45 protein-coding genes, 2 tRNA genes and 4 riboswitches (1 of these 51 running past the window's edge) are annotated in these 57671 nt (G+C 29.3%); of the genes, 42 read left to right on the top strand and 5 right to left on the bottom strand.

Features of this window, described 5'->3' with window-relative positions:
• Window positions 1-908, bottom strand: the 5' portion of a protein-coding gene (locus tag I4V63_RS12360) for a cation:proton antiporter (protein WP_196001554.1). Its footprint begins 325 nt before the window's first position; the window shows 908 of its 1233 coding nt (coding positions 1-908); it begins with the start codon at window positions 906-908; its stop codon lies off the left edge, out of view.
• Window positions 909-1017: 109 nt separating this feature from the next.
• Window positions 1018-1092, bottom strand: a riboswitch (Fluoride riboswitch).
• A gap of 148 nt (window positions 1093-1240) precedes the next feature.
• Here I4V63_RS12360 and I4V63_RS12355 point away from each other — a divergent pair.
• The 5 genes from I4V63_RS12355 to mgtE all read left to right on the top strand — a co-directional run bounded on the left by I4V63_RS12355 (window position 1241) and on the right by mgtE (window position 8636).
• Entirely contained in the window at window positions 1241-2425 is a 1185-nt protein-coding gene (locus tag I4V63_RS12355; RefSeq protein ID WP_196001553.1) for a chloride channel protein, read from the top strand.
• Between the two features lie 272 nt (window positions 2426-2697).
• A complete protein-coding gene (locus I4V63_RS12350) occupies window positions 2698-3198 on the top strand; it encodes a DedA family protein (protein WP_196001552.1) in 501 nt (166 codons plus the stop codon).
• 155 nt (window positions 3199-3353) lie between these two features.
• Window positions 3354-5771 (top strand): L,D-transpeptidase family protein, encoded by a 2418-nt coding sequence (locus I4V63_RS12345; RefSeq protein WP_196001551.1) that lies wholly within the window; start codon window positions 3354-3356, stop codon window positions 5769-5771.
• A gap of 244 nt (window positions 5772-6015) precedes the next feature.
• Window positions 6016-6117: riboswitch (purine riboswitch) on the top strand.
• Between the two features lie 83 nt (window positions 6118-6200).
• On the top strand, window positions 6201-6770 hold the full coding sequence (locus I4V63_RS12340) for a xanthine phosphoribosyltransferase (RefSeq protein WP_196001550.1): 570 nt from the start codon (window positions 6201-6203) through the stop codon (window positions 6768-6770).
• 90 nt (window positions 6771-6860) lie between these two features.
• Window positions 6861-7028: riboswitch (M-box (ykoK) riboswitch) on the top strand.
• Between the two features lie 264 nt (window positions 7029-7292).
• Complete coding sequence (gene mgtE, locus I4V63_RS12335; RefSeq protein WP_196001549.1) at window positions 7293-8636, top strand: magnesium transporter; 1344 nt, start codon at window positions 7293-7295, stop codon at window positions 8634-8636.
• Window positions 8637-8700: 64 nt separating this feature from the next.
• Here mgtE and I4V63_RS12330 read toward each other — a convergent pair whose 3' ends face one another.
• Window positions 8701-9003 (bottom strand): hypothetical protein, encoded by a 303-nt coding sequence (locus I4V63_RS12330; RefSeq protein ID WP_196001548.1) that lies wholly within the window; start codon window positions 9001-9003, stop codon window positions 8701-8703.
• A gap of 592 nt (window positions 9004-9595) precedes the next feature.
• On the opposite strand from I4V63_RS12330, the gene I4V63_RS12325 reads away from it, so the two are divergent.
• The 19 genes from I4V63_RS12325 to guaA all read left to right on the top strand — a co-directional run bounded on the left by I4V63_RS12325 (window position 9596) and on the right by guaA (window position 34420).
• Complete coding sequence (locus I4V63_RS12325; protein ID WP_196001547.1) at window positions 9596-12262, top strand: cation-translocating P-type ATPase; 2667 nt, start codon at window positions 9596-9598, stop codon at window positions 12260-12262.
• 251 nt (window positions 12263-12513) lie between these two features.
• Complete coding sequence (locus I4V63_RS12320) at window positions 12514-12873, top strand: metalloregulator ArsR/SmtB family transcription factor (protein WP_279325754.1); 360 nt, start codon at window positions 12514-12516, stop codon at window positions 12871-12873.
• Between the two features lie 52 nt (window positions 12874-12925).
• Window positions 12926-15124, top strand: a complete 2199-nt coding sequence (locus I4V63_RS12315) for a heavy metal translocating P-type ATPase (RefSeq protein ID WP_196001546.1) — start codon at window positions 12926-12928, stop codon at window positions 15122-15124.
• A 395-nt stretch (window positions 15125-15519) separates the two neighbouring features.
• Window positions 15520-16149, top strand: coding sequence for a redox-sensing transcriptional repressor Rex (locus tag I4V63_RS12310; RefSeq protein ID WP_196001545.1), 630 nt, complete (start codon window positions 15520-15522; stop codon window positions 16147-16149).
• A gap of 425 nt (window positions 16150-16574) precedes the next feature.
• Window positions 16575-17384 carry a short-chain-enoyl-CoA hydratase gene (locus I4V63_RS12305; RefSeq protein WP_196001544.1) on the top strand — a complete coding sequence of 270 codons (810 nt, stop codon included), beginning with the start codon at window positions 16575-16577 and terminating at the stop codon, window positions 17382-17384.
• 214 nt (window positions 17385-17598) lie between these two features.
• Window positions 17599-18738 (top strand): acyl-CoA dehydrogenase, encoded by a 1140-nt coding sequence (locus I4V63_RS12300; RefSeq protein ID WP_196001543.1) that lies wholly within the window; start codon window positions 17599-17601, stop codon window positions 18736-18738.
• 16 nt (window positions 18739-18754) lie between these two features.
• Complete coding sequence (locus tag I4V63_RS12295; protein ID WP_196001542.1) at window positions 18755-19534, top strand: electron transfer flavoprotein subunit beta/FixA family protein; 780 nt, start codon at window positions 18755-18757, stop codon at window positions 19532-19534.
• Between the two features lie 22 nt (window positions 19535-19556).
• Window positions 19557-20585, top strand: a complete 1029-nt coding sequence (locus tag I4V63_RS12290; protein WP_196001541.1) for an electron transfer flavoprotein subunit alpha/FixB family protein — start codon at window positions 19557-19559, stop codon at window positions 20583-20585.
• A 277-nt stretch (window positions 20586-20862) separates the two neighbouring features.
• Window positions 20863-21711, top strand: a complete 849-nt coding sequence (locus tag I4V63_RS12285) for a 3-hydroxybutyryl-CoA dehydrogenase (RefSeq protein WP_196001540.1) — start codon at window positions 20863-20865, stop codon at window positions 21709-21711.
• A gap of 376 nt (window positions 21712-22087) precedes the next feature.
• On the top strand, window positions 22088-22474 hold the full coding sequence (locus tag I4V63_RS12280) for a PH domain-containing protein (protein WP_196001539.1): 387 nt from the start codon (window positions 22088-22090) through the stop codon (window positions 22472-22474).
• A 44-nt stretch (window positions 22475-22518) separates the two neighbouring features.
• On the top strand, window positions 22519-22941 hold the full coding sequence (locus I4V63_RS12275) for a C-GCAxxG-C-C family (seleno)protein (RefSeq protein WP_196001538.1): 423 nt from the start codon (window positions 22519-22521) through the stop codon (window positions 22939-22941).
• A gap of 319 nt (window positions 22942-23260) precedes the next feature.
• Window positions 23261-24184: a DNA-3-methyladenine glycosylase 2 family protein gene (locus I4V63_RS12270; protein ID WP_196001537.1), complete on the top strand. Its 924-nt coding sequence runs from the start codon at window positions 23261-23263 to the stop codon at window positions 24182-24184.
• Window positions 24185-24269: 85 nt separating this feature from the next.
• A complete protein-coding gene (locus I4V63_RS12265; RefSeq protein WP_196001536.1) occupies window positions 24270-25337 on the top strand; it encodes a M28 family peptidase in 1068 nt (355 codons plus the stop codon).
• A gap of 269 nt (window positions 25338-25606) precedes the next feature.
• On the top strand, window positions 25607-27112 hold the full coding sequence (locus tag I4V63_RS12260) for a 4Fe-4S dicluster domain-containing protein (RefSeq protein WP_196001535.1): 1506 nt from the start codon (window positions 25607-25609) through the stop codon (window positions 27110-27112).
• 346 nt (window positions 27113-27458) lie between these two features.
• The gene (groES, locus tag I4V63_RS12255) at window positions 27459-27743 is read left to right on the top strand and encodes a co-chaperone GroES (RefSeq protein ID WP_196001534.1); all 285 of its coding nucleotides are present in this window, start codon (window positions 27459-27461) and stop codon (window positions 27741-27743) included.
• Between the two features lie 22 nt (window positions 27744-27765).
• A complete protein-coding gene (gene groL, locus I4V63_RS12250) occupies window positions 27766-29394 on the top strand; it encodes a chaperonin GroEL (RefSeq protein ID WP_196001533.1) in 1629 nt (542 codons plus the stop codon).
• 268 nt (window positions 29395-29662) lie between these two features.
• On the top strand, window positions 29663-30412 hold the full coding sequence (locus tag I4V63_RS12245; RefSeq protein WP_196001532.1) for an A24 family peptidase: 750 nt from the start codon (window positions 29663-29665) through the stop codon (window positions 30410-30412).
• A 595-nt stretch (window positions 30413-31007) separates the two neighbouring features.
• Window positions 31008-31105: riboswitch (purine riboswitch) on the top strand.
• Between the two features lie 171 nt (window positions 31106-31276).
• Window positions 31277-32731 carry an IMP dehydrogenase gene (gene guaB, locus I4V63_RS12240; protein ID WP_196001531.1) on the top strand — a complete coding sequence of 485 codons (1455 nt, stop codon included), beginning with the start codon at window positions 31277-31279 and terminating at the stop codon, window positions 32729-32731.
• A gap of 147 nt (window positions 32732-32878) precedes the next feature.
• Window positions 32879-34420 carry a glutamine-hydrolyzing GMP synthase gene (gene guaA, locus I4V63_RS12235; protein WP_196001530.1) on the top strand — a complete coding sequence of 514 codons (1542 nt, stop codon included), beginning with the start codon at window positions 32879-32881 and terminating at the stop codon, window positions 34418-34420.
• 67 nt (window positions 34421-34487) lie between these two features.
• Here the strand turns inward: guaA and I4V63_RS12230 are convergent, their stop codons facing one another.
• Window positions 34488-35219 carry a MurR/RpiR family transcriptional regulator gene (locus tag I4V63_RS12230; RefSeq protein WP_196001529.1) on the bottom strand — a complete coding sequence of 244 codons (732 nt, stop codon included), beginning with the start codon at window positions 35217-35219 and terminating at the stop codon, window positions 34488-34490.
• A gap of 413 nt (window positions 35220-35632) precedes the next feature.
• Between I4V63_RS12230 and I4V63_RS12225 the strand changes: the two genes are divergently transcribed.
• The 12 genes from I4V63_RS12225 to ligA all read left to right on the top strand — a co-directional run bounded on the left by I4V63_RS12225 (window position 35633) and on the right by ligA (window position 51363).
• Window positions 35633-36418 carry a carbohydrate deacetylase gene (locus tag I4V63_RS12225; RefSeq protein ID WP_196001528.1) on the top strand — a complete coding sequence of 262 codons (786 nt, stop codon included), beginning with the start codon at window positions 35633-35635 and terminating at the stop codon, window positions 36416-36418.
• Between the two features lie 69 nt (window positions 36419-36487).
• Complete coding sequence (locus I4V63_RS12220) at window positions 36488-38050, top strand: PTS transporter subunit EIIC (RefSeq protein ID WP_196001527.1); 1563 nt, start codon at window positions 36488-36490, stop codon at window positions 38048-38050.
• 39 nt (window positions 38051-38089) lie between these two features.
• Entirely contained in the window at window positions 38090-39415 is a 1326-nt protein-coding gene (locus tag I4V63_RS12215) for a 6-phospho-alpha-glucosidase (protein ID WP_196001526.1), read from the top strand.
• Between the two features lie 105 nt (window positions 39416-39520).
• Window positions 39521-39661, top strand: a complete 141-nt coding sequence (locus tag I4V63_RS15820; protein WP_196001555.1) for a hypothetical protein — start codon at window positions 39521-39523, stop codon at window positions 39659-39661.
• Between the two features lie 281 nt (window positions 39662-39942).
• Entirely contained in the window at window positions 39943-40785 is an 843-nt protein-coding gene (locus I4V63_RS12205; protein ID WP_196001525.1) for a M15 family metallopeptidase, read from the top strand.
• A 74-nt stretch (window positions 40786-40859) separates the two neighbouring features.
• On the top strand, window positions 40860-41471 hold the full coding sequence (locus tag I4V63_RS12200) for a DUF6241 domain-containing protein (protein ID WP_196001524.1): 612 nt from the start codon (window positions 40860-40862) through the stop codon (window positions 41469-41471).
• A 254-nt stretch (window positions 41472-41725) separates the two neighbouring features.
• The gene (locus I4V63_RS12195) at window positions 41726-43078 is read left to right on the top strand and encodes a glucose-6-phosphate isomerase (protein ID WP_196001523.1); all 1353 of its coding nucleotides are present in this window, start codon (window positions 41726-41728) and stop codon (window positions 43076-43078) included.
• Window positions 43079-43157: 79 nt separating this feature from the next.
• Window positions 43158-43601, top strand: a complete 444-nt coding sequence (locus I4V63_RS12190) for a YaiI/YqxD family protein (RefSeq protein ID WP_196001522.1) — start codon at window positions 43158-43160, stop codon at window positions 43599-43601.
• 171 nt (window positions 43602-43772) lie between these two features.
• Window positions 43773-45770: a triple tyrosine motif-containing protein gene (locus tag I4V63_RS12185; protein ID WP_196001521.1), complete on the top strand. Its 1998-nt coding sequence runs from the start codon at window positions 43773-43775 to the stop codon at window positions 45768-45770.
• 121 nt (window positions 45771-45891) lie between these two features.
• Window positions 45892-46608 (top strand): pseudouridine synthase, encoded by a 717-nt coding sequence (locus I4V63_RS12180; RefSeq protein ID WP_196001520.1) that lies wholly within the window; start codon window positions 45892-45894, stop codon window positions 46606-46608.
• A 408-nt stretch (window positions 46609-47016) separates the two neighbouring features.
• On the top strand, window positions 47017-49350 hold the full coding sequence (gene pcrA / locus I4V63_RS12175) for a DNA helicase PcrA (RefSeq protein WP_196001519.1): 2334 nt from the start codon (window positions 47017-47019) through the stop codon (window positions 49348-49350).
• Between the two features lie 27 nt (window positions 49351-49377).
• Window positions 49378-51363: an NAD-dependent DNA ligase LigA gene (gene ligA, locus I4V63_RS12170; protein WP_196001518.1), complete on the top strand. Its 1986-nt coding sequence runs from the start codon at window positions 49378-49380 to the stop codon at window positions 51361-51363.
• Window positions 51364-51413: 50 nt separating this feature from the next.
• Here the strand turns inward: ligA and I4V63_RS12165 are convergent, their stop codons facing one another.
• Window positions 51414-51698 carry a hypothetical protein gene (locus tag I4V63_RS12165; RefSeq protein ID WP_196001517.1) on the bottom strand — a complete coding sequence of 95 codons (285 nt, stop codon included), beginning with the start codon at window positions 51696-51698 and terminating at the stop codon, window positions 51414-51416.
• A gap of 272 nt (window positions 51699-51970) precedes the next feature.
• Between I4V63_RS12165 and I4V63_RS12160 the strand changes: the two genes are divergently transcribed.
• Window positions 51971-53461 (top strand): ABC transporter substrate-binding protein, encoded by a 1491-nt coding sequence (locus I4V63_RS12160; protein ID WP_196001516.1) that lies wholly within the window; start codon window positions 51971-51973, stop codon window positions 53459-53461.
• Between the two features lie 43 nt (window positions 53462-53504).
• Here I4V63_RS12160 and I4V63_RS12155 read toward each other — a convergent pair whose 3' ends face one another.
• The gene (locus I4V63_RS12155) at window positions 53505-55136 is read right to left on the bottom strand and encodes a hypothetical protein (RefSeq protein ID WP_196001515.1); all 1632 of its coding nucleotides are present in this window, start codon (window positions 55134-55136) and stop codon (window positions 53505-53507) included.
• Window positions 55137-55262: 126 nt separating this feature from the next.
• Between I4V63_RS12155 and rph the strand changes: the two genes are divergently transcribed.
• From rph to I4V63_RS12130, 5 genes are all read left to right on the top strand, one after another.
• The gene (gene rph, locus I4V63_RS12150; RefSeq protein ID WP_196001514.1) at window positions 55263-56012 is read left to right on the top strand and encodes a ribonuclease PH; all 750 of its coding nucleotides are present in this window, start codon (window positions 55263-55265) and stop codon (window positions 56010-56012) included.
• A gap of 1 nt (window position 56013) precedes the next feature.
• Entirely contained in the window at window positions 56014-56613 is a 600-nt protein-coding gene (locus I4V63_RS12145; protein WP_196001513.1) for an XTP/dITP diphosphatase, read from the top strand.
• Window positions 56614-56778: 165 nt separating this feature from the next.
• Window positions 56779-57255 (top strand): metallophosphoesterase, encoded by a 477-nt coding sequence (locus tag I4V63_RS12140; protein WP_196001512.1) that lies wholly within the window; start codon window positions 56779-56781, stop codon window positions 57253-57255.
• 108 nt (window positions 57256-57363) lie between these two features.
• Window positions 57364-57439 (top strand) — tRNA-Pro (locus I4V63_RS12135).
• A gap of 32 nt (window positions 57440-57471) precedes the next feature.
• Window positions 57472-57545, top strand: a tRNA-Gly gene (locus I4V63_RS12130).
• Window positions 57546-57671: the final 126 nt, after the last annotated feature.

Below are 57671 nucleotides of genomic sequence, written 5' to 3'. Positions count from 1 at the left end.
AGAGAGGGGTTAATTGCCATACCAACAAAGGTAAATAAATATATTTTTCCATACTTCCATACAATATTTATTCCATCTTGAATTTTAAGAGCTAATTCATCTAAAAATGCCCTTAAAAAGAAACCATAAAGCATTATAGTTAATAAAGAATTAAATATTTTTAAGTGGAAGGTGTTTTCTACTAATCTAATTATTAAGCAAACTATAATGGCTAAAATAACTCTTAAATTATTATGACTAATTGATTTTAGTAATTTCTTCGTTAAAATAGCAAGTAGCAAACCAGTTAAAATACTTACAACAATGGTAAGAGGAATTGTTATAAGTTCACCTATAACAGAAATAGATTTACCGTTAACAGAAGACATATATATTCCTAAAAAGGTTGTAAATAAAGTTATTGCAATAGTATCATCTGCAGAAGCACCAACTAGAAGCATTTGAGGAATTGCTTTATCTTGCCCTATTTTTCTTTTAATTAAATCAACCATTGATGGAACTAAAACAGCTGGACTTACAGCAGCAATTATAAAACCTAAAATTGCGCCTTGTACAAAGGTAAATTTTAAAAATATCATAGATAAAACTGCAATTGTAAGTCCTTCTAAGGTTGCAGGTATTATACTTAATAAAATAGCAGGTCGACCAATTTGCTTCATTTGATTTAAGTTTATTCCAAGGCCACCTATAAATAATACAGTTATTAAGGCAAGGTCCTTAATATATGGCGAGATATTTAATGTTGATTTTGGAACCAAATTAAAAAAGGATGGACCTATAAACATTCCAAATAGAATCATGCCTATAAGTGACGGTAGTTTTATAAATTCTACCAGTTTTCCACTGTAATTAGCTAATACGCCAATAAGTATTAAGCTAATTATAATTACTAAAACATTAATTAACATAAATAATCCTCCAAAAATGAAATTAAATTTTAATATTAAAACTTTATAATTATAAAATAGAAAAAATAAAGTTAAAAATTAAAAAAAGCTAATGATTTCTACAACAAAAAAAGTTGTAGAAGTCATTAGCTATAATAAGCGGTTTTGATAATTATCAAGGGAGAACTTCATTCCCTACAATTTTTGATTATATCAGAGTTGGACATGAGGCGCAATATGTGAAAGCTTTAATGTTTAGCATTATTATAATATGAATAGCACTATAAGCAAATAAATATATTTCTATACTTAGGGAATTTTAATAAGTATAAGATATAAATGGAGTGAATAGTATGAGCAAGTTAAGCATATTAAAATTAGCATTAGTTTCAGTAGTAATTGGTGGGGTTTCAGGGCTATGTATTGGGGTATTTTTGATGCTATTAGAAAAAGCTATAGATTTAAATTTAGCCTATAAATCATTAATATTTGTACTTCCCTTTTCAGGAATGTTTATGACTTACCTTTATAGCAAGTATGGTGGTAATTCACAAAAGGGAAATAATATAATAATTGAAAATATAAATGGAAGTAAAGAAAAAATTCAATTCATTATGGCGCCATTAGTTTTCTTAGGTACTATATTAACTCACCTTTTTGGTGGATCAGTAGGAAGAGAAGGAACAGGAGTTCAAATAGGTGGAACTATAGGAAATTCATTAGCCAAAGCGTTAAAAAGTTCAGAAGAAGAAAAGAAGATATTATTAATAAGTGGTGTAGCAGCTGGTTTTTCATCTGTTTTTGGAACTCCACTTACAGGAACTATATTTGCCTTAGAAATTGCTAATATAGGGCGTATAAGTTATAATTCAATGCTACCAGCTATAGTTTCAGCATTGGTAGGAAATTCTGTTGTAAAATATTTAGGTGTTAAACATAGTCACTATAAAATAGCGGCATCAGAAGCAGTTAATATAATTAATGTTTTAAAGGTTATTGCATTAGCAATTTGTTTTGGATTAATTAGCAGATTATTTGTTTATATGACACATTGGTTTAAGGAAAAATTAATAAAGTATTGTAAAAATCAATATTTTAAAATATTTGTTGGTGGTACTTTAATGGTAATAGCTACGTTGCTTTTAAGAAATAATTTATATAACAATTTAAGCTTAGGGTTATTGAATGATGCCTTTTATGGAAAAGCACCTAGTCTAGCATTTATTATTAAGCTTATATTGACAACATTATGTTTGGGTGCAGGATATCAAGGTGGGGAAGTTACCCCATTATTTGTTATAGGAGCTACTCTTGGAGCAACCTTGTCGCATATAGTTGGTTTACCATTTGCATTTTGTGCAGCTTTAGGGCTTGTTGGAGTATTTTCAGGAGCAACTAATGCACCTATAGCTTGTTTTATGATGTATTTAGAGCTTTTTAGGACAAATAATATTATATTTGCAATGTTGGTATGTATAATATCATTTTTTATTTCTGGTCATAAGGGAATTTATACTTCTCAGTTATGGAATGAGTAAAATTACAAATGATATTTGTGTTAATATAAATAATATTGTACTTGCATAAAGAGATTTAAATTATAGATTCTCTGTAGAATAAAAAGTAAAGTTTTTATTCTATGGAGAATTATTTTATTTTAAAGTAATTATTCTATAAATGAATATAGTATGAATTTAATGGGAAAAATAAAATTCAAAGGGATTTTTGGTGGAATATAAATTGAAATATTTTTAGTAAACTTTACTAAAGTTTCTTGTTCTGTATAATTATATAGAAGGGATAGGAAAAAATGATTGATATTAATGATATATTATCATATATGGATAGATATGGTTACTTGTTTTTGGCAGGAATAGTATTTTTAGAATATTTAAATTTACCAGGACTACCAGCAGGGATTATAATGCCGGCGGCTGGAATACTTATAAAATCAAGTGGATTAAATTTTCAAATTACACTTATTACATCGGTGATAGCAGCGCTACTTGGAAGTTGGTGTTTATATGCAATAGGATATTATTGTGGTAATCCAATTATAGATAGGATTGAAAATAAATTTCCTAAAACAAAAAAGCCTATTGATAAAACATTTAAATGTATAGAAAGGTATGGAGATTTAGGTATTTTTTTATCTAGATTAATTCCCGTGGCTAGAACATTGATATCTATAGTTGTAGGGACATTTAAAGTTAATTTTTTAAAGTTTTCATTATATTCAGCAATAGGAATTACGATATGGAATTTTGCATTTATTTATGTAGGGTATGCTTTTAGTCATTTGTTTTTTTAGAATTAAATAAGTTTAGATAGAAAATATTGATACCAATTAGTCAATAAATGTGTTAAAATTGTAATAAATTAACAAATAGATAATATTATTATGAAAGATGAAAAAAATGGGGATAATGCATTAATGAATTTGATGCTAAAAGTATGGGAGGTAGTATGAACTTTAAGGTGTTAAATGGGGATATCAATTTTTCAAGTAAATTTGTTAAATTAAATGAGATAAGGGGAAGGTTTCTTCAAGAAGCATTTAAATCAGTTGATACATTTAAAAGTGAATGTATAAATAGATTTAATGATGTTGAACAATTAAAAAAAGATGGAGAAAATTTTGGATATAATTATTTAAATAATTATATAAAAATAGCAGTAGATATTATAAAAGAGTTTGAAATAAGTGATATAGATAATGATACCTTTTTTAAGGAGTATTATTTCGATAAATACTGTACGTGGGAAGATACTTTAGATAAAATTAAAAATGAATATAATGAAGACAGTAATAAGAGTGTGATATTATCTAGATTAAATATTAATTCAGATCTAATAAAAAGCCCCTTTGAAATAAAAGAAAAGGACATAGAAATTAATGATAAAAATAATAAGTCTAACATTTCAAAAGAAATATTAGACAAGCTTGTAAACTCAATGATGGAAAGTATATTTAATATTAATTTTGCAATTATTGATTTTTTAAATGATAATAACGTTGATTCTGTAGATAAGTATAGTAAAACAGAAGATATAAAAAAATCCAATGAGTTAATCAAAGCTTTACTAAAAGATGAGATTCCTAAAGATGAAGAAACTAAAACTATAGAAGAAATAATAAAACTTAACCCATATAATGAAAATATATATAAGGCATTGCTATACAAATATGGTGATGAGGAAAATCAAATAGAAGATTTAGGAAAATTTTTAGGGTATAATAACATCCATGAATATAAGAGTAAGCTATTAGATGAATATTATGGAACATTGAGTAAAGATAAAAATGAAGAAATAATTAAGGCAAAAGAAAGTATTGCAGCATTTGCAATTAAGATGAATATTAATGACTATGAAAAATATATAAATGAACTAGAGAAAATATTAAAAGAAAATAATGATTTTAATAAAGATATACAAAATAAAGAGATAGAAAGTAATACCCAAATGGCAACGGTTGAATTAGATAAAGAAATAAAAACACCAAAAAGTAAAGTTAAAAAGAATAGCGATAAGGGATTAATTATTGCTGCAAGTGTTTTAGCCTGTATCTTAGGAGTTTACTTATTAATGGCATTATATTTTAACAGTCATTTCTTCTTTAGAACATCAATTAATAGCGTAAGTATTTCAGGAAAAAGTAATAAATCAGCTCAAGAATTAATGGCAAATAAGGCAAATGAATATGTACTTACTTTAGAAGAAAGAAATGATAAAACAGAAACAATAAGTGGAGAAGCTATTAATTTGAAATATGATTTTACTGAAGCTATTAATAATATTTTAGATGAACAAAATCCTTTTTTATGGATAGCATCAATATTCCAACATAAGGATTATAATGTGTCTGAAGGAGTTTCTTATGATGAAAGTTTGTTAAATCAAGCTATTGGAAATTTAGAAGCTCTTAATGAAAATAATGTAACGAATCCTGTTAATGCTACTCTTAATTACGTAAATGGAGAGTATGAAATAGTAAAAGAAGATATTGGTGATAAAGTTAAAGTTGATGAGTTAAATTCAAAGATATTGAATAATATTCACAGTATAAATTCTATATTAAATTTAGATGATGAAGGTTGTTATGAAAATCCAACGTATACTTCTAAATCGAAAGCTGTTACTAAAGCGAAAAAAACTGCTGATAAGTATGTAAATGCTAAAGTAACCCTTAATATTAATGAAAGCTCAGAAGTTATTGATGGAAGTATGATTAATCAATGGATTACAATTGATGATGATTTTAATGTATCTTTAAATGAAGATAGTATTAGAGAATATGTAAATCAATTAGGGGACAAGTATGACAATATAGGTAATACAAGAACATTTACTAGATGGTCAGGAGAAACAATAAAAATAAGTACGACACCAGGAATTTATTATTTAGATAGAGATACAGCTATAGCTGACATTACTTCTGCTATAGAAGGTGGAGGTACAGATACAAAGGAGTTAACATTTAAAACACCAACAGCAACTGATGAATATGTTCTTAATACATTTGTTGAAGTAGATTTAACAAATCAAACGGTAATATATTATAAAAATGGTGAAGTTATTACTCAAGGAAATGTAGTAACTGGTAATGTTAGTCAAGGTCATTCAACACCTGCTGGTGTATATAAATTAGATTGGAAAGCTAAAGATTATGTACTAAGAGGAGATGGATATGCCTCACCAGTAAGTTTTTGGATGCCATTTAATGGAGGGATAGGACTTCATGATGCAAGTTGGAGAAGTAGTTTCGGAGGATCAATATATCAGACTAATGGTTCTCATGGATGTGTAAATATGCCATATAGCGTAGCTAAGGCTATTTATGAAAATATAGAAGATTATACAACAATTATTTGTAGATATTAAAATAAATAGGCCTTATCAAATTAAAATGCAATTAGTAAATGCATAAATAATTTGATAAGGTCTTTTAAATAAGATCATATACTTTTAATTTATAAATTAAACTTTATTAAAAACTAAAAACTTACTTCTATTAGTGAAATTATTCCTACATAGATATATATAATGGACTGTTTCTTTTAAAAACATGGGTAAATACAAATTAAAAACATATTTACAAAATTAATGTTCGTGGTATAATACGAATAAGTGAATTTATTAAGATACTCGTATAAAATCGGTAATTTGGTCCGAAAGTTTCTACCTACTGACCGTAAAACAGTAGACTACGGGGTGTTGTTATTATATTTGAATTATATGTATAGAGAATGCACAACACTTCTAAATATTTAGAAGTGTTATTTTTTTATTAAGTTTAAGAGAGGGAATGAAATGGAAATTTTAAAAGAACGTATATTACAAGACGGAAGAGCATTAAGTGAAACAGTATTAAAGGTCGATTCGTTTTTAAATCATGGTGTTGATGCAAGATTAATGTATGAAATAGGGACATGCTTTAAAGAATATTATAAGAATCATGGAATTACAAAGATATTTACTATTGAAAGTTCAGGGATTGCACCGACTGTAATGACAGCTATGCAAATGGAACTTCCAATGGTTACATTAAAGAAGCAAAGTTCTAAAATATTAAATGGTGAAGTATATCAAACAACTGTACATTCATTTACAAAAGGAACAGATTATGAATTAACTTTATCAAAGAATTATATTTCAAAAGATGATAATGTATTAATAATAGATGATTTCCTAGCAAATGGGGAAGCAGCTTTAGGAGCGGCAAGATTAGTAGAAGAAGCTGGTGCTAAAGTTGGAGGAATTGGTATTGTAATAGAAAAATCATTCCAACCTGGAAGAGCAATTTTAGATGAAAAAGGATATGATGTATACTCTTTAGCTAGGATTGGTAAATTAGGAAAAGGAATAATTGAATTTATATAAAACAATTAGTATTTTATTAAATTTTTAATAAATGGTTTTAAAATTGACAAATTAAAATTTGGGGAATACTATATAAGTATAATGAAAGTTAATAAGGATTGTTAGGTGAGGCTCCTATAAAGAAAAATGCTGCTGCCCAGAAAAATCTAGAGATTCCAATGGGTCAACAGAAATCATCGCTAAGGTGATTTTTAATGTAGCTGACTGAAAAATATGTCTACGCTTTATAGTGCTAAAGCTCTACAAATAGAGAAGTAAGTGAGTAACAGGCTTTTTGTTGTAGGGACAAAAAGTCTTTTTTATTTGTTTTTTTTAGGAGGTGGTATTAAATGGACCCTTATCTGAGTGAAAATTTAATTATTGAAAAAACTAAATATATAATACATTGGAATGTAGTCATTTATACCACAATTTTATATGGTTTTAATGATATGTAGCTAATAAACTAAATTGGATATATATCATTAAAATTATAAGTAAAGATGGCTTTTTTCCTATGTATAAAAACTAGGAGGAAATGCTATGAAATTAAATATGAATAAAGATGAACTAAGAAGATTTTTATTACATGCTCCACAATCAAGCATTATTAAATATGTGGAAAGTATACACCCAGTAGATATTTTAGATATTTTACGTGATTATCCAAAGGATAAAGAAGATATTTTATATAGATTACCAGAAGGATTAATTGCAGATATAATTGATGAAGCTGATAATGAAGAAAAATATTCTATTTTAATGGAGTTTTCAGAAAATAAACAAAAAAATATTGTAGAGGAAATGTCATCTGATGAATTAACAGATTTACTAGGTATGTTAGATGAAGAAAAGGCTAATAAAATTTTAGAAAAGATGACAGATGAGGATGCAAGAAAGGTACGTCAATTATTAAGTTATGATCCAGATACTGCAGCAGGTATTATGGCAACAGAATTTGTAGCACTTAAAGAAAATATGACAGTGGAAGAAACATTAAAATATTTACAAAAATATGGTGAAGAAAACGAAAATATTTATGATTTATATGTAGTAGATAATTTTGATAAGCTTAAAGGTGTAATATCATTAAGGGAATTAGTTACAAATAACTTTAATACCAGAATATCTGATGTTATTCATACAAAGATAGAAGGGATCCTTTATAATACGGATCAGGAAGAAGTAGGGCATAGATTTGAAAAGTATGGTTATTTAACTATGCCTGTAGTTGATAATTCAAACAGATTGCTTGGGGTAGTAACATTCGATGATGTTATGCAAATTTTAAGAGATGAAACTACAGAAGATATTCATCGTCTAGGTGGTGTTGATGAAGGCGAAAAAGTTGATGGATCATTAAAAGATTCAGTAAAGAGCAGATTGCCTTGGCTAATTGTAAATTTATTTACTGCAATATTAGCTGCAGCAGTAGTTGGAATGTTTGAAGGAACAATTCAAGCAGTTGTATCTTTAGCTACATTTATGCCAATAGTTACAGGAATGGGTGGAAATGCAGGAACACAAACACTTACTATTATAGTTAGAGGATTAGCTTTAGGAGAGCTTAACTTTAAGAATATGAAAAAGGTATTCTTTAAAGAAGTTGGAGTAGGTGTAGTAACTGGAGTAGTTATTGGATTCATAATTGGAGTATTAGGATATATGTGGGAAGGAAACTTCATGTTTGGAATAATTATATCGGTAGCAATGCTTTTAAATATGATAGTAGCAACTATTACTGGATATTTAGTACCAGTTGTTTTAAAGAAGTTTAAAGTAGATCCAGCATTAGCATCATCAATATTTGTTACAACATTTACTGATGTTTTAGGATTTTTCTTCTTCTTAGGTTTAGCAACATTATTAATTCAATATCTTATGTAATTGAAAATAAGTACACCCCTCTTATGTAGTAAATGCATTAGAGGGGGTATTTTATTAGAAGACATTATTCAATAAAGCTAGCTATTTTATTATATCTTTCTGAATCTTCATTTAAATTAATTTCATTTTTTACGTTTATAAATCTTTCAACAATGCAGCAAGCAGTATTTCTATCTGCAGTGTGGAGAGTGCCATTAATTTCTACTAATGGACGATTATATTTATCGAAACCTTTCAAGAAAACTGAAAAACCATTATTTTTTAGGTATTTTAAAACCTTTCCTAAAAATTCATCTGTATCTGTTGTAGTTCTATCATTGATGTAAACATCAAAACAATCTTTATTGTGTTTATAAATACCTTCCATATTAAATCCCTCGCTTAAAAAATTTTAATACACCCTAGATACTATAAATAAATGTATTTATACATATATATTCTATGAAAAGTTTAAAATTCCTTTAAACGTTTACAAAAATGAAAATAAAAAATTAGAATATTTTAAAATAAAAAGAAAAAACAGAGGTATTAGCAGACTACCCCTGTTTTAAACCTATTTTTGCCTGGTAGGTTTGTGAATTAATTGTACCATAAAAATACAATATGTGAAATATAATATAGTTACAATTTTGTGAAAAGAAAATTTTTATGATTTTTTACAAATAAATAGATGTAAAATATATGAAGAACTAATCATAAGATATATATATAATATAGAAATTATTGACAAAACGTGATAAGAGGTATATAATAACTCATATAAAAATTGAATAACCTGTTAAAGGGGAGTAGTATAAAATATAACATCAACAATCGCGGCATATGCCTGGTGTTATATACCAATTTGGTTACGAGACTTTTAATATAATCCTTAAGTAAAGAATAACTTAAGTTGAGGATTATATTAAGAGTCTCTTTTTTATTTATAAAAGAGAGATATAAATAAGGGAGGATGCACAATGTCAAAATATTTTTCAATTGAATCAGAGGAAATATTAAAAAAATTCAATGTTTCGAAAGATGGATTAAATGAAAAGCAGATAGGGGAAAATACAAATAAATATGGATTGAATGAGTTAAATCAAAAGAAAAAGAAGAGTATATTTCAAGTATTTATAAGTCAATTTAAAGATTTATTGATATTTATTTTAATTGCTGCAGGTATTATTTCCATGTTAAGTAACAATGTTGAAAGTACTATTGTAATCTTTACTGTAATTATATTAAATGCAGCATTAGGAACAGTTCAGCATTTTAAAGCTGAACAATCATTAGATTCATTAAAAGCGTTATCAGCACCATCGGCAAAGGTTATAAGAAATGGAAGTAAGATTGAGATTCATTCAAAAAATGTAGTGCCAGGTGATATTTTAGTTTTAGAAGCTGGAGACTTAATTACAGCTGATGGAAGAGTAATTGAAAGTTATTCACTTCAAGTAAATGAAAGTTCGCTTACTGGTGAATCATTAAGTGTAGATAAGATTACAGATAAAATTGATAAAGAAGAAGTAGCATTAGGTGACCAAAAGAATATGGTGTTTTCAGGATCTTTAGTAACTTATGGTAGGGCTTTAGTACTTGTTACAAATACAGGAATGAAAACTGAAATAGGTAAAATAGCAACTCTTATGGAGGAAACCCAGGAAAAGAAAACTCCACTTCAAGTTACCTTAGATGATTTTAGCAAAAAGCTTGCAATAATAATATTAGCTATTTGTGCAATTGTATTTGGATTATCATTATATAGAAAAATGCCAGTACTTGATTCATTAATGTTTGCAGTAGCTCTTGCAGTTGCAGCTATTCCAGAAGCATTAAGTTCTATTGTAACTATAGTTTTAGCATTAGGAACTCAAAAGTTGGCTAAAGAAAATGCAATAATTAAAAAGATTAGGGCTGTTGAAGGATTAGGTTCTGTTTCAATTATTTGTTCTGATAAAACTGGAACATTAACTCAAAATAAGATGACTGTAAGAAAAATTTATGTAGATAGAAAGTTAATTAACGGTTCAGAAATTTCTTTAGATAATAAGGTAGAAGAATATTTAATTAAGAATTCAATTTTATGTAATGATTCCACTTCAAGAGAGGGTAAAGAAATAGGAGATCCAACAGAAGTTGCATTAGTTAATTTAGGACATGATATTGCAATTGATGAATTAAACTTAAGGGGTGAATATAGTAGATTAGCTGAAATTCCATTTGATTCTGATAGAAAGCTTATGAGTACACTTCACAAGATAGATGGAAAAAATATTATGTTTACAAAGGGTGCTCTTGATGTAATTTTAGATAGAGTTAAATTTATTATGACGTCAGATGGGGTTAGACAATTAACATTAGAAGATAAAAATGAAATTTTAGAGGTTAATAGAAATTTATCTGAAAGTGGATTAAGAGTTCTATCTTTTGCTTATAGAGAATTAAATGAAGTAAGAGAATTAACGTTAGAAGATGAATATGATTATACTTTTGTAGGATTAATTTCAATGATTGATCCACCAAGAGAAGAAAGTAAACAAGCCGTTGCGGATTGTATAACAGCTGGTATTAAGCCAATTATGATTACTGGTGACCATAAAATAACAGCATCTGCTATTGCTAAGGAAATTGGTATATTGAGGGATGGAGATAGAGCAATCGAAGGATTAGAAATAGATAAAATGTCAGATGAAGAATTAAGAGAAAATGTTGAACATATATCTGTTTATGCAAGAGTGTCTCCAGAGCATAAAATTAGAATAGTAAAGGCATGGCAAGATAAAGGGAAAATTGTTGCTATGACAGGTGATGGTGTTAATGATGCTCCAGCCTTAAAGCAAGCTGATATAGGAATTGCCATGGGGATAACAGGTACGGAAGTATCTAAAGATGCTGCATCTGTAATATTAACAGATGATAATTTTGCAACAATAGTTAAAGCAGTTTCAAATGGTAGAGGAATATATAATAATATAAAAAATTCTATTAAATTTTTATTATCAGGTAATACTTCAGGGATAATTGCAGTTTTATACTCTTCAATAATGGCTTTACCAATGCCTTTTGCAGCTGTTCATTTACTATTTATAAACCTTTTAACAGATAGTTTACCTGCAATAGCAATTGGTATGGAAAAATCAAATAGAGATTTATTAAAGGATAAACCAAGAGGAAAAAAAGAATCTATATTAAATAAAGATTTCTTATTAGGAATTGGTTTTGAGGGATTATTAATTGCAATATTTACAATGATTTCTTTTTATATAGGCAATCCAAATAAAACTCCATTAACAGCTTCAACTATGGCATTTGCAACATTATGCTTAGCAAGATTATTTCATGGATTTAACTGTAGAGGTAAAGGATCAATATTTAAATTAGGGGTATTTTCTAACAAATATGTGTGGTATGCATTTGGCGTAGGGTTAGCATTATTAAATGCTGTACTATTTGTACCTTTCCTTCAAAATTTATTTGAAGTTGAAAATTTAGCATTTAACCAATATGTAGCAATTTATGTATTTGCTTTTATTCCAACATTAATAATTCAGTTTAAAAAAGTTGTTTTTGAATTTATAGAAAATAAAAAAAGTAAAAATAATTCTAATATAAATAAAACTGGTGAATTAGAAGATATAGCTTAGTGAGTATTAATTTAAAGAGGTAGGATGATTTTCCTACCTTTTTTACATATACTGAATTTTTAAGGAGTAATATATTCCAATTTAAAATAACTAGTTCATAAATTTATAAAAAAAGTTGACCAAATTACTAAGATAAGCATATAATAGAAATATAAACATATGAACAACTATTCATATGTTTAATTAATAAAAAGTATTAAGACCAATAAAATAATTTTAAATACAAATAATATAAACTAAGGAGTGAAATTATGATGGAAAATAAGATTGAAAGTTGTTCATGTAGTATTATTCATAAAGATGTAGTTGAAGAAGTTAAGGAGAAATTGCCACAGGAAGAAACATTATATGATTTAGCAGAATTGTTTAAAGTGTTTGGAGATAGTACAAGAATTAAAATAATATGTTCGTTATTTGAATCTGAGATGTGTGTATGTGATTTATCAGCTTTATTGAATATTAGTCAATCGGCAATTTCACATCAATTAAGGGTATTAAAATCAGCAAGACTTGTTAAGTTTAGAAGAGCTGGAAAGGTAATTTATTATTCATTAGATGACGAGCATATAAAACAAATTTTTGATGCAGGATTACATCATATTACTGAATAGAGATTATAAAAACAAATAAAAGATGAAATTTATTTAATGGGAGGAGAGCTATATGGAAATAAAGTTAATTTTAAATGGATTAGATTGTGCAAATTGTGCTAATAAAATTGAAGATAAGGTTAATAAAATCAAAGGTGTAAAAGAAGCAACAGTAAACTTTTCTACAACAATATTAATTGCTGAAATAAAGGAAGAAAGCATAAAAGATGAAATAATAAATGAGATAAAATCAATAGTTAAAAAATTAGAGCCACATGTAAATGTTGAGGAGAAAACAGACAATAAAGAAGTAAAAAATAATACTAAAACATGCACAAGTAGTTGTTGCTCTGGTGATAATCATCATCATGAAAGTAGTAAAGAGGAAAATAATGGACATAGTCATGGATTAAGAGAAGTCTCAAATGGAAAGATGGGAATCTTAAAAGATAATTGGATGTTAATAGTAGGAGCAATTATATATGCAATTGCGCTATTATACAATGGAAGTAATAGTATAATTTCTATTATACTATTTGTGGGAAGTTATTTAGTAATTGGTGGAGAGGTAATAATAACAGCTATAAAAAATATTATTCATGGAGAAGTATTTGATGAAAATTTTCTTATGAGTATTGCCACTATTGGAGCATTCTTTATTGGAGAATATCCAGAGGCTGTAGCAGTTATGCTATTTTATCAAATAGGTGAAGTATTCCAAGGATATGCTGTAAATAAATCAAGAAAATCTATTTCTTCTCTTATGAATATTAGAGCTGATTATGCTAATGTTTTAAGAAATGGTAGAGAAATAAAGGTTTCTCCAGAAGAAGTAAATTTAGAAGAAATCATTGTAATTAAGCCAGGCGAAAGAGTGCCTTTAGATGGTACAGTTATAGAAGGTACAAGTTTTTTAGATACTTCAGCATTAACAGGGGAGTCTGTACCGAGGGAAGTTAAAATTGATGATGAAATTCTATCTGGAGCTATTAATGATAATGGTGTTTTAAAGGTAAAAGTTAATAAGGAATATGGTGAATCAACAGTTGCAAGAATATTAGAATTGGTTGAAAATGCATCAAATAAGAAGGCGCCTACAGAAAAATTTATAACAAAATTTTCAAAGGTATATACTCCAATTGTAGTTTGTATTGCAATAGTAATTGCTTTAGTCCCACCTCTTTTAATTAAAGATGCAACATTTGCAGAATGGATTTATAAAGCATTATCATTATTAGTTGTATCTTGTCCATGTGCATTGGTAGTTTCAATTCCATTAGGATTTTTCTCAGGTATAGGAGCTGCTTCTAAAAAAGGAATACTAGTTAAGGGTGGAAATTATTTAGAAGCTCTTAAGGAAAGTGAAATAGTAGTATTTGATAAGACTGGAACTTTAACTAAAGGAGTATTTAAGGTAACAAATATTAATGCTAAAAATATAAATGAAGATGAATTATTAGAAATAACAGCTATTGGTGAATCAAATTCAAATCATCCAATTGCTGTATCTATTGCAAATGCATATGGTAAAGAAGTTAATAAAAATGAAATTGAAAGTTATAAGGAAGTTGCTGGTCATGGTGTTGAAGCTGTAATAAAAGGCAAAAAAGTTTTATTAGGAAATTCTAAATTAATGAAGAGCAACAATATTTCTTATGATAAAGTAGACACTATTGGTACTATAGTTCATATAGCAATTGATGGAGAATACAAAGGGAATATAGTTATTTCTGATGAAGTAAAAGAAAATTTAAAAGAAGCATTATCTGAATTAAAAAGTGTTGGAATTAAGAAAACTATAATGCTTACAGGGGATAGTAAGATAGTTGCAGATAAGGTTGCTAAGTCTATTGGCATTGATGAAGTTCATGCTGAATTATTGCCAAGTGATAAGGTTAATAAGGTAGAAGAAATACTAAATAAAAAATCAGCAAATGGAAAAGTTTTATTTGTTGGAGATGGAATTAATGATGCACCAGTTTTAGCAAGAGCAGATATTGGAATTGCTATGGGAGGTGTTGGTTCAGATGCTGCTATTGAAGCAGCAGATGTAGTATTAATGAAGGATAAAGTAGAAGCAATTTCAGAAGCTATACGAGTATCAAGGAAAACTAATAAAATATTATGGCAAAATATTATTTTTTCTTTAGCAATTAAGATAGCTGTTATGATATTGGTAATATTTGGATTAACAGATATGTGGGCAGCTGTATTTGCAGATGTTGGGGTAACATTACTTGCAGTATTAAATTCAATGAGGATAATTCGATAAATATTGACAAACAATAAAGCTTTAATTATAATATAATAAGTCCAGAAAATTTTAGGCAAAAGGGAATGGCATACAAGATCACTTTGATCCTTGTTTCAATATCAGAGGTGTTAAAATCTGATATTATGCTGCATGAGACTTATGTATAACGCATCTGCTACGTTATACATAAGTCTCTGTTTTTAGGTGAAAATAATAAATGAGAAATGAAAATCTTATTATATGATTTGTTGATATAATATTAATATAATTAAATAAAATAAAAAATGAAATATGAATAAAAGATTTTAATAATTATTAAATTAATAGAAAAAATGTTGAAAGTATGTTATTATATTATCAAAGTTGAAATGAATAGGGAAATTATTGAAATAAATTAAGGAGATTCATATACTATGGAAAAAAAGAAAAGTGTCTCTATGGCAGTAATTAAAAGATTACCAAAGTACCATAGATATTTGAAAGAGTTGATGAGAAATGATGTAGATAGAATTTCATCAAAGGAATTAGGTGAAAAAATAGGATTTACAGCATCTCAAATTAGACAAGATTTAAATAATTTTGGTGACTTTGGACAACAAGGATACGGATATAATGTTAAAGAATTATATAAACAAATTAGTTTAATTTTAGGATTAGATAAAGATTATACTGGAATCATTATTGGTGCTGGTAACTTAGGGCAAGCAATTGCAAATTATAGTAGATTTTCTGAATTAGGGTTATCTATTGATGCTATATTTGATGCTAATCCAAAGCTTATTGGAATGAAAATTAGAGATGTAGAAATAATGGATATTGATACATTAAATAATTATTTAGAAAATAATGATATTAATATTGGAATTATTTGCGTACCTAGAATTAATGCACAAAAGGTTTCTGATCTTTTAGTAAAGGGTGGAATAAAAGGAATATGGAATTTTGCACCTGTTGATTTAGTTGTACCAGAGGATGTTAAGGTTGAAAATGTTCATCTTTCTGAAAGTTTATTAACATTAGTGTATTTAATGAAAGATGAATAAAATAATTTAATAGTTTAGAATAAATAGCAAATTCAAAAGAGGTTTTATGAAGAATATAATTTTGAGTTGCTATTTTTATTTTTATAAAAAATAGATAACTTTCTAATTTAAGGTTTAATTAATAACAATCATATGGTTTATATGATTTTTTTTTCATGTTAACAAATCAACAAATAAAATAAAATTCAAATAGTAAACGTATACTAAGAAAAACATTGAAAAAGTGGAATTAATATACCAAAAAGGTAAATATTAATTGCAAATGATAAATTTAGATATTATAATTATAAATAGGTTGTGATTATTCAGAATCTTCTAACCAAAGAAAAGGGTGAAAGAGAGTTTTTTTATAATTCTTTGTTAATTATGTAACAAAGAGTAGGGTGTTTATGAGGGATTATGGTATAAAAAGGGAGGAAGGATTTATGAAAATCAAAAATGTAATTTTAGAAGAAGAGTTGAAAAATGTGACTCTTGAAAAAGATGGGAACTTAGCAATAGTTACAATAAATAGACCTAAGGCATTAAATGCTTTAAATTCTGATACATTAAGAGAATTAGACCTAGCTATTTCTAACATTGAGGAAGATAGTAATGTTTATTGTGTAATATTAACTGGGGCAGGTGAAAAATCTTTCGTAGCAGGAGCAGACATCGCTGAAATGAAAGATTTAGATGCTAAGGGTGGAGAAGAGTTTGGACTGTTAGGAAATAAGGTGTTTAGAAGAATAGAAAATTTAGACAAACCTGTTATAGCAGCAATATCTGGATTTGCTTTAGGTGGAGGATGTGAACTTGCAATGGCTTGCGATATAAGAATTGCTTCAGAAAAAGCAAAGTTTGCCCAACCAGAAGCAGGACTTGGAATTACACCAGGTTTTGGGGGAACTCAAAGATTGCCTAGAATAGTTGGATTAGGTAAAGCCAAAGAAATGATTTATACTTGTGCGATGATTAAGGCTGATGAAGCTTTAAGAATTGGTTTAGTTAATAAGGTTGTTCCATTAGAAAACTTAATGGAAGAAGCAAGAAAAATGGCTTCAGTTATTTGTGCAAATGCACCAATAGCAGTTAAGTATTGTAAAGATGCTATTAATAGAGGAATGCAAGTTGATATAGATAAAGCAATTGCAATAGAAGCAAATGATTTTGGAAAATGCTTTGATTCAGAAGATCAAGTTGAGGGAATGAGTGCTTTCTTAGAAAGAAGAGAAAAGAACTTTAAAAATAGTTAAGAACTAGGAGTTAGTTAATAGTTAAGGAATAAATTAGGGCTATGACGAATTTGAAAATTATATTTTAAGAAACTCAATTAGGCATTTAAACCTAAACTATTAAATATAAAAAGGGTGTTATTTAATAAAATTTAAATATATAAGCTAAGTGTATTTTACATATTTGAGTGTAATTATACACATAAACAGGGTATTGCAGGGAGGTAAAAAAGCAATGAATTTTGGATTAACTAGAGAACAAGAGTTAGTAAGGCAAATGGTTAGAGAATTTGCAGTTAATGAAGTAAAACCAATAGCTGCTGAAATTGATGAAACAGAAAGATTTCCAATGGAAAATGTAAAGAAAATGGCAGAACTAGGTATGATGGGAATACCATTTCCTAAAGAGTTAGGTGGCGCTGGCGGAGATGTATTATCATATATCATAGCTGTTGAAGAGTTATCAAAGGTTTGCGGAACAACTGGAGTTATTCTTTCAGCTCATACTTCACTTTGTGCTTCATTATTATATGAAAATGGAACACCGGCACAAAAGGAAAAATACTTAGTTCCACTTGCAAAAGGTGAGAAGATAGGTGCATTTGGTTTAACTGAACCAGGAGCAGGGACAGATGCTGCAGGACAACAAACTACAGCAATTTTAGATGGAGATAACTATATTTTAAATGGATCTAAGATATTTATTACTAATGGTGGAGTAGCAGATACTTTCATAGTATTTGCAATGACAGATAAGTCTCAAGGAACTAGAGGCATATCTGCTTTCATAGTTGAAAAAGACTTCCCTGGATTCTCAATTGGTAAAAAAGAAGATAAGTTAGGAATTAGAGCATCTTCTACAACAGAGCTTATATTTGAAAACTGCATAGTTCCAAAAGAAAATTTAATTGGAAGAGAAGGTAAGGGGTTTGGTATAGCAATGAAAACTCTTGATGGAGGAAGAATTGGTATAGCTGCTCAGGCTTTAGGAATTGCAGAAGGAGCTTATGAAGAATCTGTTAAATATATGAAAGAAAGAAAACAATTTGGCAGACCTTTATCAGCATTCCAAGGATTACAATGGATGATTGCTGAAATGGAAACAAAGATTGACGCTGCTAAGTTATTAGTATACAAAGCTGCATGGCTTAAACAAAACAAGCTTCCATATTCAGTAGATGCCGCTAAGGCAAAATTATTTGCTGCTGAAGTTGCTATGGAGGTAACAACTAAGGCTGTTCAAATTCATGGTGGATATGGATATACTAAGGAATATCCAGTTGAAAGAATGATGAGAGATGCTAAGATAACTGAAATCTATGAAGGAACTTCTGAAGTTCAAAAGATGGTTATCTCAGGCGCTGCATTAAGATAGAGGGAGGCTTTTAATAATGAATATAGTAGTTTGTTTAAAACAAGTACCAGACACAACAGTTGTAAAAATAGATCCAAAAACAGGGACTCTTATAAGAGATGGTGTTCCTTCAATAATAAATCCGGAAGATAAGCATGCTTTAGAAGCAGCTTTACAATTAAAAGAAAACTATGGAGCGCATGTAACTGTAGTTAGTATGGGACCTCCTCAAGCAAAAAATGCATTAAGAGAAGCTTTATGCATGGGAGCTGATGAAGCTATTCTTTTAACAGATAGAGCATTTGGGGGAGCTGACACATTAGCAACTTCAAAGACTATTGCAGCAGCAATTAAAGAATTAGATTACGATATAATTTTTGGCGGAAGACAAGCCATTGATGGTGATACTGCACAAGTTGGTCCAGAAATAGCAGAGCATTTAGGAGTTCCACAAGTAACATATGTACAAGGTGTTACAGTTGAAGAAGATGGATTATTAGTAAATAGAGCATTAGAAGATGGATATGAATTAATAAAGGTTCAAACTCCAGTACTTTTAACTGCAATTGAAGAATTAAATCATCCAAGATATATGAATGTTCAATATATCTTCGATACAGTAGATAAAGAAGTGAAAGTTATGACTGCAGCAGACCTTGATATACCAGTTGAAGAACTTGGATTAAAAGGTTCTCCAACAAAGGTTAAGAAGTCTATGACTAAAGAAGCTAAAGGTGCAGGAGAAATTGTTAAAGAATCAGCTCCAGAGGCAGTAGCATATGTTTTAGGAAAGTTAAAAGAAAAACACTACATCTAAGATAATAGGAGGATAATTGGAGATGAATATATCAGAATATAATGGCGTTTGGGTATTCGCTGAACAAAGAAATGGTGAATTACAAAAGGTTTCATTAGAAATATTAGGAGAAGGTAGAAGATTAGCTGATGAATTAGGAGTTAAGCTTACTGCTGTATTATTAGGAAATAACGTTGCTTGTTTAGCAGATATTTTAGGAGAACATGGTGCAGATGAAATATTAGTAGCTGAACATGAAGCATTAGAAAATTATACAACTGATGGATATACAAAAGTAATTTGTGAGTTAGCAAATGAAAGAAAGCCAGGAATATTATTTATAGGGGCTACTTTTGTAGGTAGAGATTTAGGGCCAAGAGTTGCAGCTAGACTTTCAACTGGATTAACTGCAGACTGTACATCTTTAGAAGTAGATGTTACTAATGGTGACTTACTTGCAACAAGACCTGCATTTGGTGGTAACTTAATGGCAACTATTGCGTGTCCAAATCACAGACCACAAATGGCTACAGTAAGACCAGGAGTATTCTCTAAATTAACTGAAAAGAAAGAAAACTATATAATAGAAAATGTTTCTGTTGAATTAGAAAAATCAGATATTAGAACTACTGTTGTTGAAGTAGTTAAGGCTAATAAGGATATTGTAGATATTGGAGAAGCTAAAGTTATAGTTGCTGGAGGTAGAGGAGTTGGAAGTAAAGAAAACTTCGCACTTTTACAAGAATTAGCAACAGTTTTAGGTGGAGTTGTTGGAGCATCAAGAGGTGCTGTAGATAAAGGATGGATTGAAAGAGATTATCAAGTTGGACAAACTGGTAAAACTGTAAGGCCTACAATTTATGTTGCTTGTGGTATTTCAGGAGCAATCCAACACGTTGCAGGTATGCAAGAATCAGATATGATAATTGCTATAAATAAAGATGAAACTGCTCCAATAATGAAAGTTGCAGACTATGCAATAGTTGGAGATTTAAATAAAGTTATTCCAGAAATGATAAATAAATTAAAAGAATCTGCTGATTCTGAAGAAACATTAGTGTGCAAAATATAATTTTGTTTAGGTAGTTTATTTAAGGAAAAATACAAATATATAAATATTAAAATTATGAAAATATAAATGGCCAATTATATTTTTATAATAGTATGTAAAGTAAAATAGCCTAGGATTTTTACTTTAATAAAAATAATATGGATGAAATAAAGAAACTATGGGTTAAAAAAATTGAGAATTAAATAATTACAGAAACAAGTGAAGTTGGTGAGCAAATGTTCATATAATAACTTGATATTTATCACTTGGTACTGTTTAAAAGGGGAGAGGTTCAGATATGGAAAAGATTTTTGTTTTAGGTGCAGGAACTATGGGCGCTGGAATAGTTCAAGCTTTTGCTCAAAAAGGATATGAAGTTATAGTTAGAGATATAAAGGATGAATTCGTTGAAAAAGGGCTTGCTGGAATAAATAAGGGTTTATCTAAATTAGTTGCTAAGGGAAAAATGACTGAAGAAACTAAGGAAGATATTTTATCAAGAATTTCAGGAACTACTGATATGAATTTAGCTGCAGACTGCGACTTAGTTGTTGAAGCTGCAATTGAAAATATGAAAATTAAGAAAGAAATATTTGCTGAGTTAGATAAGATATGTAAGCCAGAAACTATTTTAGCTTCAAATACATCTTCTTTATCAATAACAGAAGTTGCTTCAGTAACTGGTAGACCAGAAAAGGTTATAGGAATGCACTTCTTTAATCCAGCTCCAGTAATGAAGCTTGTTGAAATTATCAGAGGTATGGCTACTTCTCAAGAAACTTTTGATGCTGTTAAAGAATTATCTTTAGCAATTGGTAAAGAACCAGTAGAAGTTGCAGAAGCCCCAGGATTTGTAGTTAATAGAATACTTATTCCAATGATTAATGAGGCTTCATTTATTCTTCAAGAAGGAATTGCATCAGTAGAAGACATAGATACAGCTATGAAATATGGTGCAAATCACCCAATGGGACCTTTAGCTTTAGGAGATTTAATTGGATTAGATGTTTGTTTAGCTATTATGGATGTTTTATATAATGAAACTGGAGATAATAAATACAGAGCTAGTAGTATTTTAAGAAAGTATGTTAGAGCAGGATGGTTAGGTAGAAAAACAGGAAGAGGATTCTATAACTATAATGTTTAATTAATATTATAGTAATTATAAATTTAAAAAAATTAATATATTTAAAAAGATACAGTATATTTGAAAAACAATATATTAAAAAATGAGCGTTTTAATTTAACTTTAAAAGGCAACTATCGACGGGTAGTTGCCCTTTATTGTATTATGGTATAATTATCATAATAAAGTACTAAGATTTATAAAGAGATATTTATATGATGGTTAGAAGTTCTGTAATATTTTCATATTTTTAGGGTGAAGTGTTACATAAGGTACACGCTTAGATTAGGGGCCATTGGGGATAATGAATTCTAACCTTGAGATGTAGTTAAAAGTCCATCTTAAGTTAATGATTCAATTTATAATATGAGTATAGTAAAAGGAGTGAGGTTAATACATGGAAGATCAAACTAATAACAAAAGAGTATTTAATTTTTATGGTGAAGTAGAGATACCAAAATCGGTACTTTCTTTTGTAAGTAGAAATGAGAATCCATTATTTGCAGTAAAGACTGTTAGAGATGCAGCTTTATTTACAGATAAAAAGATTTTAATATGTGATAAACAAGGGATAACTGGTAAGAAAACAGAGTATTATGCAATTCCGTATAGCAAAATAGTTACTTATGCAATAGAAACAGCAGGACACTTTGATATGGATTCAGAAATAAAGTTATTTTTAACTGGTGGAATAGAAATCGAAATGAATTTTCTAAGAGGTAAGAATATGGATCAGTTACTTAAGAAGGTTTTTAATGTTATAAATGAATATGTAACTTTATAAGTAAATAACTAATGAAAGTGGTAACTATAAGGAGAAAAAAATTAATGTTATTAGAAACTACAATTAAATATTATGATAAAAAGTATGATTTAAATTGTGCAGAATGTATGCTTGTAGCAGCTAACGAAGTTTATGATTTAAATATTTCAAAGCAAACTTTAATGACAATGGCATCATTTGGAGGGGGAATGGCAATAGGGAGTATCTGTGGTGCAGCAACAGGAGCTATAGCAGTACTGGGGATAATGTTCACTACAGAAAGAGGACATAAAAGTCCTCATATTAAAGAAATGACCTCTAAATTTTTGTATGAATTTAATAAAAGAATGAATTCATTAGATTGTATAACTTTAAAAGAAAAATACTATAAAAATGAAACAAGATGTTCAAAAATGATGATAGTGTCAGCTGAAGTATTACAAGAAATAATTGAGGATTATAAGGAGTCTTATTCAATTAATAGATAGAAAAAGAAAACAATTAATAGAATATAAATTATATTAATTTGGGATATCATATAAGCCATTATAGTTTTGTTATTTTAACTATAATGGCTTATTAATAATTTAATAAATTAATTTCCTATATTATATTTAGTTTTTATTATGCCTATATATTTTTAGAGTATTTTGAAATATATTGAAAAATAAAGTTATTTAATATAGCATAATAGATATAAATTATTAAATAATAATATTTATCTTTAGAATATAAAAATATTAAGTTAGAAACAATAAAAATATAAATGATAAGATTTAAAGCTTATTATAGTAACGAGGTGTGAAAATGAACTATACAAATATAACAGAAAAAGAAAATTCAATAATATTAGAAAATGTGAAGGATTTTAATATAAAACAAATATTAGAGTGTGGTCAATGTTTTAGATGGGAAAGAATAACTGATACAGATTACATAATTGTTGCTTATAGAAGAGTTATAGAAGTAATTCAAGAAGGAAGCACAGTAACAATACTTAATACTAATATGAAAGACTTTAATGAAATATGGAAAGAGTACTTTGATTTAGAGGTTAACTATGGAGAAATAAAAGAAGAGTTATCTAAAGATGAACTTTTAAGAAAAAGTGTTGAATTTGGGTATGGTATAAGGATACTAAATCAAGATCCTTTTGAAATGTTAATAAGTTTCATAATATCAGCAAGAAATAGTATTCCATCAATAATGAAGACTATTAAAAAGATATCTGAAAGATGGGGAGATAAAATAGAGTATAAAGGAAATATATATTATGCATTTCCAACGCCAGAACAATTAAAGAAAGTAACACTGGAAGAAATAAAAGAAACAGGAGCATCTTTTAGAAGTAAATACATAGTAGATACTATAGGTAAGGTAAATGATGCAATTGATGCTAAGAACAATGGAACTTTAAATGAAGAATTAAAACAATTTGATTTAGAATATATAAAGTCATTGCCAACTGATGAATGTCATAAGGCACTTCAAAACTTTATGGGGGTTGGAGCTAAGGTTGCAGATTGTATAATGCTTTTCTCAATGGGTAAAAAATCAGCCTTCCCAGTTGATGTTTGGATAAAAAGAGCAATGATACATTTCTATTTGGCGCCAGATGTATCATTAAATAAAATAAGAGTATTTGGAAGAGATAAATTTGGAGAGTTATCAGGTATGGCTCAGCAATATTTATTTTATTATGCAAGAGAAAATAATATAAAGGTAGAGTAGTAACTAAAGTTATGTATAGAATTGGTATAAGAGGGATAAGCTAAGGGGAAATGATAAAAACTTAATAGTTTTATGGGAGGTTACTATGTATACAAAGAAGAGATTAATATCAATAATATCTAGTGCATTAGTGGTAAGCTTACTTTTTACTGGATGTGGAAGTAGTTTTAAGCAAAGTGTATTTAGTAAAGGGATATTAACAGAAGAACAAGGTTCATATAATGAAGCAGGAAAAAATCCGGAAGATCTAAATATTGAAAGTATCATGAATGAACTTACTAGTGATGAATATTTGTCAAGAGTAGTAGGAACTGATGAAAATACTAAATCAGCGGAGTTTATTAAAAATTATTATGAGTCAATTGGGTTAGAGCCATTTAATAATGGAAGTTACTTTGAAAAGGTTGAGTTAAATAAAGAAATGAGATCTATATTTAATCCAGCTGGAGATAATGAAAATGAAGTTGATAATGTAATTGGAGTTATTAAAGGTGATGATAGTTCTAAGGCTATTGTAATTTCAGCTCACTTTGACCATGTAACAGTAAGAAAGAAAAATCAAGAAGCAGCCAGCAACACCGATTCACAACAAATTAGTGTTAGTAAAATAGAAGGCGCAATTGATAATGCATCTGGTGTTGCAGTTTTACTTGAGAGTGCTAAGGAATTGGCTAATCATTATAGTTATGAAAAACCACCATATGATATAATTTTTGCTGCATTTAATGCTGAAGAGCTTGGATTAATAGGTAGTAGAAAGTTTGTAAGTGAATTTAAAGAATCATATGATGATTGGTATAACATTAATATTGATTGTGTTGGGATTAGAGGAAATGAAGGATTGGCAGTTAAAAATAATGATCCTGCATCTCAAGAATTATATGATGATTTTATTGAAGTTTTAGATGAAGATGATGTTTATTATGAAATGGTTCCTTATGCGATGAATGAAGAAGGCGCAGTTGTAGGAAGTAGCGATCATATGTCATTTAGAAGAGAAAATGCTGCTTCATTGGTAATAGGCCAAGATGGTATTACAGGAGTTGTTCATACTGATGATGATAATATGTCAATTGTAGATGTTGAATTAATTGATGATATTAAAGAGGCATTAGTTGATTTTATAATAAAGACTGATGAAAAAATATATTAATATTGAAGTTTTTTATAATTGATTAAGTATATTGATTAAGTTGTTTTAAAGAAGTGATAGGATTGATTTGTAAAAGGAAATCCTATCATTTTTTATAAGTAAATTTAGAAATTAATTTATAAAAAAATAAGATTAAATGTGATTTTGATGATAAATGTTGAACTTTAAATATGAAAAAATATTATCAGAATATTCGAAAAAGAAAAGAAGTTATTGGGAAAATATTGTATAATTAGAAGTGGTATACAGTGTGAGGGGGGAGTGGTTAAATGTTTAAATTTGAAACTCAGCTTAAAAAGTTAAAGCATGAGGTATTAACAGAAGTTGCAAGGCTTGCAAAAAATGATGAAATTAGTTTAGAGAGTATTGAAAAGGTTCCTTATGAAGTTATTAAAGGTGAAATTGCACAATATAGATGTTGTGTTTATAAAGAAAGAGCTATCGTTTTAGAAAGAGCTAAGCTTGCTGCAGGATATCTTGCTAATGGCGATAATGCTGAACCAGATTTAATTGATATTAGACCAGATGAGCAAATTATATATGTTATAGAAGCAGCATGCGATAGATGCCCTATAAATAAATTCAATGTAACAGATTCATGTAGAAATTGTCTTGCACATAGATGTCAAAGTGCATGTAATTTTGGAGCTATTACAATAGTAAATGGAAGAGCTTATATAAATCAAGAGTTATGTAAGGAATGTGGAGGATGTAAAAAAGCATGTCCTTATGATGCTATATCAGAGGTTATGAGACCTTGTAAGAGATCATGTCCGACAGGAGCTTTAGATATTAATCCTGATGATAGACGAGCTATGATTAAAGAGGAATTATGTGTTAATTGTGGTTCATGTATGAGAGCATGTCCTTTTGGAGCAATTTCTGATAAGAGCTTAATTGTTCCAGTTGCAAAGAGGCTTTCAAGAAAAAGAAAAATGTATGCAATTGTTGCACCAGCTATAACTGGACAGTTTGGACCTACGATGAATTACGGTAAGATTAGAAATGCTATAAGAGCGCTTGGATTTGAAGAAATGATTGAGGCTGCATTAGGTGCTGATGCAGTAACTGTTCATGAAGCAAATGAATTTGTTGAAAGAATGGAAAGAGGAGATAAATATATGACCAACTCCTGTTGTCCAGGTTTCTTGAACTTTATTGAAAAAGTAAATCCTACTGAAAAGGATAGAATTTCAGGAACTGTATCGCCAATGGTTGCAGCAGCAAGATATATAAAGAAAACTGATCCAGAGGCTAAGGTTGTATTCATAGGACCTTGTACAGCTAAAAAGAGCGAGGCTGTTAGAATTGGAGTAGAGGATGCAGTTGATTATGTTTTAACATTTGAAGAGTTGCTTGCTTTATTCGAAGCTTTTGATGTTAATCCTTTTGAATGTGAAGAGGAAAATGTTAATGATGCATCTGTATTTGGAAGAAATTTTGGTGCTTCAGGTGGATTAACTGCAGCTATTAAAAATTATATTTCAGATAGTAGAGTTGAAGTTGAGTTTAAACCAGTACCAACATCAGGACTTGATTGTAAAAAGACTATGATGCTTGCAAAGGTAGGCAAGTTACCTGGAAACTTCATTGAAGGTATGATGTGTGAAGGTGGATGTATCAATGGCGCCGGTGTAATTGCTCCACCAATGAGAGCTAAGGCTGCATTTACTAAGATTAATAATGGAACTACTATTAAGGCTGTTCTTAAAAATAGAACTCTTGAGGATTTTGAAGGAGTAAATTTAGAAAGAATGCCTTCTGAAGAGCAATAATATATAGTGTAAGAGTTTGATACAAGGTTTTTAACATGTAAATAAATTATTAGATATAACTGTGGGGTTATCTATAGTATGATAAATTCATAGCTTGTTTCAAAGAATGGTATTTTATGTTAAAATAGTAAATGTGATTCAATTAAAGTTTAAATAATAAGAAAAATAATGGGAAACAAAGTAAATTAAAAATAAATTACTATAATTAGTAATATTTGACCTTAGTAAGGTAATAATATAGAAAGTAATTGTTGAAAGTTTACTTTATAAATTATATTATAAATATAAAGATATTAGCACTCTGTTTAGGTGAGTGCTAATAATAAAAATATAGGAGGGTTTATTTATGAATATAAAACCATTAGGTGATAGAGTAGTAATAAAAAAATTAGAAGCTGAAACAACTACAAAGAGTGGAATACTTTTAACAGGAACAGCAAAGGAACAGCCACAAGAAGCAGAAGTTGTTGCAATAGGGCCAGGAGCAATGGTTGAGGGAAAGAGAATTCCTATGGATGTAGAAGTTGGAAATAAGGTATTATATTCTAAGTATGCAGGAACAGACGTGAAGGTTGAAGGTGAAGAATATATTATATTAAAACAAGACGATATATTAGCAATAGTAGAATAATTAATTAGGAGGTAGATTTATTATGGCAAAGATGATTCAATTTGGAGAAGAAGCTAGAAGAGCAATGCAAATTGGTGTTGATAAATTAGCTGATACGGTAAAGGTAACATTAGGACCAAAAGGAAGAAATGTAGTTTTAGATAAGAAATTTGGTTCACCACTTATAACAAATGATGGTGTTTCAATTGCAAGAGAAATAGAATTAGAAGATCCGTATGAAAATATGGGAGCTCAGTTAGTAAAGGAAGTTGCAACTAAAACTAATGATGTTGCAGGGGATGGTACTACAACAGCTACTCTTTTAGCTCAAGCTATTATAAGAGAAGGATTAAAAAATGTAACAGCTGGTGCAAATCCAATGTTACTTAGAAATGGTATAAGAAAAGCTGTTGAAAAGGCAGTTAGTGAAATATTAGAGATTTCTAAACCAGTTAGTGGGAAAGAAGATATAGCTAGAGTTGCAGCTATTTCTGCAGCTGATGAAGAAATAGGTAAGCTTATTTCAGATGCTATGGAAAAGGTAGGAAATGAAGGCGTTATTACTGTTGAAGAATCTAAATCAATGGGTACTGAACTAGAAGTAGTTGAAGGTATGCAATTTGATAGAGGATATGTTTCAGCTTATATGGTAACTGATACTGAAAAGATGGAAGCTATATTGGATAATCCACTAATTTTAATAACTGATAAGAAGATTACAAACATACAAGAAATATTACCAGTATTAGAGCAAATAGTTCAAGCTGGTAAGAAGCTATTAATAATAGCTGAAGATATTGAAGGTGAAGCAATGGCTACATTAGTAGTTAATAAGTTAAGAGGAACATTTAACTGTGTTGCGGTTAAAGCTCCAGGGTTTGGAGATAGAAGAAAAGAAATGCTTCAAGATATAGCTATTTTAACTGGTGGTCAAGTAATTTCTGAAGAGTTAGGAAGAGATTTAAAAGAAACTACTTTAGATATGCTAGGTCAAGCTGAAAGTGTTAAAATTTCTAAGGATAATACTACTATAGTAAATGGTAGAGGAGACAGCGCTAATATAAAAGAAAGAATCAATCAAATAAAAATGCAAATAGAAGAAACTACTTCTGAATTTGATAAAGAAAAATTACAAGAAAGATTAGCTAAACTTTCTGGTGGTGTTGCAGTAATTAAAGTTGGTGCTGCTACAGAAACAGAACTTAAGGAAAGAAAGCTTAGAATAGAAGATGCTTTAGCTGCTACTAAGGCTGCAGTTGAAGAAGGAATAGTACCAGGTGGTGGAACAGCTTACGTTAATGTTATTAACAAAGTTGCAGAGTTAAAATCAGACGTTGCTGATACTCAAGTTGGTATTAACATTATAGTAAGAGCATTAGAAGAGCCAATGAGACAAATTGCTACTAATGCAGGTGTTGAAGGTTCTGTAATTATTGAAAGAATCAAGAACAGCGAAGCTGGAATGGGATATGATGCTTTACATGATGAATATGTAAATATGATTAAGACTGGAATAGTTGATCCAACTAAGGTTACAAGAAGTGCACTTCAAAATGCTGCATCTGTAGCTTCTACATTCTTAACTACTGAAGCTGCTGTGGTTGATATTCCAGAAAAAGAACAGCCAATGCCAGGAGCACCAGGAATGGGCGGAATGGATGGAATGTACTAATATAAATAATGAATAAAAATTAGTAATTTTAATAAATAAGGTTATTATTAACTATAATAAGGAGTTAATAGTAACCTTATTTTTATTGCAGCTTATGGATATAATTACAAAAAAATAATTTCTTTGTAGGAAAATACAAAAAAATAAAAGGAGTAAAATGAAACATGGAATATAGTAGTAAAAAATGCTATCATATAACTAATTGGTGTTGATTGTAATTATTTATTCTAATGATGATAAAATTACAATTTAATTTTAAGGAGTAGTAATGGAGATTTTTTTAGTAATAATCTTTGGATTAGTAATAGGAAGTTTTTTAAACGTATGTATTTGTAGAATAGCAAATGAAGAATCAATTGCATTTCCACCATCACATTGTACTAATTGTGGGTATGAATTAAGGGTGAAAGACTTAATTCCAGTATTAAGTTATGTATTATTAGGTGGAATATGTAGAGGATGTAAAGAAAAGATTTCTATACAATATCCAATAGTTGAAATATTAAATTCAATTTTATATGTAGCAATTTATTTAAAATTTGGATTTACCTTAAATTTATTTAAGTTCTGCTTATTAGCCTCTCTTTTGATAGTAATAGGAATAATAGATCTTCAAACTAAAAATGTATATAACTCTACTATTGTTTTTGGGGTAGTTTCAGGATTAATATTTCTAGGATTGGAGTGGTTAGAAACAAGAGTTATACCATGGAATTATATTACTGGTGCCTTTATTGGATTTTTAGTTATTTATTTAATTGTAATTTTAACTCATGGAATGGGTGAGGGTGATATTGATATTGCTCTTATATGCGGATTATTTTTAGGAATTAAGGGCGTTTTAGTAACTTTATTCATTTCAGTAGTTTTAGGTGGATTAGTTGCTACAGGAATATTAGTTTTAAAGTTAAAAGATAAGAAAGCAGAAATTGCCTTTGGACCATACTTAGCAATTGGAGGATTAATTGCTTGCTTATATGGTAATAGCATAATAGATTTTTATCTAAAATTATTTTAAAAGAAAGTTCAATTGGATAATAATAAACAATATTATGATTAAATATGTAAAAATACTAATTATAATGAACAATATAAGTAATTATTATGAAGTGATAATTATTAGTATAGTAGTAATGCTTTTTTACTAGAGGAGGTAGCAATAGCTTCAAATAATAAGTGTAGATTAGGTAACATAGCAATATTATAATAAGGTAACAATTGGTCAACTAAGTGAAGATGTAAAAGTATATACAGTTGGAACTAAGCTTCCAGATTTATATTAAAATTAAATATTAAGTTTATAAAAAAGCAAGCTAGGTTATAATTTAGCTTGCTTTTTTGAGATTAAATTGTTTACGGATATATAAATTAAGAATATTATATTAGTGCGTTATTTTAATTAATAATATATTTGGGATTTATAGCGATTGAAATGATAATTTATCATAAAATAAAAACAACTATTAATAAAATAATAAATTATAGATAATAAGATATTTATAAATGCTAATAATATATCATAAAGATAGTAAATATATTATTAGCATTTATTTGTTTTGATTTATTATATTGACAAGCTATAAGCCATAAACTATAATAATAAAAAGCGAAAAAACACGAATAATAAAACAACTCATATAAACCCTGAATATGGCAGGGTGTTTCTACTGAAAACCTTAAATTTTCATCTATGAGTGAATTTGATATACTTACCTAAACACGAATAATGTGCAGGATAAAAGCATATTAATGTTCACTTATAGATAGCGGACTTAATATGCTTTTTTTTATTTGATTAGCCCCAACAAAATATATAATCAGATATAAAGGGCATTTATTACATAAATATAAAGATGAATAATAATGATAGGAGAGATTAAGTATGGCAAGAATATTAAAAACAGCTTACACATTTGATGATGTATTACTAGTACCAAACAAATCAGAGGTTTTACCAAATCAGGTTTCATTAAAAACTCAATTAACAAAAACAATAACATTAAACATACCGCTAATGAGTGCAAGTATGGATACAGTTACTGAATCTAAGATGGCAATTGCAATGGCTAGAGAAGGCGGAATCGGAATAATACACAAAAACATGACAATTGAAGATCAAGCAAAAGAAGTTGATAGAGTTAAGAGACAAGAAAATGGAGTAATCACAGATCCAATATTCTTAAATGAAGACCATACTGTAAGAGAAGCATTAGATTTAATGGCTCAATATAGAATCTCAGGTGTTCCAGTTACAAGAGGAACTCAATTAGTAGGAATTATAACTAACAGAGACATAGTATTCGAAACAAACTATGATAAAGAGATTTCAGAAGTTATGACTAAGAGTCCATTAGTAACAGCTTCAGAAGGAACAACATTAGAAGAAGCTTTAGAAATATTAAAGACTCATAAAATAGAAAAATTACCTTTAGTTGATTCAGAAAATAACCTAAAAGGGCTTATAACAATAAAAGATATAGAAAAAGTTAGGGCATATCCAAATGCAGCAAAAGATTCAAGAGGAAGACTTCTTTGTGGAGCATCAGTTGGAATTACTAATGATATGATGGAAAGAGTTGATGCTTTAGTTAAGGCACAGGTTGACGTTATTACATTAGATACAGCTCACGGTCACTCAAAAGGAGTTATTGAGGGTGTTAAAAAGATAAAAGCTAAATATCCTGAACTTCAAATAATTGCTGGAAATGTTGCTACTGCAGAGGCTACAAGAGATTTAGCAGAAGCTGGAGCTGACTGTATAAAAGTTGGTATTGGACCAGGATCAATCTGTACAACAAGAATAGTTGCTGGGGTAGGGGTTCCTCAATTAACTGCAGTTATGGATTGCGCTGAAGAAGGAAGAAAGTATGGAGTTCCAGTAATCGCTGATGGTGGACTTAAATATTCAGGAGATATAGTTAAGGCTTTAGCTGGTGGGGCTTGTGCTTGTATGATGGGATCAATGCTTGCTGGTTGTGATGAAGCACCAGGTGAAATGGAAATATATCAAGGAAGAAGCTATAAAGTTTATAGAGGAATGGGTTCTTTAGGAGCTATGGAAAAGGGTTCTTCGGATAGATATTTCCAAAATGGTACTAAGAAATTTGTTCCAGAAGGTGTTGAAGGAAGAGTTGCATATAAGGGTATGGTAGCTGAGACTTTATATCAATTAATTGGGGGAATAAGATCAGGTATGGGATACCTTGGGGCTCCAACTTTAGAAGATTTATATGAAAATGCAGGATTTGTTGTTCAAACTGCATCAGGGATAAGAGAAAGTCATCCACATGATATAAATATCACTAAAGAAGCACCAAATTATAGTGTTAGGGAATAGGTTAGATAGTTAATAATTAATAGTTTTGAGTTAATAATTAGATATGGAAACTCCTTTTTGGAGTTTCTGAGTTTAGGTTTTAACATTTTTGTTGAAAAATGTATAATTTTACGAGATAATTAAAGAAAAAACATTAGGAGGATTCTAATGAGTAGAGAATTAGTATTAATACTTGACTTTGGTGGTCAATATAATCAATTAATTGCAAGAAGAGTTAGAGAGTGTAATGTATATTGTGAGGTTCATCCTTATAATTTAAGCGTTGAAAAAATAAGAGAAATGAATCCAAAGGGAATCATTTTCACTGGAGGACCAAATAGTGTATATGGTGAAAATTCTCCTTTATGTGATAAAGCTATATTTGAATTAGGGATACCTGTACTTGGTATTTGCTATGGTTCACAACTTATGTCTCATGTACTTGGAGGAAAGGTTGCTACTGCTCCTGTAAGTGAGTATGGTAAGACAGAAGTTGCTGTTGATGTTGAATCAAAATTATTTGAAGGTGTTGCATCATCAACGATTTGTTGGATGAGCCATACTGATTATATAGAAAGAGCTCCAGAAGGATTCAAAATTATAGGTCATACTCCAGTTTGCCCAGTGGCTGCTATGGAATGTGAAGAAAAGAATCTTTATGCAGTTCAATTCCATCCAGAAGTTATGCATACTCAAGAAGGAACTAAGATGTTATCAAACTTTGTTTATAACATTTGTAAGTGTTCTGGGGATTGGAAAATGGATTCATTTGTTGAGAAGACAATTGAAGAAATAAGAGAAAAAGTAGGAGATGGTAAAGCATTATGTGCATTATCAGGTGGAGTTGATTCATCTGTTGCAGCTGTTTTATTATCAAAAGCTATTGGAAAGCAATTAACTTGTGTATTTGTTGACCATGGTCTACTTAGAAAAAATGAAGGTGATGAAGTAGAAGCTATATTTGGACCTGAAGGACAATATGACTTAAACTTTATCAGAGTTAATGCTCAAGAAAGATTCTATGAAGCTCTTGCTGGAGTAGAAGATCCAGAAACTAAGAGAAAAATCATAGGTGAAGAATTCATTAGAGTATTTGAAGAAGAAGCTAAGAAAATTGGAGCTGTGGACTTCTTAGTTCAAGGTACAATTTATCCAGATATAATTGAAAGTGGATTAGGGGATTCAGCTGTAATTAAGTCTCACCACAATGTTGGAGGACTTCCTGATTACGTTGATTTTAAAGAAATAATCGAACCATTAAGATTATTATTTAAAGATGAGGTTAGAAAGGCCGGTTTAGAGCTTAATATACCTGAACATTTAGTGTACAGACAACCATTCCCAGGTCCAGGACTTGGTATTAGAATTATTGGTGAAGTAACTGCTGAAAAGGTAAGAATAGTTCAAGATGCAGATGCCATTTACAGAGAAGAAATAGCTAAAGCTGGAATTGATAAAGAAATTGGTCAATATTTTGCAGCTTTAACTAATATGAGATCTGTAGGAGTTATGGGTGATGAAAGAACTTATGATTATGCAATTGCTTTAAGAGCTGTAACTACAAGTGACTTTATGACAGCAGAATCTGCTGATTTACCATGGGAAGTTCTTGGAAAAGTAACTACTAGAATAGTAAATGAAGTTAATGGTGTAAATAGAGTAATGTATGATTGTACAGGAAAGCCACCTGCAACTATTGAATTTGAATAATATAAATCACCGAGAAAGTCATAAATATGAACTTTCTTGGTGATATTTTTTTGTGGAGAAGTTTTTATCAATGAGTTGATATTGATTTTGCATAACGATTAATGAGATGCTCCATCAAATTTAAAGAGTTACCAAAAAAGTAATTCAAATTTTGATTTTCATGATCTATACCAGTAGAGCCATTTTCTATAATGAATGCAAGATCACTTTTCGTAGTGTAGCTACTATTTTCCGTAGCTGTAAAGGCAATAACTTTACCACCATAATGCTTACACTCTTCCATTTTTATTAAACCGTTTTTATTTTCACCTGATTGGGAAAATGTAATTAATGTATAAGGGGTTTGATCTGATACCAAACTGATTTCCACGCCATTTAAGTCAATAGCATAAATTCTTTTTAAAAGTAATTTACGATAAGTGTAATCAACTAATATTTGGCAAAATCCTTCACCAAACAAGTATATTTTTTTATTTGAGAAAGCATTATTAAAATAGCTATCTATTTGATCCCAATCTTGGTTTACCATCACAAAAGGTAATGTTTCTAATTGATTTGTCAATTTATATGATAATTCATTTGAAAGGAAAAAAATTAGCTCTTTGAAATTATTAAAGCCTGCTCTTTTTGCTAAACGACTGATTGAAGATTGAGAGGTGTAGTTCATTTGTGCAATAGTACGAATGTCGATTACAGATTTATTTTTAATTGCTTCAATAATGTTCTCGATTATTTTTTCATCTTCATTTCGAAAATTATTTTTAGGAAATAAACGATTTAAATAGTAAATTTTGGTCATAATCTCACGCTCCTGTGAAAGTATATTCAAAAAGTGAAAACGTAACCATGATAGTGTATAAGCATTGTTTGCGCTTTTTTTATATAATATACTATTAATATAAAGAAAGCAAATACAATTGTATGAATATAGTTTCTTTAATTACTCCGTTAAGATATTACCAAAAAATAGTTTAATAAAATTTAGAGTTTATCGATCTTTGAAAATTATATAAGTTTGGTTATTTTTGATTATCCGGATTATCAAAATCAAATTTGTATAGTTTATCGTAGTGACGATGAGGACATCTAATATTTGTTTTGTTCATTACTCGTTTCTTCTTTCGTATGGGATAAATACGTCTAGTTAAACTTATTGTATTTTCTAGAGTTAAGAAGAGTAATGCTAATATGATTTAATGAAAGAGGTAGATTATGAAAAAAGTAATTATCAACGCCGATGATTTTGGCTACTCTTCAGCAGTCAATCTAGGAATCATCAAATCTCATAAGGAAGGAATTCTGACCTCGACAACTTTAATGGCTAATATGCCAGGATGTGATGAAGCTATTACGCTTGCTAAGGAAAACCCATATCTTGGAGTGGGTGGTCATCTTGTTTTAACCTGTGGAAAACCATTAACCAAAGGGGCTTCACTAATAGATGAAAATGGAGACTTTTATAGCTTATCTGAATATAAAAAACATCGTAATGAAATTTGTGATGAAGAAATTTTTCAGGAGTGGTCCCATCAAATAGATTATTTAATGGATCACGGACTTAAGTTGACGCATTTGGATAGTCATCATCATGTTCATACATTTCCTGAAAATTTGAAGATAACTAAAAGAATTGCAGATAAATATCATTTGTGTTTTCGAAATGTTTTTGGGTTAGAAGAAAATATAGAGCTACCTGCTCAGAAGGGAATTAAAGGGTTTCTAGATTTGATGAACCATTCAGCTATTCGCGATTTAACGATATCTTTTGAAGAAAACCGAATAAAATGTTTCGAGGAAGTTCAAACAGTGCTTGATCAAGTTAAAGATAATTGGATAACAGAGCTGATGGTTCATCCAGCTTATGTAGATGAGATGCTGTATTTCAATTCTTCATTTAATATTCAACGGATGAAGGAAGTATCAATTTTGTGTGACTCACAAATGAAGCAACTATTTGAATGTAATCAGATTGTGACATGTAGTTATAAAAATATATAAATATTTATTGGGTAGAAACTTTTTTAGTTGGAATAATTAAATTAAAAATATTAAAAGGGAGAGACATATATGAAAGAGAAGTTTATTAAATCGGCCAGTGTTTTTTCAAAAGCGATTATTCAGCCAGTAATGTTTATGGCGGTGACCGGAATCATTTTGTCAGTTTGTGCAATTTTGAAACTAGAAATGATGCCAAATTTAACAAAAAATATTGGAGATTTTATCTTTAATATTTTATCTGGGGGGATGATTGGTCAGCTAAGTGCTATATTTTGTGTAGGGGTTGCCACAGCATTAGCAAAACCAAAGTATAAAACGGATGCGGCAATTTTAGGAATTATTACGTTTTTAATCTTTTTATACGCCAATAATTCTTGGTTAACAATTACGGATCGTTTGGCTGTTGCTGGTGAACAAGGGCTTTATGGGACTGGACAAGGAATGGTCTTTGGTATCCAAGTAACAGATATGGGAGTTTTTCTAGGAATTTCTTTAGGGGTGTTCGTCGGTTGGATGGTCAATAAATTCGGTGATATTAAGCTACACAGGTATTTGTCACCATATTCTGGTACAAAGTCTGTTTATATACTTATTGTATTTGCAACGATTCTGCTTGCAATAGGGATTACTTATGTTTGGCCAATCATTAACTCAGTAGTTGAAGCAGTAGTAAAAACAACTACAACTGCAGGATCAGTAGGTTTTTTCTTCTATGGGTTCTTAAATCGTTTACTTTTACCGTTAGGGTTGCACCACTTTTTATGGATGCCGATTTTTTATACCCCGCTTGGTGGTACCGCAGAAATTGCAGGTCAAGTATATAACGGTGCATTCAATATCTGGTTAGCAGAACTAGGGAATGTAAGTCAAATCACAACAATGCATCCATCGATAGGTTATTTATCAAACTTTGGTTCGATTTCTTTACCAATAGGTATTGCATTTGCGCTTTGGAAAACAGCACGTCCAGAAAATAGAAAGAAGGTTGCTACGATTCTAATTCCAACTGTAATTACAGCGTTCTTGGCTGGTGTTACTGAACCATTAGAATTTTTATTCTTGTTCTTATCACCCATTTTATGGTTGGCACATGCTGTAGTATATGGATTGAGTTTATTTATTACAAATTTAGTAGGGATTAATATCCAGTTTGATACAGGAATAAATATGATTATCAATAGTTTTGCATTTCCAACACGTTTAGGGCATCAATATTTAATTCCAGTAATCTTTATTGCAACTGCTGTTTTAGAATATTTTGTGTTCAAAAAATTAATTGTGAAATTAAATATTCCAACATTAGGTCGTGAAATAGATGAAGTTGTAAGTGAGCCAGTTACTGATTTGAGTGTAGGTGATCCTGATTCAGAGTTTGAACCACAAATTCAAAATATCGTTGCCGGCTTAGGTGGTGCAGATAATATTGAAAACATAATTAATTGCTACACAAGATTACGTGTTGATGTTAAAGATGAAGATAAAGTTAATATTAAAATATTAAAAGAAAATGTAAGGGCTTCTGGAATCGTTGATAAAGGTAAACACATACAAATAATCATTGGTATTGGTGTGGAACAAGAACGCGAAAAAGTTGAAGCTTATATGGAATATCTCAAAAAAGTACATGAATAAAATGAGGTTTAATTTTTAGAAATTGGAGGGAAGTAGAAAATGGGTAATAAATTTGTAATGGTTGGTGGCGGTTCTACGCAATCACCTGGTATTTTAGAAGTTTTAAGAAAGCGTGCAGAAGAATTAAACTTGAGCGATTTGGTTCTATATGATATTGATGAGGAAAGAGTTTCCTTGCTTGGTCAATATACCAAAATGTACTATAAAGAATTAGGATCTAAAGTAAATGTTACTTATACAACGAATATTGATGAAGCTTTAAAAGGTGCTAATTTCTTATTTATGCAAATTCGTCCCGGCTTGAATAAACAGCGAGCTATTGATGAAAAAATATGCTTAAATAATGGCGTTGTTGGTCAGGAAACTTGTGGCTTAGGTGGATTCTCTTTTGCTATGAGGGTAATACCAGCTGTTCTAGAAATTATAAAAAAGGTAAAAGAAATTTGTCCTAAAGCTTGGATTTTAAACTATACAAATCCAGAGGCCATTTTATCAGAAGCAATTTATCGTGAGTTTCCGGAAGCGAATGTTTTATGCATTTGTGATATGCCAATTTCAATTGAAGGGGCCATTGCAAAGTACTTTAATAAGGATCACCATGATTTAACATTTAAATACTTTGGATTGAATCATTTTGGTTGGTGGAGCAATGTATATGATGAAAAGGGTTTTGATTTATTACCGCAATTACGTGAAGATGTTCTTTCTGGTAAAATTGATACGCTTTTGATGTCAAATGATGAAACTGTTGGAGATCAGTATTGGGTGGATACTTATAAACAAATGATTAGCTTATTTAAACGTTTTCCGGAATATTTCCCTAATTGTTACTTGCAGTATTATTTAACACCAGATGAAATGGTGGCGCATGATGACGTTTCCTTTACTCGTGGAGATTATGTAATGCAAGGTAGGGAAAAACGTATTTATGATGAATGCCGTCGAGTGATTTCAGAAGGATCAGCTAAAGAATCTTCACTACATGCAGGCGTTCATGGCAATTATATTGTTGATATTGCTTATGCGATTATTCATAATACTAGAGAGCGATTTATAGTCAATAAAAAGAATCATGGTGCAATCTCAAATTTTGACTCAGAGGCGGTTGTTGAGACGCCAGCCTATATTGGTTCAATGGGAGCTGAAACCATTAATATTGGTGAGGTACCAGATTTCCAAAAAGGATTGATGGAAATGCAAAAAGCTTATGAAAAAATAACGGTTGAAGCAGCGTTATCTGGATCTTACCAAAAAGCTTTAGAAGCTGTAATGCTTAACAAAACAATACCTAATTATACTGTGGGTAAAAAAGTGTTAGATGAATTATACGCAGCTAATAAAGGTTTATGGCCTGAATTAAAGTAAGATATTATTTGAAATTTAATATAATAGTAAAAAAAACACTAGTAATGATTAATCATTACTAGTGTTTTAGGTTCATAAAAATAGTATTAACATATTTACTAATGAATACTTTACGGAGAATCAACTGATTTTCCATGTGAAGTACTTGAAAAATTAACAACTAGAATAGTAAATAAGGTTAAAGGTGTTAATCGCGTACTTTATGATTACATAGGAAAACCCTTAGTAGCTATTGAATTCGAATAATAAACAGAAATCTCGGGATGTTTTTATTGAGCATTCCGAGTTTTTTCATTGACAATATTAAAAGATATGGTAAAAACAATTAATTTGTGTTAAAATTTAACAATAGAGGTATGCTAAAATTTAATAATAGACATAATTTTTACTATGATAATTATAAAGCAGATAGGACAAAATCTTATCTGCTTTTTTAGAAAATTACTAGAAAAAAACTATGAAAAGTATTATTATAGTAAATGTTATGGCAATATATACCAATATCATTAATATAGTAGGAGGATGATATGAATAATAGAAAGGAATTTGATAAATTAAAAATAATGTCCTGTTTGATATTTATAGTTGTTGCAGTTGCATTAGGAATTAATAACGTAAGTGATAATAATATAGATAGTAGTGAAAGTGTAGAAGATGTAAATAATAAAGAAGTTTTATTAGCAAAATCTAAGAGCAGAGAAATGAATGATGCCTTTAGTTCAGATGCTGATAATTTGAAAAATGACGAAATTAAAAGATTACAAGATATATTAAATGATGAATTATTTATATTAGTAAATAAAAATAATAAGCTTGCTGTTGATTATGTGCCTAGTACTTTGGTAGATTCAGATATAGCTTTTGAAGAATACATTGATTGTAAGCAGTTAGATGAAAGGACAAACAATGCAGCAAAGGAAATGTTTAATGCAGCATTAAAAGATAATGTTAACCTTATAGCTATTTCAGGATATAGAAGTTATAGTGTGCAAGAGAATTTATATAATTCAAGAGTAGAAGCAAAAGGAATTGAAAAAACTAGACAATATACAGCTGATCCAGGAGCATCAGAACATCAGACGGGATTAGCAATTGATATAGTTTGTAATGATTATCCTTACTTAGATGAAGGGTTTGAAAATACTGATGCATTTAAATGGTTAATTAACAATTGTTATAAGTATGGTTTTATCCTTAGATATCAAAAAGGAAAGGAAGATATTACAGGATATAATTATGAACCATGGCATTTTAGATATATTGGAGATACTGATATAGCTAAAGATATTATGGAAAGAGGAATTTGCTTTGAGGAATTTATTGATGGAGTAAACTCTAAAATAGAAGAGATTCAGAGTATGGGTAATTAAATAAAAAGTATTTTATTAATATATTGATAATGATTTAAGTATATGGTTAAGAGAGGAATGAAAGGAGTACTGGTATGGGAAAAGATAAGATAGAAAAGAAAGATGAAGAAAAATTAGAAGAGTTTAAAACTATTGATGAAAAGAAATATAAAGATGACTATGATGAAGATGAGTATGAGTATGAGGGAGGAAATTCTAAAGCAAAAAAAGCTATAATAATTATAGTTATTTTAATCTTATCACTTTCAACTGTTGCCATTTTATGGGTAAATGGATATGAAATAGTTAATTTTGCTTTGAATAAGGTAAGTGAATCAAATAATGAAGTAGAAAACACAGAAGAAAGTATTGGTAATACAGAAGAAAATATTACGACTGAAGTTGTTGATATTAATACAATATATGATATGATTCATCGTATGGCAAATACTATAATAATAGCTGAGGACGGAAACATATGGGGAAAAGATGAAATAACTCAAGATAGCATAGATAAAGCTTTATATCAGCTAAATGGTAGAGATGAATATCTTGATACAGAATTAAAGAAATGGAAAGAATTAGATTTTTCTAATGGTGTAGAAGTTCATAATTATGTATGGACAAAACTTGGTGGAACTATAGGTAAGGCAAAAGCATTAGATGATCAAAGTATACAAACTATTGTTAATTATTTAAGTGAATAATCTAATTATATTTATGAATATAATATATATGTATTGATAAGAGTTAATAAGAAATATTTTATTAATTTCTATAAAAAATAATGAATTTATGGTGTAAGATTACAAAAATGAATTTAAGTATTGAAAAAAACGGAAAGCAATATCGATTAATGTCATAAAAAGGGTTAATTAATTTACCTTTCATTTGTTAGCATAAGATAAATTATGATATAATAAAAAGTGTTAAAAATACCACAATATTCGGAGGAAAAATTATGAAAAATGGTTTAAGTTTAGATTTATCAAAAGTTCAACCATATGCATCTTTGACTGAATTAGATAAGATGGAAGGTATGGTTAATTATGCTCACAAAACTGTTCACGAAGGAACTGGCTTTGGAAATGATTTCTTGGGTTGGTTAGATCTTCCTGTAAATTACGATAAAGAGGAATTTGCAAGAATTAAGGTTGCAGCTAATAAAATTAAAGAAAATTCTGATGTATTAATAGTTATTGGTATTGGTGGATCATATTTAGGTGCAAGAGCTGCTATAGAAGGATTAACAAATAACTTTTATAATATGTTACCAAACAATGCAAGAAAGACACCTAAGGTGTTCTTCGTAGGAAACAATATAAGTTCAACATATATTAGTGATTTATTTGAAGCTATTGAAGGATTAGATGTTTCTGTTAATGTTATATCTAAATCTGGTACAACTACTGAACCAGCTATAGCTTTCAGAATATTTAAAGACTTCATGGAAAAGAAATATGGAGTTGATGGAGCTAAGGAAAGAATATTTGCTACTACTGATAAAGAAAGAGGAGCATTAAAAGGATTAGCTGACACTATGGGTTATGAAACATTCGTAGTTCCTGATGATGTTGGTGGAAGATTCTCAGTATTAACAGCTGTTGGTTTATTACCAATTGCAGTTGCTGGAATTAATATAGATGAATTAATGCAAGGAGCTGCTGATGCTAGAGAAAAATACTCTAATCCATCATTAAAAGAAAATGATTGTTATCAATATGCAGTAATGAGAAATGCATTATACAATAAAGGAAAAAATGTAGAAGTTTTAGTTAACTATGAACCTTCATTACACTATTTTAATGAATGGTGGAAACAATTATATGGAGAATCAGAAGGTAAGGATCAAAAGGGTATATTCCCAGCAGCTGTTGACTTCTCAACAGACTTACATTCAATGGGACAATTCATTCAAGATGGTAGCAGAATAATGTTTGAAACAGTTCTTAATGTGGAGAAAGCTGCAAAAGAACTTACTATAGAAGAAGCTGAAGGAAATGTTGATGGATTAAACTTCTTAGCAGGTAAGACAGTTGATTTCGTTAATAAACAAGCATTCAAAGGGACATTATTAGCTCACTGTGATGGTGGAGTTCCTAACATGATTTTAAATATTCCAGAATTAACACCATATTACTTTGGACAATTAGTTTACTTCTTCGAAAAAGCTTGTGCAATCAGTGGATATCTTTTAGGAATTAATCCATTTGACCAACCAGGTGTTGAAGCATACAAGAAGAATATGTTTGCTTTACTTGGTAAGCCAGGATTCGAAGATTTAAAAGCTGAACTAGAAGAAAGACTTAAGTAAGCCTCCAAATTTTATATTTGGCAAGGCGAATTTACTCCTTTGTCCATAGGAAAAGGAGTTTCTTTTAGGTATATAATAAATGAAGATTATTGTTGATGGAGATGCCTGTCCTGGTATCTCCATTATTGTAAATATAGCAAAGAAATATGGGTTAGAGCTTATAATATATTGTGATATTAATCATTATATAAATGTAGGCTATGGTGAAGTTAGAATTGTGGATAGTGGCTTTCAGAGTGTTGATATGAAAGTTGTAAATGAATGTTTAAATAATGATATTGTAATCTCTCAAGATTATGGTGTAGCCGCTATTTGTTTAGGGAAAAAAGCTAGTGCAATTAGTCCAAAGGGATATATTTATACTAATGAAAATATAGGTGCTATGCTTGAACAAAGGCATTTATCTCAAAAGATAAGAAGAGGTGGTGGAAAGACACCTAATGCAAAGAAAAGGTCTTCAGAAGATGACGATAGATTACGAAAAAATTTATTATATTTAATAAAAAGAAAAAATATAGAATAAACTGTAGAAAAATATCTATAGTTGTTCTTTTTTTTATACTTTCATAGACAAATTTCAGTTTTTATTTCAAAGGGTAAAGAGTATAATTTAAATAGAAAATTATGACGAAGCAACAAAACTATGTAAAGTAATTAACTTAATTATGGATAATATGGTGAGGGGGAAGAAAAAATGAAAGAGGTACTAATTGATTTTGATAATAAAAGCCCTGCTGATTTGAACGAAAGTATAAATATTGCAGCATTTTTAACTGAAAATGATGATGTTGAATACAAATTTATAGAAGGATTAGAAGGGATTTGGAAGCCTATACAGGATTTTTCTAAAAACAATATATGTACATGGAAGCCCTCTAAGCCAGGAAAATACATGATAATGGTACAAGGTAAATCCACTTCATGTAAAAAATCCTATGATTATCTTGGTAAATCCGAATATGAAGTTGTAGAGAATGAAAAACTGATAAAAGAAGTAGAGGTTAATAATAAGATAAGAGTAGGTGAAAAATCTACAATAAATGTAACATGTAATGAGGAATTAGTATTATATAGATTTTGGATTAATGGAGAAAAGGATTGGGAAATTCTAAGAGACTATAGCACAGAAAAAGAATATACTTTTACCGGTGTTGAAGCTGGTAATTTTGAAATATTAATAGAATGTAAGAAGGTAGACTCTGAAAGAAATGTAGATGACTTTACTACTGTTAAGGTAGAAGTTAAGGAGTTAGATAAAATAGAAATTACTAATTTTGAATGCTTAACAAATAATAAGTTAGTAAATGAAGAGTTGATTTTTAAGGTAGAATCAAATTATCAACAAAATAGACCATTGTTATATAAATTTTTAAAAGTGAATAAAGAGGGAAAAGTTATTTGTATTCAAGATTTTTCCTCTAGAAGTATAGTCACATTTAAAGAAAAGGTTCCGGGGCAATATAAATTATTATGTTTAGTGAGAGATATGTTTTCATCAAAGAGCTTTGATGATAGGGCAGTTATTTTATATAACGTTGATCCTTATGAAGAAGTTAATATTAGAAGTTTTAAAAGTGATGTTAAATCTCCACAAGCAGCTGGAACTGTTATTAACTTAAAGGCAGATGTTGATGGAGGAAGAGAATTATTATATAGATATATAATAGAAGGTCCTATTTCTGAAGATAGTGGATATATTAGAGGAAATGAGTGTGTTTGGGAGCCAAGGGATGAGGGAAAATATAAAATAACACTAAAGGTTAAGGATATTTCATTTGAAGGAGACCATGAGGATATTACATCTATTCAATATGAAGTCTTTAATAAAGGAGAAAAGCCAGTTAGAATATCAGATGTTAAATGTGATAAGGGCAGAAAATGTATAATTGGAGATAAGATAAATATTAAAGTAAAGACTGATGGTGGAATAAAGCCTCTTTATAAGTTTACAATTTATAAAGAAGGAATTCAAAAAGAAAGTATAGATTATGGAACAAATAATTGGATTGATTTTATCCCAACTGAATCAGGAACATATGAAATAGATATTAAAGTTAAGGATGAATTTTCTTCAAGACCATATGATGCATCAACATCGTTATTTATAGATGCAAAGGATTATATAGCAGCAGATATTGATTATGTATTATTAAATAGTAGAGAGGTTTATTTAGTAGATGATATTATTAATATTGAAGCAATAGTTAAAAATACTAAGGATGTTTTAGTTAAATTTGTTACAAAGATAAATGGATATGAAGTAGAGAATACCGATTTTGTAAAAGAAAAAGCAATAAAAATAAGGCCTAAATGTCCTGGAAAATACTCTTTTGTAATTTATGCGAAGAATGTGAAATCTACTGAAGAGTATGATAGTAAAAAAGAAGTTTCCGTTTATGTTCAAGAAGTAACTCCAGTTAACTCAACTAAAATACAGCTTTATTCTAATGAATTTAAAATAGGACAAGAAGTAACTTTTGAAGCAACATCACATGGTGGGAAAGAAGTTTGCTATGAGTTTTATATCATGATAAATGGAGAATGGGTATTATCTCAAAGTTATAGTAGAAAGAATTACTATACATTTGTTCCATTTAAAAATGGAAGTTATAGAGTTCTAGTATTAACTAAGAGCTTCCATAAAGATATTTCATATGAAGATTATGATATAATAGAGTTTGAAGTAAAATAAGACATGCCGTTTCAATAGAATATTCATATTTCTAAGATTCTATTGAGGCGGTCTTTTAATTTCTTGCATTTGTGGAATATTAATAATAGAATAGGCTATATAAAGTTTAACGAGGTGTTGTATGGAAAGACTAGATAAGGTACTGTCTAATTTAGGATATGGTACAAGAAAAGAGCTTAAGAAAATTTGTAGAAGTGGATTAGTTGAAGTTAACGGAGAAATAGCTAAAGATAGTGGAATGCAAGTTGATCCTGAAAAAGATAAAATAGTAATTAATGGTGAAGAAATATTTTATAGAAAATTTATTTATTTAATGATGAACAAACCAGATGGTGTTGTTTCAGCTACATATGATAACAGAGATGAAACTGTTGTTGATTTATTAGAAATTGATCACCAAGTGTTTGAACCATTTCCCGTTGGAAGATTAGATAAGGATACAGTAGGGTTATTATTATTAACTAATGATGGTGAGCTAAATCATAGATTGATTTCACCTAAATGGAAGGTTGATAAGGTTTATTATGCGAAGATAGATAAGAAAGTAACTGATGAAGATGTTGCTAAATTTAAGGCTGGAATTACATTGGATGACGGATATTTATGTAAAGAAGCAAAACTTGAAATTTTGAATGCTACTGATGAAGGTTCAGAAGTGATGGTAACTATTCAAGAAGGAAAATTCCATCAAGTTAAGAGAATGTTTGAAGCTGTTGATAAGAATGTTGTATATTTAAAAAGAACAGAATTTGGAACTTTACCTTTAGATGAAGATTTAGAAGAAGGCGAATATAGAGAGTTAACAGAAGAGGAATTAGCTATTTTAAAGAGTTTTTAACGAAAGAAAACGAAAAATGATATAATAACATTCATGGGGCTAAAAATAAGCAAGATATTTTTCAAAAATCCCTTGCAATATAATTTTTTCTCTACTATAATATTAATGCAAGGATAAATAAAAGGAATTAAATAGCCCCCTTTTTATTTATTGCTTATTGCTGAAGCGCAACCTGGCCCCAAGGGTTGCGTTTTTTTGCGTTCTTTTTTAAATTTACAATTTTAGGATTGTAGAGTTATTTTTTTATTATAATTCTGGAAACTAAAAATTTCCATAAAGGTACAATTAAATTTTTATTTTGAGGTAATAATATATACTGTTATGCTATAATAATTTTTAGATAGATTATACGTTCGATTTGATTTTGAAGGTATTTCACTTATATATTTTTGAAGGGAGGATGTTCTTTTGGATTTAAAATCTTTATTAAACAAAGAACAATATGAAGGCGCAGTAACTGTGGATGGACCTGTACTTATTTTAGCAGGAGCAGGCTCAGGAAAAACTAGAGTTTTAACTTATAGAATGGCTCATATGATAGAAGATCTTAAAATCTTTCCATATAAAATCTTAGCTATTACTTTTACTAATAAGGCGGCAAAGGAAATGCAAGAAAGAGTTGAGGCTATTATCGGTGAAAAAGCCAAAGATATGTGGATTTCTACATTCCACTCTACTTGTGTGAGAATATTAAGAAGAGAAATTGAAAAGCTTGGATATAAAAAGAATTTTACTATATATGATGGAACAGATCAAAAGACACTTGTAAAAGAGTGCATAAAAATTCTTCAAATTAATGATAAAGAAATTACTGAACAAGAAATAATGGGTAAGATAAGTAAAGCAAAAGATAATATGCAAAGTGCTGACGCTTATTATAGAGAACATGAATCAAACTTTAGAGAAAAGAAAATTGCTGAAGTTTATAAAATGTATCAAAAAAGATTAAAAGAAAATAATGCTTTAGATTTTGATGATTTAATTTGTAAGACTGTTGAATTATTTAAAAAAGATCCTGAGACTTTAGAGTTTTATCAAAGAAAGTTCCAATATATTATGGTAGATGAGTATCAAGATACTAATGGAGCTCAATATGAATTGGTAACTTTACTTGCAGCTAAACATAGAAATTTATGCGTAGTGGGTGATGATGACCAATGCATCTACCAATGGAGAGGCGCAGATATAAAAAATATCCTTGGATTTGAGAAGGATTATCCAGAAGCTAAGGTTATAAAGCTTGAGCAAAATTATCGTTCAAAAGGTAATATATTAAATGCAGCTAATGTTGTTATAGTTAATAATGCAAATAGAAAAAGCAAAGTACTAAGAACTGAACAAGAATTAGGTAGTAAAATTAAAATATATAGAGCATTTTCAGATGGTGATGAAGGGACTTTTGTAGCCAATCAAATTGAAAAAATAAAAAGAGAGCAAAATAGACAATACAAAGATTTTGCTATACTTTATAGAACAAATGCTCAGTCACGTATATTTGAAGAAAGCTTAAGAAGAGCTGCAATAGCTTATAAGATTGTTGGTGGAACCAAGTTCTATGATAGAAAAGAAATTAAAGATATGTTAAGTTATTTAAAGGTTCTTGTTAATCCTTCAGATAGTATAGCTTTAAGAAGAATTATAAATGTTCCTAAGAGAGGGATAGGAGATGCAACTATACAAAAAGTTTTAGATTTTGCTGAAAGTTATGAATTGACTTTATGGGATGCATTATCAGAGGTTAGAACTATACCAACACTAACAGCGAGAAATTGTGCTGGTATTGAAAAGTTCATGGAGCTTATGGAAAATTTAATGATGATATCTGAGACGGTTCCAGTATCACATTTAATAGAGACAATTTTAGAAGATACAGGATATATTAGAGAACTTGAGGCTTCAAAACAAATAGAAGATAAGAGTAGAATAGAAAACTTAAAAGAATTAGTATCAGATGCTGTTGATTTTGAAAAAACATATGAAATAGAAAAGAGAAGCGGAGCAGCTGATTTTGATATAAATAAAACTCAATTAGAATCTTACTTAGAAAAGGTATCGCTTGTTCAAGATACTGATAAGCTTGAAGATGAAGAAGATGAAAATGGAACAGTTGTATTAATGACAATTCATAGTGCAAAGGGGTTAGAGTTCCCGGTTGTATTTATGGTTGGAATGGAAAATGGAATATTCCCAGGTCAAGCTTCATTTAATAGTGACGCTGAAATGGAAGAATCAAGAAGACTTTGTTATGTTGGAATAACTAGAGCAAAAGAAACTTTATTTATGACATCTGCTGAAGTAAGAAGAGTATTTGGTAGAACTGTTGCATACCCTCAATCAGACTTCATTTCAGAGATTAAGCCAGAATTAAGGGAATATATATCTATGACTGGAGAAACAAGAGACTTAACTCAAGGTGCAGCTAGGACACCTTCAACTAATAGATTTAAGCCAACTTATAGTAATCCACATAGTTTAAGAAGTGATTACGGAACATTTGAAAATAGAAACTTTGGTGGAAGTGGTCTATCAACAACAAATAGTTTAGCAAATTCAAATAGTTCATCTTCGTTAATGACAGCAGCAGAAGCAACTATGGGAAGAAAAGTTAAACATAATAAATTTGGAGAAGGAACAATTGTATCAGTTGCTGATGTTAATGGAGATAAAAAATTAACTATTGCATTTGATAAACAAGGGATAAAGAACTTAATGTTATCGATGGCAAAGCTTGAAATTTTATAAATTGCCATTTAAGAAAGGAAGATTTTAATGGATAAGAAAGCTCGTATAGAAGAATTAGTTGAACTTTTAAATAAATATGCTTATGAATATTATTCTTTAGATAATCCATCAGTTACAGATAAAGAATATGATAGTAAATATGATGAATTAAAGGCTTTAGAAGAAGAAACAGGATATGTACTTCCTTATTCACCAACCCAAAGAGTTGGAGATGTTACTTTACAAGGGTTTTCTAAATATACACATAAAGCTAGATTATGGAGTTTAGATAAAGCACAAAGTTTTGAAGAAATAATAGATTGGCATAATAGAAATGTTAAATTTGTAAATGAAATGAATTCTAGAGGTGAAAACTTACCGCCATTAAGATATGTAATAACAAAGAAGTTTGATGGGCTTACTATTAATTTAACTTATAATGAAGACGGAGTAATGGAAATTGCAGCTACAAGGGGAAATGGTGAAACTGGAGAGGTAGTAACAGCTCAAGTTAAGACAATAAAATCTATTCCTTTAAAAACTTCAAAAGGGGATTTATTTGAAGTTCATGGTGAGGCAATCATGACTACTGAAGCATTTGAAAAATATAATGAAACATCAGATACTCCACTTAAGAATTTAAGAAATGGTGCAGCAGGAGCACTTAGAAATTTAAATGTTAAGGAAACCGCAAGAAGAGGACTTTCTGCGTTCTTTTATGATGTAGGTTATAAAGAAGGACAAAACTTTAAAAGTTATGAGGAAATGTTAAGCTTTATAAAGGCGAAAGGACTTCCTATGGATTCATATATAAGATATGCGGATAATTTAGATGATGTTAAAAATTATATAGATGAAATAAAAGAAATGAGATTTGATTTAAATTATGATATTGATGGAGTAGTTATCGCCATTGATGACATAAGAACGAGAGACTTGCTTGGGTATACTATTAAATTCCCAAAATGGGCAATTGCATTTAAGTTTGAAGCTCAAGAAGCTACTACTACGCTTTTAGATGTTGAATGGAATGTTGGTAGAAGTGGAAGAGTTGGTCCAACAGCGATACTTGAACCAGTAGAACTAGCAGGAGTGACTGTAAAAAGAGCAACTTTAAACAATATGGATGATATTAAAAGAAAAGGTGTAATGATTGGAGCAGAAGTCTTTATAAGAAGATCTAACGATGTTATTCCTGAAATTATGGGTGTTGTAGAATCTTCGCTAGAAAATGCTACTGAAATAAAAGTGCCAGAAACTTGCCCAGCATGTGGAAGTCATTTAGTTTTAGATGGAGCGCACTATTTCTGTGAAAATACATTATCTTGTAAACCACAGTTAGTAAAGAGTATAGTTCACTTTGCTTGTAGGGATGCTATGAATATTGAGGGATTCTCAGAAAAGACAGCAGAGCAATTATTCGAAAAGTTAGACATTAGATCAATAGCAGATTTATATAAACTTAATTTTGATGAACTATTAACTTTAGATAAATTTGGACCAAAGAAGGCACAAAATCTTTTAGATGCAGTTGAAAGAAGCAAGACGCCGGAACTATATAGATTTATATATGCACTTGGAATTCCTAATGTAGGAGTTAAAACTGCTAAAGATTTAGTAAATAAATTTAAATCTATTGAGGGATTAAAAAATGCTACATTTGAAGAGTTAATTTCAGTACAAGATGTTGGTGATATAGTAGCTAAATGTGTATTAGAATTTTTCCATGAAGAAAAAGTATTAAATACAATAGAAGAATTATTTAATTTAGGAGTAAAACCTATATTTGAAGAAACTGTAATATTAGAGAGTTCTTTTAATGGTAAGACAGTTGTAGTAACAGGTACATTGCAAAATTACTCTAGAGGTGAAATAAAGGCTAAACTTGAAGGGTTAGGAGCTAAGGTTTCAGGAAGTGTAAGTAAAAAGACTGATTATGTTATTGCAGGAGAAGAGGCTGGCTCTAAATTGACTAAAGCTCAAGATTTAGGAGTTACTGTTTTAACTGAAGAAGAATTTGAAAAAATGATTTAGATATAAAAAGTAGTTACAAATGAATTTGTAACTACTTTTTTATATTATATTTATATTATATTATCATCAAACTTTATAATGTTATCATCATCGTTAGTGATTGAATCATCCATTAAGAACTCAGGTTCATAAAGTGTATCATTTTTCTTTGAATTATTTTCAAGTGATGAAATGCTTTTATTTATTTTTTCAAGTAAATATGTTTGAATTCTTTGATTTTTAAGCATCTTTAAAAAGGCTATGAAAGACCATATTCCAATGAACATAAAGCAAATCATAAATATTATTGCTACTGATTGAAATATTATTTGAACTATTTGCATTGCAGTTGTCATATGATTAGTACCTCCATAAATTTGTAAACGGAAACTCAATACTTTTCAGTCAGTGAGTACACGTAGTTTAACTTCTACTAACTAAATCTAAGATTTAGAGTGGCAGTTAAGTTCTATTAACAAAATATAAAACTTTGAATCTTGTTTACAATGATTATATCATAAATTGGGAAAATTTCTATAAAAATAATTTACTTATTATTGAAAAAGATTAATTCTTTATAATTATGTCTATAATTATAGAAAAGTATAACAAGAGAGGGGAAATAAATTTGAAAAAGATAATAGCAGCTATTTCTGTTTCGATTGTAACAATAATTATATTATTAAGTTTTATAGATAAGACACCACAAGAAAATATAAGTAATACTGGGGATATTGTTTATTCAATAACAAGTATACCAGAAAATTTAAAATCTATTGGTAAATTAAGCAAAAGGGAACAAGATATAGTATGCGCTACAAGCAAGGGATTAGTAGAGCTAGATTCTGAGGGTAATATACAGCCGGTTTTAGCTCAGGACTATACTGTTAGTGATGATGGATTAGAGTATGTATTTAAAATTAGAGATGATATTTATTGGAGTGATGGAAGTAAGATTACCCCTAGTGATATTGTAGATTTTTTTAGAGAAGTAATTACAGAAGAGAATGAAATTTCTGCACTGTTAAATGTGTTTGGAGTAAAAGATTATATAAATGGAAATAATTCATTTGCGAATACTGTTGCTATAACTAGTACTGAAGATAGCTTAAAGATTAGATTGAATTCAAAGGATGATGGATTTGTTGAGGAGCTAACTAAGCCACAGTATAGAGTAAGAAAAGAATTGTTGTTTTGGGAGAATATAGATAGGAATTATAGTTCAATTTCGTATTCAGGTAATTATTGTATTTCTTCAATGAGTGACTCTGAAATAATTTTAAAGAGAGCTGATAATTCAAATGTAGAATTGGCTCAAACAATACATTTAGTTAAGGATGATAGTGAAGATTTGGCATTAGCTGCGTTTGAAATAGGTGAAAGAGATATTGTTATGAATCCACCTACAAGTCAATTACAAAGACTTAAGGAAGAAGGTAAATTAGTAGAAACTCCATCTGATGAAGCTGTTTATTTAGCCTTTAATGGGAATAATGAAAACTTTTCAAATCAAGTCAAGAATGAAATATATAGATTAGTTAGTAAAGCTATAGAGGAATATCAAAATAAAAATGATTTACTTCTTGAATTAGCTGAATGTAGCTATTTTAGAGAAGACAAGGATGATTTAACAAAGTTGCAAAGCAGAAATGTTATGGTTAATTTAAAAAATGATGTAGAAATGCCAAGCAAAATAGTTCTTGTTGCAAAAGAAAGTTTACAAAACAAAGATATAACTGATTATTTAACTTCGTGGTTTAAGGAAAATACAGATATAACCTTAGTTTGTAATTTACTTACAGAAGATGATATGAATTTAATTAGTGAAAAAAATTATTATGATATTGCATTAGTAAATGTATATGCTAAATTAGAGGATGATGAACAGCTTCTTTCTACAATATCAAGTTTTCTTCCAAAAAATGAAAGAGATATGATAAATAATTCGAATTCTAAAGCTGAAAAAGAAGAATTATTTGCTGAGATAGAAGAAGAGCTTTTTAATAATCATAGAGTATTACCACTATTATTTTATAACAATACTATAGCAGTTAATGATAATAAAGATGAAAATATTTTAGACGGGAATGGTAATATAGATTTTAGTGCCATTAAATAAGGATGTAATTCAAAATAAAGCCGGCTTATGCCGACTTTATTTATTAATTAGACAATGTTGGTTTAGCATCATTATTGTTTTTATCGATATTACTTAATTCAGTTAAACTTGATTCATCAACAGATATAAAGGTGTTATCCACAGAATTAGATGTTAATTCATCACATGGGATTTCTGTGACAATATCTGCTTCAATCTTAGGAATTGAATCATCTGATTCTTCAATAGTAGTTGAATTATTATCACGTATATCATCAGTATTAGATGTCTGAACAGGAATCAATCCTAATTCATTCATATATTCATCTTTAAATAAATGAATAAGTAAGAAGAAATTTAAAAAGTTCCTGTAACTATCAAAGGTGTTCTTAGTATTAGAAAAAGTATCTTTACGCTTATTATAAGTAACATATTTATTAAATATAGGTGCAACTCCATTGCCTTCTGGGGTAGGAATGTCTGGCATTCTGAAATAACTTTCATCTACCATATCCTTTGAGCTTAAAGTAAACCCTCTATAACGTTCATAATCATCTAATGTAGGGGCTTCTGGCCAGCTAGAAATTATTCCAGAGTTTATTATAAATTTTCTATAAACAGTAGATATCATATTTCTATGCTCAGATGAATTAGTAGATACATCATCATAAATAATAAAGGCCAAAATATAAAAAGTAATATCAAAACAGGAGTATTTAATTTCTTTTTTTGATGATAATTTATAAAAAGCACCCTTATCTTCATCATATAAAGAGTATAATCTATTTATTATTTCGGTGGATTTCTCTAAAAATGTTATTATTTTCGTATGTTTATAAGATAAGGTTAAAACTAATGAGCACAAGGCAGCAGAATCTAAAGAATTAACATAATAGTCCTTTTCATCAAATTTACACATTGAATAATCAGCCAAATCTATTATAAAATCCTTAAGCTCATCATCACTTTTATAGCTATATAAAATATTTAATGATAGTAGAACTTTGCAAATTTCATCTAATGAACATTCGTATAATTTATCTTTAAAATCATAAAACATATTTAAAATTTGCAATGAAAACTCAGCATATGATTCTGAAACTTCATCTTTGGGATTCTTAATAGAAAACATATAATATGCAAGCATCATGAAAGCTTGATCGGAAAATTTAAATTTATTATCTTTATCAACTAAATTAAAGTTTCTAGCATTGTTTTCTAGTAAGTTTTTTTTATCTACGAAAACTCCTTCTCCATTTCGTAAGTTTGAAGAATAAAATTCAAGTTGATCCTTAGATATACTATTGTATAAATCGTATAAGGCATAATTGCTACTATCTATGTTTTCAAAACTCCTATAGTAATCTAGTAATTCTAATATGCATAAAGTCATTAAAGCGTTAGTGCTTGGGTTAATTTCTTTCTTAAAAGAATCTTCATCAAATCCATTTGAATTCTTACTATGAATAAAGTTTGCAGATGACTTTCTGTAAACACATAATAGTGGAGAAAAATTACTATTTGTGCTAATATCAATGGAGGAAGATGATTTATTCTTTTTTATTTTAGAAACTAAACCACATTTGGATTGTAGCACTATAGTTTTTACTGCTTCTTTAGATAAATAAAAAAGTTGCCCGTTAATTTCCTTTTCAGAAAGGCTATTCATTCTAAAAAATGGCCCAATATATCTCAAATTCTTCACCTCTTAATTAATCCTTATATTAATATTATGAGTTAAGTGAGAATTTGTTGCATTATTTTTAAAAAAAGGAGAAATTTAATATATAGTAAGTAAAATTATGAAATGGAGGAATTTTCAATGAGGAGTGGAGCAAGAAGAAATGACCAAGTTAGAAATGCAAAAATAACTAGAAATTATATAAAACATGCAGAGGGATCTGTTTTAATAGAAGTAGGAGATACAAAGGTAATTTGTACTGCATCAATAGAGGATAAGGTACCACCATTTCTAAAAGGTAGTGGGGAAGGTTGGATTACAGCTGAGTATAATATGTTGCCACGTTCTACAGCAACAAGAAAACCGAGAGATATAGCGAGGTTAAAAATTGATGGAAGAACAATGGAAATACAAAGATTAATAGGAAGAGCATTAAGATCAGTAGTTGATTTAAAAGCTTTAGGGGAAAAAACTATTTGGATAGATTGTGATGTTATACAAGCTGATGGGGGAACAAGAACTACCTCTATTTGTGGAGCTTTTGTAGCTTTAGTTGATGCTATGAATAAATTACACAAACAAAAACCATTTAAAGTTTATCCAATTAGAAAGTTTTTATGTGCAACTAGTGTAGGAATTGTTGGAGAAGAAAAGTTGCTTGATTTATGCTATGAGGAAGACTCAACAGCAAGAGTTGATATGAATGTCATTGGAACTGATGATGGTGAATTTGTTGAAATACAAGGTACAGGTGAAGAAGCTCCATTTAATAGAACTGAACTAAATGAATTATTAGATTTAGCTGAAAAAGGAATAAAGCAAATGATTCAATTACAAAAGGATTGCTTAAAGATGGATTCTTTATGGATTGGAACAGGAGATGGAGAATAATATGAAAAAAATAGTTTTAGCTAGTAATAACTCTAAGAAAATAAAAGAAATTAAAGATATACTGAATGGTTTAGAGTATGAGGTATATTCTCTGAATGATATGGATATTAACATAGATGTAGAAGAAGATGGAATTACTTTTGAAGAAAACTCTAAGAAAAAGGCTACTGAAATTTATTTATATTTGAAAAAAAGAGGAGAAGATAATTTTCTGGTTTTAGCTGATGATTCAGGATTAGAAGTGGATAGTTTAAATGGAGCGCCTGGAGTGTATTCTGCTAGATATGCTGGTGAGCATGGGAATGACTATAAAAATAATATTAAGTTGCTAGAAGAAATGAAGAATTTTAAGGGTGATGATAGAAAAGCAAGATTTGTTTGCGTAATATCATTAGTTGATGAAAATGGTGATATTAAAGTTGTTCGTGGAGAAGCTGAAGGATATATTATTGAAGAACTAAAAACTGAGGGTGGATTTGGGTATGATCCATTATTCTTCTATAAAGGATTTAATAAGACCTTTGGAGAGGCTTCGGCAGAAGAAAAAAATGCTATTTCTCATAGAGGAAATGCGCTTAAAAAGCTTAAAGAAATACTTTAATTTAGTTAATAGTTTTAATTTAGTTAATAGTTTTGAGTTAAGAGTTAAGGAATAAAGTCTGTTTAGACAGACTTTAGAATATATTAAAGAAACTATTTAAGGAGTTTCAACATAAACTATTAACTATAAACTATTAATTATTAACTTAATGGAAAGGGTGATTTTATGCTTATTGCTGTAGTGAGTGATTCACATGGAAATAGAACTAGTATAGATAAGGTTAAAAAAAGAATTAGTGGTGCAGATGTACTTTTATTTTTAGGTGATGGAGAAAGTGATTTAAGAGAAATTACAGAGGAGTTTAAGGGAGAGGTATATGCTGTTAGAGGAAACTGTGATATGAGGGGATTATATCCAGAAGAAAGAATTATTGAGATTCAAGGCAAAAAGATATTTATGTGTCATGGGCATAGATATGGAGTGAAATATGGATATAATTCTATTTTTTACAGAGGAAAAGAAGTTGGAGCAGATATAGTTTTGTTTGGTCATTCTCATATACCTATTATAGAAGAAGAGGATGGATTAATTTTGATGAATCCGGGAAGTGTTTCATTAGGGTTGGGAAGAGTAGATAAAACTTTAGGATATATTGATTTAATTGAAGAAAAAGATCCTATTACATATATAAAAGAGCTATAAAATAAAAAAAATAAAAAAAAATAAAAAAAAGTGTTGACGGATTAAAAATCATCATGTAGAATAATCATTGTCGCTGCGAGATGTAGCGAGATGAAAGAAGATGATTACCGGGGTGTGGCGCAGATGGGAGCGCGCGTGGTTTGGGACCATGAGGTCGCAGGTTCGATCCCTGTCACCCCGACCAATTCAACTAATGAAATTAGTTAAAAAGAATATGCGGGTATCGTATATCGGTAATACTCCAGCCTTCCAAGCTGGAAAGGTGGGTTCGATTCCCACTACCCGCTCCAAAAAAGCTTTTAAAAAAAAGCTTGACATAAATAAAGAAATGTTTTAAAATAAAAAACGTTCTTTGGTATTATGCGTGTTTAGCTCAGCTGGATAGAGCAACGCCCTTCTAAGGCGTGGGCCAGGAG

Origin of the sequence: Clostridium sp. 1001271B_151109_B4 (genome assembly GCF_015670405.1) — a bacterium.
Lineage (GTDB): Bacteria > Bacillota > Clostridia > Clostridiales > Clostridiaceae > Clostridium.
The sequence above is the reverse complement of the archived record's forward strand: the minus strand, read 5'-3'. Positions and strand labels throughout refer to the sequence as shown.

Excerpts from the sequence above, each read along its gene's own strand:
- I4V63_RS12355 (WP_196001553.1), top strand. The coding sequence starts at position 1,241 with ATGAGCAAGTTAAGCATATTAAAATTAGCATTAGTTTCAGTAGTAATT.
- I4V63_RS12350 (WP_196001552.1), top strand. The coding sequence starts at position 2,698 with ATGATTGATATTAATGATATATTATCATATATGGATAGATATGGTTAC.
- I4V63_RS12345 (WP_196001551.1), top strand. The coding sequence starts at position 3,354 with ATGAACTTTAAGGTGTTAAATGGGGATATCAATTTTTCAAGTAAATTT.
- I4V63_RS12340 (WP_196001550.1), top strand. The coding sequence starts at position 6,201 with ATGGAAATTTTAAAAGAACGTATATTACAAGACGGAAGAGCATTAAGT.
- mgtE (WP_196001549.1), top strand. The coding sequence starts at position 7,293 with ATGAAATTAAATATGAATAAAGATGAACTAAGAAGATTTTTATTACAT.
- I4V63_RS12330 (WP_196001548.1), bottom strand. The coding sequence starts at position 9,003 with ATGGAAGGTATTTATAAACACAATAAAGATTGTTTTGATGTTTACATC.
- I4V63_RS12325 (WP_196001547.1), top strand. The coding sequence starts at position 9,596 with ATGTCAAAATATTTTTCAATTGAATCAGAGGAAATATTAAAAAAATTC.
- I4V63_RS12320 (WP_279325754.1), top strand. The coding sequence starts at position 12,514 with ATGATGGAAAATAAGATTGAAAGTTGTTCATGTAGTATTATTCATAAA.
- I4V63_RS12315 (WP_196001546.1), top strand. The coding sequence starts at position 12,926 with ATGGAAATAAAGTTAATTTTAAATGGATTAGATTGTGCAAATTGTGCT.
- I4V63_RS12310 (WP_196001545.1), top strand. The coding sequence starts at position 15,520 with ATGGAAAAAAAGAAAAGTGTCTCTATGGCAGTAATTAAAAGATTACCA.
- I4V63_RS12305 (WP_196001544.1), top strand. The coding sequence starts at position 16,575 with ATGAAAATCAAAAATGTAATTTTAGAAGAAGAGTTGAAAAATGTGACT.
- I4V63_RS12300 (WP_196001543.1), top strand. The coding sequence starts at position 17,599 with ATGAATTTTGGATTAACTAGAGAACAAGAGTTAGTAAGGCAAATGGTT.
- I4V63_RS12295 (WP_196001542.1), top strand. The coding sequence starts at position 18,755 with ATGAATATAGTAGTTTGTTTAAAACAAGTACCAGACACAACAGTTGTA.
- I4V63_RS12290 (WP_196001541.1), top strand. The coding sequence starts at position 19,557 with ATGAATATATCAGAATATAATGGCGTTTGGGTATTCGCTGAACAAAGA.
- I4V63_RS12285 (WP_196001540.1), top strand. The coding sequence starts at position 20,863 with ATGGAAAAGATTTTTGTTTTAGGTGCAGGAACTATGGGCGCTGGAATA.
- I4V63_RS12280 (WP_196001539.1), top strand. The coding sequence starts at position 22,088 with ATGGAAGATCAAACTAATAACAAAAGAGTATTTAATTTTTATGGTGAA.
- I4V63_RS12275 (WP_196001538.1), top strand. The coding sequence starts at position 22,519 with ATGTTATTAGAAACTACAATTAAATATTATGATAAAAAGTATGATTTA.
- I4V63_RS12270 (WP_196001537.1), top strand. The coding sequence starts at position 23,261 with ATGAACTATACAAATATAACAGAAAAAGAAAATTCAATAATATTAGAA.
- I4V63_RS12265 (WP_196001536.1), top strand. The coding sequence starts at position 24,270 with ATGTATACAAAGAAGAGATTAATATCAATAATATCTAGTGCATTAGTG.
- I4V63_RS12260 (WP_196001535.1), top strand. The coding sequence starts at position 25,607 with ATGTTTAAATTTGAAACTCAGCTTAAAAAGTTAAAGCATGAGGTATTA.
- groES (WP_196001534.1), top strand. The coding sequence starts at position 27,459 with ATGAATATAAAACCATTAGGTGATAGAGTAGTAATAAAAAAATTAGAA.
- groL (WP_196001533.1), top strand. The coding sequence starts at position 27,766 with ATGGCAAAGATGATTCAATTTGGAGAAGAAGCTAGAAGAGCAATGCAA.
- I4V63_RS12245 (WP_196001532.1), top strand. The coding sequence starts at position 29,663 with ATGGAGATTTTTTTAGTAATAATCTTTGGATTAGTAATAGGAAGTTTT.
- guaB (WP_196001531.1), top strand. The coding sequence starts at position 31,277 with ATGGCAAGAATATTAAAAACAGCTTACACATTTGATGATGTATTACTA.
- guaA (WP_196001530.1), top strand. The coding sequence starts at position 32,879 with ATGAGTAGAGAATTAGTATTAATACTTGACTTTGGTGGTCAATATAAT.
- I4V63_RS12230 (WP_196001529.1), bottom strand. The coding sequence starts at position 35,219 with ATGACCAAAATTTACTATTTAAATCGTTTATTTCCTAAAAATAATTTT.
- I4V63_RS12225 (WP_196001528.1), top strand. The coding sequence starts at position 35,633 with ATGAAAAAAGTAATTATCAACGCCGATGATTTTGGCTACTCTTCAGCA.
- I4V63_RS12220 (WP_196001527.1), top strand. The coding sequence starts at position 36,488 with ATGAAAGAGAAGTTTATTAAATCGGCCAGTGTTTTTTCAAAAGCGATT.
- I4V63_RS12215 (WP_196001526.1), top strand. The coding sequence starts at position 38,090 with ATGGGTAATAAATTTGTAATGGTTGGTGGCGGTTCTACGCAATCACCT.
- I4V63_RS12205 (WP_196001525.1), top strand. The coding sequence starts at position 39,943 with ATGAATAATAGAAAGGAATTTGATAAATTAAAAATAATGTCCTGTTTG.
- I4V63_RS12200 (WP_196001524.1), top strand. The coding sequence starts at position 40,860 with ATGGGAAAAGATAAGATAGAAAAGAAAGATGAAGAAAAATTAGAAGAG.
- I4V63_RS12195 (WP_196001523.1), top strand. The coding sequence starts at position 41,726 with ATGAAAAATGGTTTAAGTTTAGATTTATCAAAAGTTCAACCATATGCA.
- I4V63_RS12190 (WP_196001522.1), top strand. The coding sequence starts at position 43,158 with ATGAAGATTATTGTTGATGGAGATGCCTGTCCTGGTATCTCCATTATT.
- I4V63_RS12185 (WP_196001521.1), top strand. The coding sequence starts at position 43,773 with ATGAAAGAGGTACTAATTGATTTTGATAATAAAAGCCCTGCTGATTTG.
- I4V63_RS12180 (WP_196001520.1), top strand. The coding sequence starts at position 45,892 with ATGGAAAGACTAGATAAGGTACTGTCTAATTTAGGATATGGTACAAGA.
- ligA (WP_196001518.1), top strand. The coding sequence starts at position 49,378 with ATGGATAAGAAAGCTCGTATAGAAGAATTAGTTGAACTTTTAAATAAA.
- I4V63_RS12165 (WP_196001517.1), bottom strand. The coding sequence starts at position 51,698 with ATGACAACTGCAATGCAAATAGTTCAAATAATATTTCAATCAGTAGCA.
- rph (WP_196001514.1), top strand. The coding sequence starts at position 55,263 with ATGAGGAGTGGAGCAAGAAGAAATGACCAAGTTAGAAATGCAAAAATA.
- I4V63_RS12145 (WP_196001513.1), top strand. The coding sequence starts at position 56,014 with ATGAAAAAAATAGTTTTAGCTAGTAATAACTCTAAGAAAATAAAAGAA.
- I4V63_RS12140 (WP_196001512.1), top strand. The coding sequence starts at position 56,779 with ATGCTTATTGCTGTAGTGAGTGATTCACATGGAAATAGAACTAGTATA.